This window comes from Bradyrhizobium rifense, assembly GCF_008123425.1.
Classification (GTDB): Bacteria; Pseudomonadota; Alphaproteobacteria; order Rhizobiales; family Xanthobacteraceae; genus Bradyrhizobium; species Bradyrhizobium rifense.
Genome location: NZ_VSSS01000033.1, coordinates 1 through 56,655, shown reverse-complemented (window position 1 = coordinate 56,655; position 56,655 = coordinate 1). Strand labels below are relative to the sequence as shown.

54 protein-coding genes (1 of these 54 only partly in view) are annotated in these 56,655 nt (G+C 64.0%); 20 read left to right on the top strand and 34 right to left on the bottom strand.

The window, feature by feature from the left end; all coding sequences use genetic code 11:
• Positions 1-1,384, bottom strand: partial view of a MocR-like pyridoxine biosynthesis transcription factor PdxR gene (pdxR, locus tag FXB40_RS22560; RefSeq protein WP_187437079.1) — the 5' portion only. 47 nt of this gene lie to the left of the window's left edge; the window shows 1,384 of its 1,431 coding nt (coding positions 1-1,384); the start codon lies at positions 1,382-1,384; its stop codon lies beyond the left edge, outside the window.
• 100 nt (positions 1,385-1,484) lie between these two features.
• On the opposite strand from pdxR, the gene FXB40_RS22555 reads away from it, so the two are divergent.
• Entirely contained in the window at positions 1,485-2,402 is a 918-nt protein-coding gene (locus FXB40_RS22555; protein ID WP_148774402.1) for a DMT family transporter, read from the top strand.
• Here FXB40_RS22555 and FXB40_RS22550 read toward each other — a convergent pair.
• The 16 genes from FXB40_RS22550 to FXB40_RS22475 all read right to left on the bottom strand — a co-directional run bounded on the left by FXB40_RS22550 (position 2,381) and on the right by FXB40_RS22475 (position 16,310).
• Positions 2,381-3,427: a YeeE/YedE family protein gene (locus FXB40_RS22550; protein WP_148774401.1), complete on the bottom strand. Its 1,047-nt coding sequence runs from the start codon at positions 3,425-3,427 to the stop codon at positions 2,381-2,383. The genes FXB40_RS22555 and FXB40_RS22550 overlap by 22 nt on opposite strands.
• 2 nt (positions 3,428-3,429) lie before the next feature.
• A complete protein-coding gene (locus FXB40_RS22545; protein WP_148774400.1) occupies positions 3,430-4,434 on the bottom strand; it encodes a quinone oxidoreductase family protein in 1,005 nt (334 codons plus the stop codon).
• Positions 4,435-4,486: 52 nt separating this feature from the next.
• Positions 4,487-5,818 carry a phenylacetate--CoA ligase PaaK gene (gene paaK, locus FXB40_RS22540; protein WP_148774399.1) on the bottom strand — a complete coding sequence of 444 codons (1,332 nt, stop codon included), beginning with the start codon at positions 5,816-5,818 and terminating at the stop codon, positions 4,487-4,489.
• Between the two features lie 43 nt (positions 5,819-5,861).
• Positions 5,862-6,311 (bottom strand): hydroxyphenylacetyl-CoA thioesterase PaaI, encoded by a 450-nt coding sequence (paaI, locus tag FXB40_RS22535; RefSeq protein WP_148774398.1) that lies wholly within the window; start codon positions 6,309-6,311, stop codon positions 5,862-5,864.
• Between the two features lie 55 nt (positions 6,312-6,366).
• Positions 6,367-7,449 (bottom strand): 1,2-phenylacetyl-CoA epoxidase subunit PaaE, encoded by a 1,083-nt coding sequence (paaE, locus tag FXB40_RS22530; protein ID WP_148774397.1) that lies wholly within the window; start codon positions 7,447-7,449, stop codon positions 6,367-6,369.
• Between the two features lie 2 nt (positions 7,450-7,451).
• Complete coding sequence (paaD, locus tag FXB40_RS22525) at positions 7,452-7,955, bottom strand: 1,2-phenylacetyl-CoA epoxidase subunit PaaD (protein ID WP_148774396.1); 504 nt, start codon at positions 7,953-7,955, stop codon at positions 7,452-7,454.
• A complete protein-coding gene (paaC, locus tag FXB40_RS22520; RefSeq protein ID WP_187437073.1) occupies positions 7,949-8,725 on the bottom strand; it encodes a 1,2-phenylacetyl-CoA epoxidase subunit PaaC in 777 nt (258 codons plus the stop codon). Before paaC ends, paaD begins: the two co-directional genes overlap by 7 nt.
• Entirely contained in the window at positions 8,725-9,012 is a 288-nt protein-coding gene (gene paaB, locus FXB40_RS22515; protein WP_148774394.1) for a 1,2-phenylacetyl-CoA epoxidase subunit PaaB, read from the bottom strand. Before paaB ends, paaC begins: the two co-directional genes overlap by 1 nt.
• A gap of 9 nt (positions 9,013-9,021) precedes the next feature.
• The gene (paaA, locus tag FXB40_RS22510; RefSeq protein WP_187437072.1) at positions 9,022-10,014 is read right to left on the bottom strand and encodes a 1,2-phenylacetyl-CoA epoxidase subunit PaaA; all 993 of its coding nucleotides are present in this window, start codon (positions 10,012-10,014) and stop codon (positions 9,022-9,024) included.
• A gap of 76 nt (positions 10,015-10,090) precedes the next feature.
• The gene (gene paaX / locus FXB40_RS22505; RefSeq protein WP_148774392.1) at positions 10,091-10,957 is read right to left on the bottom strand and encodes a phenylacetic acid degradation operon negative regulatory protein PaaX; all 867 of its coding nucleotides are present in this window, start codon (positions 10,955-10,957) and stop codon (positions 10,091-10,093) included.
• Between the two features lie 231 nt (positions 10,958-11,188).
• Positions 11,189-11,959 (bottom strand): alpha/beta fold hydrolase, encoded by a 771-nt coding sequence (locus tag FXB40_RS22500; RefSeq protein ID WP_148774391.1) that lies wholly within the window; start codon positions 11,957-11,959, stop codon positions 11,189-11,191.
• A gap of 202 nt (positions 11,960-12,161) precedes the next feature.
• Positions 12,162-13,448 carry a DUF445 domain-containing protein gene (locus FXB40_RS22495; RefSeq protein WP_148774390.1) on the bottom strand — a complete coding sequence of 429 codons (1,287 nt, stop codon included), beginning with the start codon at positions 13,446-13,448 and terminating at the stop codon, positions 12,162-12,164.
• Positions 13,449-13,561: 113 nt separating this feature from the next.
• Positions 13,562-14,017: a phasin gene (locus FXB40_RS22490; protein ID WP_148774389.1), complete on the bottom strand. Its 456-nt coding sequence runs from the start codon at positions 14,015-14,017 to the stop codon at positions 13,562-13,564.
• A gap of 243 nt (positions 14,018-14,260) precedes the next feature.
• The gene (locus FXB40_RS22485; protein WP_187437071.1) at positions 14,261-14,854 is read right to left on the bottom strand and encodes a GNAT family N-acetyltransferase; all 594 of its coding nucleotides are present in this window, start codon (positions 14,852-14,854) and stop codon (positions 14,261-14,263) included.
• Positions 14,851-15,933, bottom strand: a complete 1,083-nt coding sequence (locus tag FXB40_RS22480; RefSeq protein ID WP_148774387.1) for an alpha/beta fold hydrolase — start codon at positions 15,931-15,933, stop codon at positions 14,851-14,853. Before FXB40_RS22480 ends, FXB40_RS22485 begins: the two co-directional genes overlap by 4 nt.
• The gene (locus FXB40_RS22475; RefSeq protein ID WP_148774386.1) at positions 15,930-16,310 is read right to left on the bottom strand and encodes a hypothetical protein; all 381 of its coding nucleotides are present in this window, start codon (positions 16,308-16,310) and stop codon (positions 15,930-15,932) included. Before FXB40_RS22475 ends, FXB40_RS22480 begins: the two co-directional genes overlap by 4 nt.
• 178 nt (positions 16,311-16,488) lie before the next feature.
• Between FXB40_RS22475 and FXB40_RS22470 the strand changes: the two genes are divergently transcribed.
• Complete coding sequence (locus FXB40_RS22470) at positions 16,489-17,403, top strand: alpha/beta fold hydrolase (RefSeq protein ID WP_148774385.1); 915 nt, start codon at positions 16,489-16,491, stop codon at positions 17,401-17,403.
• A 128-nt stretch (positions 17,404-17,531) separates the two neighbouring features.
• Entirely contained in the window at positions 17,532-17,996 is a 465-nt protein-coding gene (locus FXB40_RS22465; protein WP_148774384.1) for a nuclear transport factor 2 family protein, read from the top strand.
• Here the strand turns inward: FXB40_RS22465 and FXB40_RS22460 are convergent.
• The 6 genes from FXB40_RS22460 to FXB40_RS22435 are packed head-to-tail and all read right to left on the bottom strand — an operon-like array spanning position 17,993 to position 25,658.
• The gene (locus tag FXB40_RS22460; RefSeq protein ID WP_148774383.1) at positions 17,993-18,667 is read right to left on the bottom strand and encodes a spermidine synthase; all 675 of its coding nucleotides are present in this window, start codon (positions 18,665-18,667) and stop codon (positions 17,993-17,995) included. The two genes, FXB40_RS22465 and FXB40_RS22460, sit on opposite strands and share 4 nt — an antisense overlap.
• Positions 18,668-18,697: 30 nt before the next feature.
• On the bottom strand, positions 18,698-21,934 hold the full coding sequence (locus tag FXB40_RS22455) for a bifunctional cytochrome P450/NADPH--P450 reductase (protein ID WP_148774382.1): 3,237 nt from the start codon (positions 21,932-21,934) through the stop codon (positions 18,698-18,700).
• A gap of 50 nt (positions 21,935-21,984) precedes the next feature.
• Complete coding sequence (locus FXB40_RS22450; protein WP_187437070.1) at positions 21,985-22,980, bottom strand: alpha/beta fold hydrolase; 996 nt, start codon at positions 22,978-22,980, stop codon at positions 21,985-21,987.
• 22 nt (positions 22,981-23,002) lie between these two features.
• A complete protein-coding gene (locus tag FXB40_RS22445) occupies positions 23,003-24,553 on the bottom strand; it encodes a WS/DGAT/MGAT family O-acyltransferase (protein ID WP_148774381.1) in 1,551 nt (516 codons plus the stop codon).
• 47 nt (positions 24,554-24,600) lie between these two features.
• Entirely contained in the window at positions 24,601-25,401 is an 801-nt protein-coding gene (locus FXB40_RS22440) for an esterase/lipase family protein (protein ID WP_148774380.1), read from the bottom strand.
• Positions 25,401-25,658, bottom strand: a complete 258-nt coding sequence (locus FXB40_RS22435) for a DUF6489 family protein (protein WP_148774379.1) — start codon at positions 25,656-25,658, stop codon at positions 25,401-25,403. The genes FXB40_RS22440 and FXB40_RS22435 overlap by 1 nt, the downstream gene beginning before the upstream one ends.
• Before the next feature lie 376 nt (positions 25,659-26,034).
• Here FXB40_RS22435 and FXB40_RS22430 point away from each other — a divergent pair, with 376 nt between their 5' ends.
• The 12 genes from FXB40_RS22430 (at position 26,035) to FXB40_RS22375 (ending at position 39,747) form a co-directional block, all read left to right on the top strand.
• Entirely contained in the window at positions 26,035-27,633 is a 1,599-nt protein-coding gene (locus tag FXB40_RS22430; protein WP_148774378.1) for an ABC transporter substrate-binding protein, read from the top strand.
• Between the two features lie 101 nt (positions 27,634-27,734).
• Entirely contained in the window at positions 27,735-28,715 is a 981-nt protein-coding gene (locus tag FXB40_RS22425; protein ID WP_148774377.1) for an ABC transporter permease, read from the top strand.
• A gap of 1 nt (position 28,716) precedes the next feature.
• Complete coding sequence (locus FXB40_RS22420; protein ID WP_148774376.1) at positions 28,717-29,676, top strand: ABC transporter permease; 960 nt, start codon at positions 28,717-28,719, stop codon at positions 29,674-29,676.
• A 13-nt stretch (positions 29,677-29,689) separates the two neighbouring features.
• A complete protein-coding gene (locus FXB40_RS22415; RefSeq protein WP_148774375.1) occupies positions 29,690-30,676 on the top strand; it encodes an ABC transporter ATP-binding protein in 987 nt (328 codons plus the stop codon).
• Positions 30,673-31,662, top strand: coding sequence for an ABC transporter ATP-binding protein (locus FXB40_RS22410; RefSeq protein WP_148774374.1), 990 nt, complete (start codon positions 30,673-30,675; stop codon positions 31,660-31,662). The genes FXB40_RS22415 and FXB40_RS22410 overlap by 4 nt, the downstream gene beginning before the upstream one ends.
• A gap of 81 nt (positions 31,663-31,743) precedes the next feature.
• On the top strand, positions 31,744-33,549 hold the full coding sequence (locus FXB40_RS22405) for a gamma-glutamyltransferase family protein (RefSeq protein ID WP_148774373.1): 1,806 nt from the start codon (positions 31,744-31,746) through the stop codon (positions 33,547-33,549).
• Positions 33,550-33,558: 9 nt separating this feature from the next.
• Positions 33,559-34,269 (top strand): DUF1028 domain-containing protein, encoded by a 711-nt coding sequence (locus tag FXB40_RS22400; RefSeq protein WP_148774372.1) that lies wholly within the window; start codon positions 33,559-33,561, stop codon positions 34,267-34,269.
• Complete coding sequence (locus FXB40_RS22395) at positions 34,266-35,255, top strand: ABC transporter ATP-binding protein (protein WP_148774371.1); 990 nt, start codon at positions 34,266-34,268, stop codon at positions 35,253-35,255. The genes FXB40_RS22400 and FXB40_RS22395 overlap by 4 nt, the downstream gene beginning before the upstream one ends.
• Positions 35,255-36,361 carry an ABC transporter ATP-binding protein gene (locus FXB40_RS22390; RefSeq protein WP_187437069.1) on the top strand — a complete coding sequence of 369 codons (1,107 nt, stop codon included), beginning with the start codon at positions 35,255-35,257 and terminating at the stop codon, positions 36,359-36,361. The genes FXB40_RS22395 and FXB40_RS22390 overlap by 1 nt, the downstream gene beginning before the upstream one ends.
• Positions 36,362-36,383: 22 nt before the next feature.
• Positions 36,384-37,892 carry an ABC transporter substrate-binding protein gene (locus tag FXB40_RS22385; RefSeq protein WP_148774369.1) on the top strand — a complete coding sequence of 503 codons (1,509 nt, stop codon included), beginning with the start codon at positions 36,384-36,386 and terminating at the stop codon, positions 37,890-37,892.
• A 25-nt stretch (positions 37,893-37,917) separates the two neighbouring features.
• On the top strand, positions 37,918-38,859 hold the full coding sequence (locus FXB40_RS22380; protein ID WP_148774368.1) for an ABC transporter permease: 942 nt from the start codon (positions 37,918-37,920) through the stop codon (positions 38,857-38,859).
• A gap of 3 nt (positions 38,860-38,862) precedes the next feature.
• A complete protein-coding gene (locus FXB40_RS22375) occupies positions 38,863-39,747 on the top strand; it encodes an ABC transporter permease (protein WP_148774367.1) in 885 nt (294 codons plus the stop codon).
• On the opposite strand, the gene cnbZ is transcribed toward FXB40_RS22375, so the two are convergent.
• From cnbZ to FXB40_RS22325, 10 genes are all read right to left on the bottom strand, one after another.
• Positions 39,744-40,490 carry a 2-amino-5-chloromuconate deaminase CnbZ gene (gene cnbZ, locus FXB40_RS22370; RefSeq protein ID WP_148774366.1) on the bottom strand — a complete coding sequence of 249 codons (747 nt, stop codon included), beginning with the start codon at positions 40,488-40,490 and terminating at the stop codon, positions 39,744-39,746. The two genes, FXB40_RS22375 and cnbZ, sit on opposite strands and share 4 nt — an antisense overlap.
• A gap of 9 nt (positions 40,491-40,499) precedes the next feature.
• Positions 40,500-41,750: an adenylate/guanylate cyclase domain-containing protein gene (locus FXB40_RS22365; protein ID WP_148774365.1), complete on the bottom strand. Its 1,251-nt coding sequence runs from the start codon at positions 41,748-41,750 to the stop codon at positions 40,500-40,502.
• Entirely contained in the window at positions 41,747-42,136 is a 390-nt protein-coding gene (locus tag FXB40_RS22360; protein WP_148774364.1) for a response regulator, read from the bottom strand. Before FXB40_RS22360 ends, FXB40_RS22365 begins: the two co-directional genes overlap by 4 nt.
• Positions 42,133-44,727, bottom strand: a complete 2,595-nt coding sequence (locus tag FXB40_RS22355; protein ID WP_148774363.1) for a sensor histidine kinase — start codon at positions 44,725-44,727, stop codon at positions 42,133-42,135. Before FXB40_RS22355 ends, FXB40_RS22360 begins: the two co-directional genes overlap by 4 nt.
• Positions 44,728-44,781: 54 nt before the next feature.
• Positions 44,782-45,765, bottom strand: coding sequence for an ABC transporter substrate-binding protein (locus FXB40_RS22350; protein ID WP_148774362.1), 984 nt, complete (start codon positions 45,763-45,765; stop codon positions 44,782-44,784).
• A 123-nt stretch (positions 45,766-45,888) separates the two neighbouring features.
• Positions 45,889-48,984 carry a MexW/MexI family multidrug efflux RND transporter permease subunit gene (locus FXB40_RS22345; protein WP_148774361.1) on the bottom strand — a complete coding sequence of 1,032 codons (3,096 nt, stop codon included), beginning with the start codon at positions 48,982-48,984 and terminating at the stop codon, positions 45,889-45,891.
• Between the two features lie 68 nt (positions 48,985-49,052).
• Positions 49,053-50,246, bottom strand: coding sequence for an efflux RND transporter periplasmic adaptor subunit (locus FXB40_RS22340; RefSeq protein WP_187437068.1), 1,194 nt, complete (start codon positions 50,244-50,246; stop codon positions 49,053-49,055).
• Position 50,247: 1 nt separating this feature from the next.
• Positions 50,248-50,949: a TetR/AcrR family transcriptional regulator gene (locus FXB40_RS22335; RefSeq protein ID WP_148774512.1), complete on the bottom strand. Its 702-nt coding sequence runs from the start codon at positions 50,947-50,949 to the stop codon at positions 50,248-50,250.
• Positions 50,950-51,093: 144 nt separating this feature from the next.
• A complete protein-coding gene (locus FXB40_RS22330; RefSeq protein ID WP_148774359.1) occupies positions 51,094-51,684 on the bottom strand; it encodes a thiamine pyrophosphate-dependent enzyme in 591 nt (196 codons plus the stop codon).
• Positions 51,681-52,223, bottom strand: a complete 543-nt coding sequence (locus FXB40_RS22325) for a phosphonopyruvate decarboxylase (RefSeq protein WP_148774358.1) — start codon at positions 52,221-52,223, stop codon at positions 51,681-51,683. Before FXB40_RS22325 ends, FXB40_RS22330 begins: the two co-directional genes overlap by 4 nt.
• 106 nt (positions 52,224-52,329) lie before the next feature.
• Between FXB40_RS22325 and FXB40_RS22320 the strand changes: the two genes are divergently transcribed.
• From FXB40_RS22320 to FXB40_RS22305, 5 genes are all read left to right on the top strand, one after another.
• On the top strand, positions 52,330-53,550 hold the full coding sequence (locus tag FXB40_RS22320; RefSeq protein ID WP_148774357.1) for a cytochrome P450: 1,221 nt from the start codon (positions 52,330-52,332) through the stop codon (positions 53,548-53,550).
• Positions 53,551-53,556: 6 nt separating this feature from the next.
• Positions 53,557-53,727, top strand: coding sequence for a hypothetical protein (locus FXB40_RS49240; protein ID WP_246207838.1), 171 nt, complete (start codon positions 53,557-53,559; stop codon positions 53,725-53,727).
• Positions 53,679-54,233 (top strand): potassium channel family protein, encoded by a 555-nt coding sequence (locus FXB40_RS22315; RefSeq protein ID WP_246207836.1) that lies wholly within the window; start codon positions 53,679-53,681, stop codon positions 54,231-54,233. Before FXB40_RS49240 ends, FXB40_RS22315 begins: the two co-directional genes overlap by 49 nt.
• 158 nt (positions 54,234-54,391) lie before the next feature.
• A complete protein-coding gene (rocD, locus tag FXB40_RS22310; RefSeq protein ID WP_148774356.1) occupies positions 54,392-55,606 on the top strand; it encodes an ornithine--oxo-acid transaminase in 1,215 nt (404 codons plus the stop codon).
• A 326-nt stretch (positions 55,607-55,932) separates the two neighbouring features.
• The gene (locus tag FXB40_RS22305; RefSeq protein WP_148774355.1) at positions 55,933-56,250 is read left to right on the top strand and encodes an SdpI family protein; all 318 of its coding nucleotides are present in this window, start codon (positions 55,933-55,935) and stop codon (positions 56,248-56,250) included.
• Between the two features lie 83 nt (positions 56,251-56,333).
• On the opposite strand, the gene FXB40_RS22300 is transcribed toward FXB40_RS22305, so the two are convergent.
• Positions 56,334-56,655, bottom strand: a 322-nt coding sequence (locus FXB40_RS22300) for a transposase (protein ID WP_148774354.1), incomplete at its 5' end; no start/stop codon positions are given.

The window sequence follows — 56,655 nt, the reverse complement described above, 5'->3', positions numbered from 1 at the left end:
CGCGCCAGGCCGCAAAGCCGAGCAACAGGCCATGATCGCACGGCTTGCCCAGCGCCAGGCTGGATAGAGCGCGGGTTTCAACGCCTGCGTCGACCAATCGCTTCACCGCCGCCTGATCGGCGCGCCCGCGCTTGAGGCGGGCGACGAGCTGGATGCCGCCCGAGGGCACCTCGACTGAGAGCACTTCGCCGAGATGACGCTCCAGTCCCTCGACGAGGTGATCGCGCCGTGCGTGATAGAGACGGCGCACCCGGCGCAGATGCGCCAGAAAATGCCCATCGGCGATAAATTCGGCGAGCGCTTCCTGGATGTGACTGGAAGCGATCAAGCCGATATGCCGCTGCGCGATCTCGAATGTGCTAACCAGCGCCGGCGGCACGACGAGATAGCCGAGCCGGATATCCGACGTCATCGCCTTCGAGAACGTGCCGACATAAAACACGCGGCCATGGGCATCGAGCCCCTGCAAGGCTGGCACCGGCCGGCTGTCATAGTGGAATTCACCGTCGTAATCGTCCTCGACGATCCAGGTCTTGCCGGGCCTGCTCGACCTGAGAAACGCGGTGCGCCGGGCCAGCGACATCAGCCGTCCGGTCGGATGCTGGTGCGATGGCGTCATGAAGACGAGCTTGGGCACGGCCATTCCCGGCATCGGCTGCATGCCCTGCTCATCCAGCTTGATGCCAGTCACGCGCGCGCCTGACGCACGGAAGGCGGCCGCGGCGCCGGGATAGCCGGGATCCTCGACCCAGACGTCGTCGCCCGGCCTAACGAGTGCAGCCGCTATCAAGGTCAGCGCAGCCTGTGCGCTTGGCAGGATCAGGATCTGGTCCACCGTGGCGCGAACGCCTCTGCTAGTCGCGAGATAATGCGCCAGCGCCTCGCGCAGGCGTGTGCGGTTGACCGGACCAAGCTCGCGCCTGGCCGCGCGCACGGCGCTGTGGCGCAGGCAGCGCGCCCACACCTCGTTCGGAAACTCCCTGAAATCGCCGTGCCCCGGCCGCAACGGTTTTTGAGGCGCCTGATAGGACATCGGCCAGTCCGTCTGCCTGAGCTGCGAAGCCCAAGGCGAGAGCTGCGGCCTGGCGGAGCGAACGCGCGAAGCGACGGCGCCCGCTGCTTCGATGCGCTCAGCACCATCGATCGTCACCACGGGACGACGTCCGTGCGACGCCTCCAGATATCCTTCAGCGGCGAGTTGCTCGAACGCATAGGTGACGGTGTTGCGGGAGACGCCGAGATCGCTCGCAAGCCGGCGGCTCGACGGCAGCGCGCGGCCTCTGGCGAGGCGGCCGGCCGCGATCAGGCTTCGAAGCTGGCTCGTCAGTTGCGCCACCAACCCTTCATCGTCGGCCCGGTTCAGGCCGATCAAGCCGGAGATCATGCTTTCTGAAACTGGCACCTTATTCCTCTCCGATCTGGCACTTATTCAGGTGCCAGTCGGGATGCTATCTCGCAGACCAAATTGCTTCAAGGATTCTGCGATGAACTCTTCCCTCTCTCCCCGCACAGCCATCGGGCTGTTCCTCATCGTCGTGCTGGCCTGGGGCGTGAACTGGTCGATCACGAAGCAGCTCGTGCAATTCCTTCCACCATTGTGGACTTCGGCTATCCGGAGCTGGATCGCGCTGGCTGGCCTGTTCGTGATCCTGGGACTGAGCAACAATCTGGTGATTCCGAAGCGGCGCGACATTCCTGTGGTCCTGAGCGTCGCGCTGCTGCACATGACGATATTTTCGGTCCTGGTTGCGGCCGGTGTGCGGTTCCTGCCCGCGAGCAAGGCCATCGTGCTCGGCTACACGACGCCGCTCTGGGTCGCGATCGCTGCCCCCCTGCTCGGGAAGGACACCCTGACGGCGCCGAAGCTCGCCGGCGCCCTGCTCGGACTGGTTGGGCTTGCCGTGATCCTGAACCCGACGTCGATCGACTGGACCAACGCAAACGTCGTGCTCGGCGCCGGCATGGTGATCCTGGCCGCGATCTCCTGGGCCGCGAACATCATCTATATCCGCGCGCATCGCTGGATCGCGTCCCCGCTCCAGCTTTTGATCTGGCAGGTGCTCGTGGCAACCATCGTGCTCACAGGGTCGGCGCTGATCACGGATGGCCTGCCGCATGCGGAATGGTCGTGGAGGCTCGTGCTGCTGTTCCTGTACTCCGGCCTGATCGGGACCGCGCTGGCCTATTGGGCGATGTCGATGGTCAACAAGAGCATCTCGGCTCTGACGACGGCGCTCGGCACCACCGGGACGCCGCTCGTCGGCATCGCCAGTGCGGCCATCCTGCTGGGTGAGCCCATCGACATCAGTCTGGCCGTTGCAGCCGGACTGATCGTGGCCGGCATTGGCCTTGCGACGCTGGGCGACCGGCTGCTGCGCCGTCAGGCCACCGCCAGCGGCTGAACGCGCAAGCCTGCCGTCGTGCCGAGCAGGATGCCGGCGACCGCAATGAACGAGCCCAGCGCGAGCGTCGATATGCCGGTAAGCCCCTGCCCGATCGAGCAGCCGAACGCCATCACCCCGCCGATCCCCATCAGGGCGGCGCCACCAGCCGATCGCAGCATGTGGCGTGGCGATGAATAGCCTTCGAGATGGAAGCGGCCCGTGGCGAGCGCGGTCACCAGACTGCCGGCAAAGACGCCGACAACGGTCGCGATGCCGAAGTTGAGCATCAGGCCCGTCGAGAGCATCGCGTATTGCAGGCTATCGGCGATCGGCGCGATGAAGGTGAGCGAGGTCACCGGGACGGGATTGAAGTCGTCTGCACCGAGATAGCCAGTGACGTACCAGCCACCGGCAACGAGCAGACCGACAATGACGCCCGCCGCGATCTGGCCCGGCGAGCGGCGAAACACTGGATGCGCGAAAGCAAAAAGGATCAGCGCGGCGACGATCGCAGCTGCGGCCAGCGCGCGCGAACCGGCTTCACCGAGGCCAAGCGTCGTCAATAGTGTCGGCAGCGAATTAACGCTGACGGTCGTTTGAGAAGCCTGAACCAGCGCAATGCGTGCCGGCGCGATCAGGCCTTTGAGCGTCATCTGCGCGGCAATGGCGAGCACGATCACGACGACGAAGGAGCGGAGATTGCCGCGGCCGAGCAGCACCAGCGCGCGCGAGCCGCAGCCGTTCGACAGCACCATGCCGTAGCCGAACAGCAGGCCGCCCAGGAAAAGCACCGGCACCGAAAAGGTTGCTTGCAGGTAGATCGACTTGCCGAGGTCGACCATGCCCTTGCCAGCGAGGAACTGGCTCGCGGCAATCGCGACCGCGATCGCCAACGCGTAGCTGCGCACCAGCCGCCCGTCCCCATCCGTCAGAAAGCCGCGCATGCTGCTCATCAGGCAGAAGCCACTGAGCAGGCCGACGGCGCCATAGACCAGGCCAATGATGAGGCCGGCGAGGATGACGAGCTGGGCGGGCGACTCCATGATTACGGCTTCAGGATCACGCGATCCCGCGAGGAGCCGGCGACCGCAACGTAGGCTTCCTTCGCGCGCTCGAGCGGATAGATCGCATTCGCGTTGATCGGGAACGGCTTCAGCTGCCCGCTCGCAAAGCCGGGACCGAGATCGCGCAGCACGGCAGCGGTCGCGACCGACGACAGGCCGAGTGTGTCGATACCGACATAGGTGTGTTGTCCCCGGTAGAATTCGAGGATGTTGAACTGCACGATGCGGTCGATGGCGGCAATGAGGATCTGGCGGCCGCGCAGCGCAAGCGACTTGTGCGCCGCCTGGAAATAGGGATCGCCGACCGTGTTGAAGACGATGTCGGCACCCTTGCCGCCGGTCAATTCGCGCACGCGTGTGGCGACGTCCGTTGTTGAAGCGTCGATGACCTCGATCGGCGCATTGCTGTGGCCTTCATAGGCTTCCGCCTTGCGCACCACGCCGATGACACGAGCACCCTGCCATGTCGCGATCTGCACCGCGGCCTGACCGACCTTGCCGTTGACGCCGAACACGAGAACCGTCTCGCCGCTCTTCGGCACGCCCGCGCGGCGAAAGCCTTCCATCGCGGTGACGAAGGGCACACCGATGCCGGCGGCCTCCTCCCAGGATGCGCTCGCCGGCTTCTCCACGACCGCGTCAGCTTCGACCACGAGATGGCTCGCATGAGTGCCGTCGCGGCGGATGCCGAGATCACCAGAGGAGCCGAACACCTCGCGGCCGATCGTGCCGGCCGGCCCGTCGATCACCACGCCGGCATAGTCTCGGCCGGGCGTACGCGGGAACACGGCATAGGGCATCAGCCCCGTGGCAGCCTTGACGTCGGACGGGTTGACGGCGGCAGCCTTCACCTCGATCAGGAGATCGTTCGGGCCGCGCGTCAGCGTATGGCGCTCGACGCTGGGTGCAACCGCAGCGGCGTTTTCGGCCTTGGCATTGAGGCGGACGCAACGCGCCTCGACGGCTTTGGTATCTGCTGGTGACATAAGAAAGACCCGCGATGTCTCGCGGGCCTTGTCGCCTCTGGGGGCGGTCAAGTCAATCCTTCGGCCGCTTGTCGTAGAGGCGCTTGGCCTTGCCGAGCGAGCGCTCCAGCGTGGCGGGCGCGACGACCTGCACCCTTGAGGTGATGCCGATCGTGTTCTTGATATGGGTCGAGATCCGATCGGCGTGGTCGACCAACCCGCGGCCATCCCAGCTCTCTGGCCGCGCCTCGGCGATGATGGTCAGCTCGTCCATGCGGCCTTCGCGGGTCAATTCGAGGATAAAGTGACCGCCGCACCAGTCGGTGGCGAGCAGCACTTCCTCGATCTGGGTCGGGAACAGGTTGACGCCGCGCAGGATGATCATGTCGTCCGAGCGGCCCGTCACCTTCTCCATGCGCCGCATGCCCGGCCGTGCTGTGCCAGGCAACAGCCGCGTCAGGTCGCGGGTGCGATAGCGGATCACCGGGAAGGCTTCCTTGGTGAGCGAGGTGAACACCAGTTCGCCCTTCTCGCCGTCCGGCAGCACCGCGCCGGTTACGGGATCGATCACCTCGGGATAGAAATGATCTTCCCAGATGTGCAGGCCGTCCTTGGTCTCGATGCATTCCTGCGCGACGCCGGGGCCGATCACCTCGGAGAGGCCGTAGATGTCGGTCGCGTCCATGTCGAAGGCGTCCTCGATTTCGCCGCGCATCGCATTGGTCCAGGGCTCGGCACCAAAGATGCCGACCTTGAGCGAGCACTGGCGCGGATCGAGCTTCTGGCGCTTGAACTCGTCGAGGATCGCCAGCATGTAGCTCGGCGTCACCGTGATGATATCAGGCCGGAAGTCGTTGATGAGCTGCACCTGCCGCTCGGTCATGCCTCCCGAGATCGGCACCACCGTGCAACCGAGCCTTTCGGCGCCGTAATGCACACCCAACCCGCCCGTGAACAGGCCATAGCCATAGGCATTGTGGATGATCATGCCGGTGCGGCCGCCGGCTGCGCGGATCGAGCGCGCCATCACCTCCGACCAGGTCTCGATATCGCGCTGGGTGTAGCCGACGACGATCGGCTTGCCCGTCGTGCCTGAGGACGCATGCACACGTACCAGTTTTTCACGGGGCACTGCGAACATGTTGAAGGGGTAGTTGTCGCGGAGATCCGTCTTCACCGTAAACGGAAACCTTGCGAGATCGGAGAGGTCGCGAAAGTCGGACGGATGCACGCCGGCCTTGTCGAAGGCTTTGCGATAATGCGCGACGTTGTCATAGGCGTGCTTCAGCGACCACGCGAGGCGCTGGGTCTGGAGCGTCATGATCTCATCGCGTGACGCGCGCTCATGCGCATCCAGCTCGGCCTTATAGGTGTGGCCGCCTTCCTTGAGCCTGGTCAAAGCCATCCTCGTTTCCCCACATTGATTTGTTCTTTTCTCTATTGATCTCTTACTGTTCTTGCGCCGGCAGCCACGTGCCGGGAATGACACGCGAATGCCCGCGGAATTCAGCGAGGACAGTGTCACCCGCGGTGACGCGCACGTCGTAGATACCGGAGCGGCCGCCACGGGTGACCTCCCGCGCTTTCGCGACGAGGCGATCGCCGAGCTTGCCGGGCTTGATGAAGGTGATCTGGCCCTGTGCAGCCACGACACGGTCATTGTGCGAGTTGCAGGCAAAGGCAAAGGCGGAATCGGCGAGCGTGAAGATGAAACCGCCATGGGCGATGCGCTGGCCGTTGACCATGTCCGGCCGCACCGTCATGGCGAGCGTCGCGAAACCCGGACCGACCTCGACAATCTCCATGCCGAGGCCTTTGGAGGCATCGTCCTCCGACCACATCGCATCCGCGCAGGCGCGGGCAACATCCTCAGGCGACAGGGCGGCTTTGACGTTCACGCGCTTCTCCCGACCAAATGCTTGCTCATGATGTTCTGCTGGTTGGCCAACACTGTCAAACGTGGTCGTAGTCGACAACGACCCGCTCCGACGATGGCTTCGCCTGACAGGTCAGGACGAAGCCGGCCTTCAGCTCCCACGGCTCCAGCGAATAATTGAGGTCCATCGGCGCCTCGCCCTCGACCAGTTTTGCGCGGCAGGTCGAGCACATGCCGCCCTTGCAGGCGAAGGGAAGATCGACGCCGGCGCGCAGCGCAGCATCGAGGATCGCCTCGTCCTCGGCGACCGGCACGTCGCGGCGCTTACCGTCGATGATCAGGGAGGCAATCGCCTTCGGTGGCGCGTCGGCGGCAACGGCCTTTTTCGGCCGCGGCTTGCCGCCGAACTCGGAGACGAAACGCTCGACATGAATGCGATCGTCGGCAATGCCGATATCGCGACAAGTTGCCTCGATCTCCTCGCTCATGCCAAGCGGCCCGCAGACAAAGACGTGATCGACGCTTTCGGCTGGCACCAGCGAGCGCAGCAGCACCCTCGCCTTGTCGCCATCGAGCCGGCCGTGCAGGATCGGGATGTCCTGCTCCTCGCCGGAGATGACGTGGAAGATCGAGAGGCGGTCGATGAAGCGGTCTTTGAGCTCCTCGAGCGCCTCGAGGAACATGATGTTGTCGGTCGCGCGATTGCCGTAGAACAGGAAGAAGCGGCTGTCGGGCTCGCGCGACAGCACGCCCTTGACGATCGACAGGATCGGCGTGATGCCGGAGCCGGCCGCAAAGCCAACATGGATACATCCGGCTTCAGCCGGCGGGACCACGCCAAAACGCCCGGTCGGCGTCATCACATCGAGCTCATCGCCGCGCTTCAGCTCGTCGGCCGCCCAGCTCGAGAACGCACCGCCGTCGACCTTCTTCACGGCGATGCGGATCTCGCCGTCGTCGGGGCCTGAGCAGATCGAATAGGAGCGGCGCACCTCCTCACCGTCGAGCGTGGCGCGGAGCGTGAGATACTGGCCGGGACTGAAAGCATAGTCATCGGCGAGCTCGCGCGGGATGGCGAAGGTCATCGAAACGGCGTCCGAGGCCTCGCGGCGGAGATCGTTGACGGCCAGGCGATGGAAGCGCGGTGCGGCTGCTGACATGGTCAATGACACTTGAAATAATCAAAGGGTTCGCGGCAGGACTTGCAGCGCCAAAGCGCTTTGCAGGAGGTCGAGCCGAATTCGGACAAGACCTCCGTATTCCCTGAGCCGCATTGCGGACACGTCACGGCCTGTTCGCCGAACAGCGCGCGACGTGAGTGTGAGGATTGCGGTGGCGCGATGCCGTAGGCGTGCAGCTTCCGGCGCCCCTCTTCGCTCATCCAATCCGTGGTCCAAGCGGGCGACAGCACGGTGCGCACTTTTGGCTCGCGGAAGCCTGCGCGCTCCAGCGCGACCTCGATTTCGAGCGCGATCATGTTCATGGCCGGGCAGCCCGAATAAGTGGGCGTGATCGCAACCTCGACATGGTCGCCGTCGAGAACGACGTCGCGGAGCACACCGAGATCGGCGATGGTCAGCACCGGGATTTCCGGGTCGACAACGCTTGCCGCGGCATCCCAGGCGCGCTGGCGCAGCTCGCTATCGTGCTCCAGCACCGTCACCATGTCTGCCCCGGAAAAGTGCGCTGCATCGATTGCAGTTCGGACAGGAGATGGCCGAGATGCTCGCTGTGGCGGCCCGAACGGCCGCCCTGCTGCATCCAGTCATTCTGCGGCAGCCGGAGCGTCGCTTCACCAACGACATCAGACAGTGTCGTCAGCCAGCGGCTGCGCAAGGTGCCGGGATCAACGGCGATACCGGCATGGATCAGAGCGCGTTCGCCTTCGTCCACGGCAAACATCTCTCCCGTGAAGGCCCAGAGGTGATCGATCGCGGCCTGCGCCCGTTGATGGCTCTCGTCCGTGCCGTCGCCGAGGCGGATGATCCATTCCGAGGCATGGCGCAGATGATAGGCGCTCTCCTTCTCCGACTTCGCGGCGATCGCCGCGAGCGTCGCGTCGCGCGAGGTCATCATCGCGCGCCAATAGAGATCGGCGAAGGCGGAATAGAAGAACTGCCGCACCAGGGTCTGGGCAAAGTCACCATTGGGCTGCTCGACCAGCAGCAGATTGCGGTACTGCCTGACGTCGCGCAGATAAGCGAGCTTGTCCTCGTCGTTGTCCTTGTCTTCGGTCTTGGCGGCGTAGGTATAGAGCTCGCGCGCCTGGCCAATGAGGTCGAGTGCGATGTTGGAGAGTGCCATATCCTCTTCCATCATCGGCGCGTGCCCACACCATTCCGACAGCCTATGGCCGAGGATCAGCGCATCGTCGGCACGACGCAGCGCGTAGAGCACCAGCGGCGTTTCGGAGACCTGGATGTTGGCGGCGGGCATCACATGTGCCCCACTTCTTCCGGCACCTCATAAAACGTCGGGTGCCGGTAGATCTTCGATTCCGCCGGTTCGAACATCATGCCCTTCTCGGCGGGATCGCTTGCGGTGATCGCGGTCGACGGCACAACCCAGATCGACAGGCCCTCGCCGCGGCGGGTGTAGATATCGCGCGCGGCATGCAGTGCCATGGTGGCATCGCTCGCATGCAGCGAGCCGACATGCTTGTGCGCGAGCCCGTTTCGGCTGCGAATGAAGACTTCCCACAGCGGCGTGTTCGGCGTGGCCATAATAATCTCCTACTCGGCGGCTTGTGCGGTCTGGCGATGTGCGCGCTTCGCCGCGTAGGCGGCTGCCGCCTCACGCACCCAGGCGCCATCGTCATGCGCTTTGCGGCGCGCAGCGACGCGATCGCGGTTGCAGGGACCGTTGCCGGCGAGCACCTGCTTGAATTCGGTCCAGTCGATCTCGCTGTAGCGCCAGTGCCCCTCTGCGTCCTGAGTCATGCCGGGATCGGGGATAGTGAGGCCGAGATATTGGGCCTGCGGCACGGTGGCATCGACGAACTTCTGGCGCAGTTCGTCATTGGAGAAGCGCTTGATCTTCCACTTGGTCGAGACGTCGCTGTGCTGGCTGGTGGCATCGGGTGGGCCAAACATCATCAGCACCGGCCACCACCACCTGTCCAGCGCGTCCTGCGCCATCGCCTTCTGCTCATCAGACCCGCCGCACAGCGTCAGCATGATCTCGTAGCCCTGGCGCTGATGGAACGACTCCTCCTTGCAGACGCGGATCATCGCGCGCGCATAGGGACCGTAGGAGCAGCGGCACAGCGGAATCTGGTTCATGATCGCGGCACCATCGACCAGCCAGCCGATGGTGCCAATGTCGGCCCAGGTCAGCGTCGGATAGTTGAAGATCGAGGAATATTTGGCCTTGCCTGCGAGCATCGCGTCGACCAGCTCTTCGCGCGAGGTGCCGAGCGTCTCGGCCGCGGCATAGAGGTAGAGCCCGTGACCGCACTCGTCCTGCACCTTGGCGAGCAGCGCGGCCTTGCGGCGCAAGGTCGGCGCACGCGTGATCCAGTTACCTTCGGGCAGCATGCCGACGATTTCAGAATGAGCGTGCTGGGAGATCTGGCGGGTGAGCGTCTTGCGATAGGCCGCCGGCATCCAGTCGTTCGGCTCGATGCGCTCTTCGGCATCGATGCGGGCCTGGAAATGCGCGGCCTGCGCCGCATCCTCGAGGTGGCGGTCATCCGCCTCGGCCGTGTTCAGCGCTTGGGTGTACATGCGCATCCTCCCGATTGATTGGGAGACAATATATATCAGAAATTAGTTCATACAAGATATTTCTGTAACATAAAAATCAGGCGCTGAACCTGCGCTCCAGCTGCTTCCGCGCCGGCGGCAGCAGCCCCTTCTCATTGGTTCCATGGCTATCAAGCCATTGTTCGGACGGGGCCAGCAGTGCGCGATAGATTTCGGCGCAGAGTTCGCGGGCAGCCCTGCCCGGCCAGTCCGCCGGCAGCAGGCTCTCGGGCAGCCGCGGATCGCGCAGCACAACGCGGCGGTAGTAGTGGATCAGGAGGATGCGCGCGGTGAAGGCGTCGGCCTCGGACAAGTCCGTGCCGCGCACAAGCGCGGTACGTAGTGGCTCGAACGTCTTCATGAACTTCAGATAAGCGTCGGCGGTGCGCTCCAGCGGCCAGCTCGCGCTGAGCAGACGACGCCCGCTGTCATCCTCCGCCGACACTTCAAGGCGGATGGCGCCCGCGGCTTCCTCCGGCACCGGAACACCTGACGGAGCGACCCAGACGCCCGGCAGCGGGCTGCCGAAGCCGGCATTGCGTAAGGCTTCGCGCGAGGCGTCGCGGTCCTCGCCGTTGCCGATCAGCAGCAGCTCGAAGCGGCCGGTCCAGTCCGACGGTGGCGGATCGTAGATGTGGCGCGTCGCCGCCTCGAACGTTTCGCGGCCCTTCTCGGCAAGACGATAAAAGCTGTTGCGGCCGACCTTTTCGCGCGTCAGCCAGCCATCGGCGGCGAGACGCGACATCGCCGTCCGCACCACGCCGGCATCGATGTCCAGGCTCTCGAAGAACGCCAGCAGCGTGCCGAGCCACACCGAACCGCCGCGCGGCACGATGGCATCGCCGAACATGGTGATGACGATGGAGCCCGTGCGTGACGGCTCACGCTTGAGCTGGTCGATGATGCGGGAGAGCGGATGCGCCATGCGCGAGGCATAGCGCGTTTGGTGCAGGCGCGACAATGGACGGAAACGACAGCTGTCGCGAGGCCGTCTCTTCTCCCTCGCCCCGTTCTTACGGGGAGAGGGGCTGCTTCAGCAATGACGGTACCAGACGGACTCGCGGAGAGCGCCCCTCACCCGCCACGCTCAGGCGCGCAATTGCGCTGCCGAGCGTGTCGGCCTCTCCCCGCAACCGGGGAGAGGCGAAGAAAGAGTTCACCGATGCGGGTCGGGATAGACCAGGCTGCGCCAACCGCCGCGATCGAACGGCTGCCACGCGCCTTCCTTCTGCGCGAGGCGGTCGGCCACCGCATAGACCGCCGCGGGATGATGACCCATGCCGCAATGGCTGCTGTCGATCTCGATGCTTTCGGTCTGCGCACCCGTCTTTTCCATGCAGCCCTGCCAGGCGCAGACGCCGTCGGTGCGGCTGAAAATGGCAGTGGTCGGCACCGGCGGCGGCACGGCGAGCTCGCCGCCGAAGCGCGGATCGACCTCGTCGGACTTCCGCCCACTCGCCCATTCATAGACGCGCCAGGCATTGGTCGACCGGGGATCGCCGGCAAAGGGGCTGCCGAGCGTGATCACCTGGCGCACGCGCTCGGGCATCATCTTGGCGAGCTGGCGCGCATAGAGACCGCCCAGGCTCCAGCCGACCAGGCTGATCTTGCGACCATGCTTGTCGCTGAGCTCCTCGACCAGATCGACCATCGCGTGCTGCACGCCCTCGCGCAGGCCGTAATTGCGGCCCTGGCGCCAACCGCTCACCGCATAGCCCTTGCTGGTCAGAAAGGTGCGCAGCGCGCGCGTGGACTCATCGGAAGCCACCAGGCCCGGCAGCACCAGCACCGGATGCCCGTCGCCGCGCGGCGCGAGGCTCAGCAGCGGCAGCGCGCCGAGGAATGCGCCGAATTCGTGGATCGCGCGTCCTTCCAAAAACATCAGAGTACGGGACGGCGGACGCAGCGTCTGGGCAGTAGCGGTCATCAATGAGTCCCCTTGGCAAGAATTCCTGGAAAGCCCGCCGGCCGCGATGCCGGCAATGGGCATGAATTCCAATACGCCGGCTTCTTGAACGTTCCGCAGCGCAACATGAATCAGCTAGGCGGCCGGTTCCCGACATTCAACCCGGTGCAGCACTGCGCCACAATAGGCCCGCGCGTTAATGCTAACGGGCGTGACGCAAAAGTCACAACAATCGGAGCAGGAATTCTACGGAGTAGAGCGCGAGGCCGGCGAGGCCACCGATCAGCGAGCCGTTGAAGCGGATGTATTGCAGGTCGCGCCCGATGTTGATTTCGATCAGCGAAATCAGCTGCGCCATGTCCCACGCCTTGACCTGGTCGGAGATGAATGTCGAGACGCCGCTCTTCTGGTCGGCAACGAAGCTGCGCAGCACCGTCACCAGGCCCTTGTTGATCTCGCCACGCAGCTCCGCATCGCCGGCGAGCGCATCGCCTGCCGACACGAACATGCCGGCGAGATGATGCTGGAGCACCTGGGTCTCGCCGGACGCGCTGCGCTCAATGAAGGAGCGCGTGTTGGCCCAGACGGTGCGGGCGAGATCGGCAAGCTCGGGACGCGCCAACAGATCGCGCTTCAATCCGTCGATACGGTCGATATAGGCCTGATCGGTGCCGAGCCGGTCGACGAAGCTCAGCACCATGCGGTCGAACTCGCCGCGGAACGGATGCTTGGGATCGCTGCGCACTTCATTGAAGAAGGCGGTTGCCGACGACACGATCTTGTTCACCAGAAACTTGTCGGCGCGGTAGAGCTTGAGCAGGGTCGGCAACTCCGCGCGCACCTTCTCGCGGATCATCGCCATCGTCTCTTTCTGGTTCAGCGTCTCGTGCATTACGCGCAGGAGATCGTCGAACAGGATCTGGTGCCGCCCTTCCGCAACAAAGCCGCGCAGCGTGCCGGCGGCGAGCGGCGCAAGATCGATCGCCTGGAGCTGCGAGGACATGCGGCGGATGATGAAGGTCATCAGGCCGGAGCTTTCCGTCGCCGAGAACGCCTCCGGTAGCAGGCGCAGCGCAAAGCGCGCCAGATCATCGCTGCGCTTGCGGTCGCGCAGCCAGTCGGCAACGAAGGAGCCAAAATCGATTTCGTTCAGCTTGGCCTCGACCGGACCGGCCTCGAGGAAATGGACCTGGATGAACTCGCCGAGCTTGTCGGCGATGCGGGCCTGGTTGCTCTGGATGATCGCAGTGTGCGGGATCGGCAGGCCCAGCGGTCGCTTGAACAGCGCGACCACGGCATACCAGTCGGCGAGCCCGCCGATGGTTGCGGCCTCTGCGAAGGCGGCGATGAAGCCGAACACGGGATGCACGGGCAACAGCCACTTCGCGACGATGAACAGCAGAAGCGTCGAAGCCAGCACCAGCGTCGCCAGCGCTTTCACGCGGCGCAGCTCGGCCGCGCGTTCGGCATCGCCGGGAGTGTCGAAGGAAAAGGTGGCGGGTGGAGTCATCACTGTATCACCCTACTCGTCATTGCTAACGAAGCGAAGCAACGACGGCGGCGCAAAAACAAAAGGCCCGCCGAAGCGGGCCTCAAATTTCAGTTTGGACTCAGGGCGCCAAATCAGGCGGTCTTGGTGTAGACCTTGGCAAAGTTGTCCTGAGCGGACTTCGCACCGTTCGCGGCGAGCTTGCCGAGATAGTCGGTGGTCGCCTTGGCACGCGAGACGAAGGTTTCGCCGCGGGCGCGGAGCAGGCCCGACTGGATCTCGACGGCTTCGCTGAACGACTTGGCGGACGCGAGCTTGTCGATGCCCGAGAAGAACGCCTCGGCGTCCTCATAGATCGCCTGCTGGATGTTGCGGCTGATCTTGCCGGCCTCAGCGACGGATTCGGTCACCGCGTTCTCGACGGCGGCGGTCACGCGCTCGGAGCCAGCGAAGGCCTCGGCAGCACGGTCCTTGGCGGTGTTGGCGGACTTCTTGACGAACTCGCGGGCCGCCTCGGGAACTTCCAGGTTCTGGATGTTCTTGAACGCGTCCTTGAAGCCTTCGAAAGCGGTGTTGGTTTCGGTGGTCATTGGGGTCTCTCCATCCTCATTGGTTGAGCTATGGGCTCACCCCGTCCGTTTGGCCCGGGGCACGGCTTATATCGCATAGTTAATGGTGCGATGCAACATTCGTATTGCACTGCGATATCACGAAACCGTGAACAGCCGAAAGAGCAGGCAATCTGCTGCCTTTCCTGGCCCGCCGCCTACTGTGCATGGGGTTGATTTCCAGTTTTTGGTTGCCGAATGGCGTCTCAGTGCTGGACGGCGCTCCTAGTGCTCGACGGCGCCTGGCAGCCCGTAGGCCTCCATCTGGGCCTGGACCTGCGCGATGTTGTGGCCGAGCACGACGATGTCGTGGGTCTTGCCGCCGACATCCCGGACGTGGTCGCGCAGCAGCGCCTCGGCCTTGAAGCCGAGGCTCTCGAACAGCGCGATCGCGGCCTGCTGGTCGACTGTCATCTGGACGGAGAGCTTTTCCAGCCCCGCTCCGAGCGCGAGCGCAAAGGTCTCCTGCGACAGCGCCTTCCCCACCCCCTTCCCGCGCACGTCGTGCGACACCACCATGCGGATCTCGCCGACATGGGGCGACCAGGAGTGAGGGTCGCGCACCAGCGTGCCGCAGCCGACGACCTTGCCGTCCTTCACCGCGAGCAGGCTCTGAATGGCACCGCGCTCGATCTCCTTGACCCAGGCGGACAGCACCTTCGGCTCGCTGATGTTACGCGGCAGGAACAGCAAGTCATGGGTCGGCAAGCCCTTGCCGAAGGCCAGCACTGCGGCTTCGTCTGCAGGCGACATCAGGCGGATTTCGATATCGCCGGCCTCGGTCTTGACGTGACGCGGATAGGAACGCTGCTCACTCATGTCGATCTTGTCCCCAGCCAGGAATCCAGTTTCGGCCACAACCGCTTCACCGCGTTGGCGCCGGCGACGAGGGAGACGTGACCGCCTTTCAGCATCACCTCTTCCTTGTCGTCAGATCCGATCTTCGCGATCAGATGCTTTGCGGCCTCATACGGCACGATGTGATCGTGCTCGGCGACCGCGTGCAGCATCGGCACCTTGATGTTCTCGAGCTTCGCTGGCCGCCCGCCGACCGACATGGTGTCGTTGTAGAGCTTGTTGTCCCACATCAAGTCCTTGGTGATGGTGCGGAAATACTCGCCCGCCAGCGGCAGCGTGTCGGTCGCCCAGCGGTCGAACATCCGGTACGACTTGACGAACTCGTCGTTCCAGATGTTCTCCCAGAGCTGGATCTGGCTCACCGTGCGCGAGGCCGGGCGCAGCATCTCGAACGACGACAGGATCATCTCGGGCGGCACATTGCCGACGCTGTCGACGAGACGGTCGACATCGAAATAGCGACGATCGGAGAAATTCGAGAACAGCTTCATCTCGCGGAAGTCGATCGGCGTGGTGAAGCAGATCAGATTCTTCATCGGTCCGTCCGGGAAGATCGAGCCGTAGAGCAGCGACAACACGCCGCCGAAGCAATAGCCGATGACGGAGACGTCCTGCTCGCCGGAATCGGCCTGCACGCGGCGGACGCAATCCGGGATGAAGTCGAGGACATAGTCCTCCATCCGCAGGCTCTTCTCCTCCGGCCGCGGCGCGCTCCAGTCGAGCATGTAGACGTCGTAGCCGCGCTTGAGCAGGAACTCGATAAAGCTCTGACCGGGCACGAGATCGAGGATGTAGCCGCGGTTGGTGGTTGCCATCACGACCAGCACCGGCACGCGGTAGATCTCGTCCGACATAGGCCGATAGTGGTAGAGGCTCATCGTGCCGCGTGAGTGCAGCACATCCTTCGGCGTCGACCCGAGTGTGGGACCGGAGCTCGAGAAATATTCGACGCCCTTGATGCTGCGCTGAATGGCGCGCTGCACCTCGGACTGGATGCGGTCCGGGATCGCCGCGAAATCAAGTCCAGTCGGCCCGTTCATTTTTGCTCTCCGCCTTCGGAGGGCGGGCGTTTTGTGCGCGGCGGCCGCGGCGCGACGCCGATCTGCGCATCGCCCGAATTGGCCGACATCTGGCTCAGCATCGACTTGATCTCGCCAATCTGGCCTTCGATGGCTTGCAGCCGTTCGGCGATGCCGGTCATCTGCTCGCGGCTCGGCAGGTTCATGGAGAGCAGGTACTTCTCCATGAGATCGCCGAACTGCTTCTGAGCACCCGCAGCAGCGCCGCCGGCGCGATTCATGGCTTGCGAGAATTCAGGCGTCTCCATCGCCTTGGTGGCGAAGGAGTTGAACCCCTTCTCCATGTCGCCGACCATCTTCTGCCACAAGGCGACTGGATCGGTGATCTTGTCGGTCATCAGCGTCCTCCCAATGTGGAGGGCTTGTGCCCTTCTTTTCCCGCCATACCACACCGTTGCGGGGTGCCGGTCAACCGGCAAGCGGCGGGTGCCGCGCACACGGCTTCTTTGCCGCGGGAAACCGTGCGATACAGCATTGATCAAAAGCCAAATTGGTCAAAGTTAAGGGAATACGCCTGTGAACGCCCATCAGCCGCCCCAGACCCTCCGCGCCAACGGCATCGACATCTGCTACGAGATTTTCGGCAATGACAATGCCGAGCCGCTGCTGCTGATCATGGGGCTCGGGGCGCAGATGATCCATTGGGACGATGGGTTCTGCGAGCAGCTCGCTGCGCGAGGCTTTCGCGTGATCCGTTTCGACAATCGCGACATCGGCAAGTCGAGCCATCTCGCCGGCGGCAAGCGGCTGACGCCGCTCGAGCTGCTCAAGCTTCGCTTCCTCAGGATTCCCGTGGCCGCAACCTACAAGCTGATCGACATGGCGAAAGATACGGTTGGCCTGATGGATGCGCTCGGCATCAAGTCGGCGCATCTGGTCGGCGCCTCCATGGGCGGCATGATCGCGCAGGAGGTGACGCTGTCGTTTCCGCAGCGCGTGCGCTCGCTGACCTCGATCATGTCGACCACCGGCAATCCACGCGTGCCGCCGCCCACACGTGAGGCCTCCGCGATGCTGATGGCGCCGCCCCCACGCAGCAAGGAGGAATACATCGCGCGTTTCGGCGAGACCTGGAAGGTCTTGCGCGCCGGTTCCTTTCCGGAGGAAGAAGCACTCGATCCCGGCCGGGCCGAACGCACGTTTGCGCGCGGGCTCAATCCGGCGGGCGTCGGCCGGCAGCTCCGCGCCGTGCTCGCCTCCGGCAGCCGCAAGGAGCGATTGCATGGCGTCAAGACGCCGACGCTCGTGATTCACGGCACGGTCGATCCGCTGGTCCGTCCCGAGGGCGGCAAGGACACAGCGGCCTCGGTCCCCGGTGCAAAGCTGCTGATGATCGAAGGCATGGGCCACGCGCTGCCGGCACGGTTCTGGCCGCAGATCATCGACGCCATCGACAAGCACGCGCACGGCGCGGCGGCGAAAGCGGCGTAGACCGACGCCCTCGGTCTCCTTGCGGTGACCATGTGAGGTGCCGGTTACTCTCTTAACGAGTGCCGGCGCGACGGCTATACAGGCCTCCCTCAATCGCAAGACAGGGGCTGCGGCCTCTCGGAGCTCACATGCATCTCATCGTCCGGTCGGCCGCAATGGTCGCCGCTTCAATTCTCATGCTGTCCTTCGCCGGCGGCGCCGCGATGGCCGGCAGCACGCAAGAGGAAGCCAATCGCAAAGCGGTGCTGGCGTTCTACGAGAAAGGTCTCAATCAGAAGGACGTCGACGCGGCCCTCGCCTATGTCGGCGACCGCTACACCCAACACAATCCGAACGCTGCCGATGGTCCGGAAGGCTTCCGAAAGTTCATCGGCTTCCTGCGTGAAAAGTTCCCGAACTCGCACAGCGAGATCAAGAGTTCTTTCGTGGATGGCGACTACGTCATTCTCCACGTTCACGCGGTCCGCGAACCCGGCACCAAAGGCAACGCAATTGTCGACATCTTCAAGCTCGAGAACGGCAAGATCGTCGAGCACTGGGACGTGGTGCAGTCGATCCCGGAGAATCCGGCGAACAACAACACGATGTTCTAGCTCTTCTTCGCGATCCAGATCACGTGGCGCGCGCCGCCGCCCCTGCCGGTGGCGCGCACGTTGACCTCGTTGACGTCGAAACCGGCGCAGCCGAGACGCTTGGTGAAGGCGGGGTTGGGTCCCGACGACCAGACGGCGAGCACCCCACCCGGCCGCAGCGCCGTCTTCGCCGCTCTCAGCCCGCTCGCGCTGTAGAGCGCGTCGTTGCCCTTTCTTGTCAGCCCTTCCGGCCCGTTGTCGACGTCGAGGAGAATGGCGTCGAAGGCCGAGCTCTTCGCCCGGATGATTTCGCCGACGTCGGTCTGCCGGATGCTCACCCTCGCATCATCGAGACTGTCACCGAAGACCTCCGCCATCGGACCTCGCGCCCAGGCAACGACCGCCGGCACGAGCTCGGAGACCACGATCCTCGCCTTAGCTCCGAGCACGGTGAGCGCCGCACGCAAGGTAAATCCCATGCCGAGGCCGCCGATGAGGACGACGGGCTTTGCTACCGTCTCGATTCTCTTCGCCGCAAGCGTCGCAAGCGCGGCTTCGGAGCCCGACAGGCGGTTGTTCATTAGCTCGTTGGTGCCGAGCTTGATCGAAAACTCCTTGCCCCGCCGCATCAGGCGGAGCTCCTCGTCGGAGCCGGGGATTTTGGCGGTGTCGATCTTTTCCCAAGGAATCATGCCTGACGTTTAACACGATTGGGCTGGCGGTCACCCTCCGGCCCAAACGTCCAGCACATAGCGGTTCTTCGCGCCCATCTCCTCGATCCAGCGCGCACTGGCAGCCGCGTCGCCGCCGCTCTTCTCGCGATGGATCGCAACCAGCGCCGCCTTCACGTCCGGCTCCATCTTGCTGCCGTCGCCGCAGACATAGATGATCGCGCCCTGCTCGATTTGCGGCCAGACCTTGTCCTTCTGCGCGGCAAGCACGTGCTGCACATAGGTCTTCGGTCCGTCCGCGCGCGAGAACGCGGTGAAGAGCTCGGTGATGCCGCTCGCTGCCAGCCCCTTCAGCTCATCCGCGTAGAGAAAATCCTGGTCGGGATGTCGGCAGCCGAAGAACAGCATCGCCGGCCCAAGGGCAGCACCCTTGGCCTTGCGCGCGGCGCGTTCCTGAAGGAAGCCGCGGAACGGCGCCAGTCCCGTGCCCGGGCCGATCATGATGATCGGCACGGATGGATCATCCGGCAGCCGGAAGCCGGCTTTGGTCTCGCGCACCGTCGCGTAAACCGTGTCACCTGTGCGGCGGTTGGCGAGATAGTTCGAGCAGATGCCTTTGTAAGTGCCGCGCCCAGAAGCGGCCGGCCCTTCGACCACGCCGACCGTGACACCGCAACGCGCCGGATCGACCGACGGCGAGGACGAGATCGAGTAATAGCGCGGTGCCAGCAGCGAGAGCATTTCCAGATAGACGTGGAATGGCAATTCGCAGGCCGGATACTCCAGCAGCAGGTCGAACACGGATTTACGCCTGGCCAAAATCTCGCTGCGATAACGCTCGAGCGGCTCAGGCTCCTCGCCAACATAAGCCAGCAGCTTCGGCTTGGTGACGGGGCAGCGGGTGTGCTCAGCCATGATCTGGATCTGCTTCCGCGTCGCCACCTGCTGCAGTTCGACGAACTCGCTGAGCAGCCGGCCGACCGACACGGCATCGCCGACCGGCAATTGCGCGCGACGGCCCTCTGTGACCTTAAGCCTGATCTGGTCGGCCGGCAGGAAACCGAACCGGCGGGCAACCGAATCCACCAACGTCGGATCGTTTCGCGGAACGACGCTCAAATGGTCGCCGACCCGATAAGAGACATTGGACGGAAGCTGCACCTCGATATGACGCGTCGAGCGCTCCGACGGATTGGCGCCAGACTTGTTCTGGAGCTCGTCATTGACCAGCATCTTCATCGCCACAGCGCCACCCTGGGCAACGATGGTGTTGACCGCGGTCACCGCGACCGGCTCGATCGCGTAGAGCGGATCGTCCTCCGCGGTGCGCGTAAAATTCCAGTCGATGCCGAATTCCTTGGTCGCGACCTGGGCGGCGGCCGGGAACCACTTCTGGAATTGGCCATCTAGATCGCTGCGCGCATCGCCCTCGCCGCGCGGATAGACCGCACGTGCGCCATGCGTCGACAATTGCTCGTCGATGAAGCGCGGCACCGATTGATAGGTCGCCGCCCAGTCGCTGTTGCCACAGCCGAACACGGCGTAGCGGACATTGGCGAAGGCGTCTTTCGGCAAGTCGTCGCCGAGCCATTTGACAAACTGCGTCGCATTGTCAGGCGGCGCCCCATTGTAGGAGGCGCAGATGATCAGCACGCCGCCCTCTTGCGGCAGCTTGCCGACGTAGTCGTCGAGCGGCCCGAGATGCACGGCAAAGCCGTTGATCTCCGCAAGATCGGCCATGCGCGTCGCAAGCTCCTCGGCCGTGCCGAGATTGGAGCCGTAGAGCACCAGCATCGGCGTGTTGTGGCCGAGCCGCGCCGTCGGCTGACGCGGTGCCATCGGTGCCGAAGCCGCCGCCGCGATCGGACCGCCATAAGCACCGCGCTCGCGATCCGCACGTGGCCGCACTTTGATCTTGAAGCCTTCCGGCTTCATCGTCAGCGTTTCCTTCAAGTGCATCTGATAACGCTGATGGTCGATCAGCCGGAAGCGCTGGAGGATCATGCCGAGCGCGAGTGCAGCCTCGTGCATGGCGAAGCCGCGGCCGATACACGCGCGCTGGCCGTTACCGAACGGCTTCCACGCATTGACCGGACGTTTGGCTTCGGCTTCCTTGCTGAAATTCTCTGGATCGAACGCATCGGGATTGGGGCCCCAGACGCTGGGGTCGCGATGCAGCGCGGTCACCAGGATCGTGGTGAAGGTGCCCTTCCTGAGCTTGTACTTGCCGCCGCCGATGGTCTCGTCCTTGAGCGGCGAGATGCCATAGGCCGGCGCCGGCGGCCACAGCCGCAGCGCCTCCTTCAGGATCTGCGTGATGTAGGTGAGCTGCGTCACCTGCTGATAGGTTGGCTTCGCATTGACGTCAGGACCGAAGACGCGATCGACCTCGTCATACGTCTTCTTGAGAAGGTCCGGGTGCTTCAGGAGCGCATAAAGCGTGTAGGAGAGCAGGCCGCTGGTGGTCTCGTGCCCCGCGATCAGGAATGTGTTGATCTGGTAGCGGATGTTGACGTCATCGAGCTGCTCACCGGTCGATCGATCGACGCCGGTCATCATCGCGGCCAGCATGTCCTTCTTGTCGTCGATGCCTTCCGCGCCCTTGCGCCGCTCGGCAATGATCTCGTCGACCATCTTGTTCATGAAATCGACGTCTTCACCCATCGTCTTCCGCCGCTTCTGCATCCAGAGCTGCTCGAACGGCAGGCCGCGGGTCATCATGATGGTTTCGAGCGAGCGCACCAGCGACTCGACGAAGGGATGGTAATCGCGCCGGTAGAACGAGTTGAAGCGGTAGTCGAAGCCGCAGAGGCCGATCGTGTCGAGCGTCAGCGCCGTCATGTCGTGAACGACGTCGATCTCCTCGTCGGCATTGAGCCGCTCCCATTTGTGAACGAGCTGCTCGGCGATATCGACCATGCTCGGGTGGTAGGACTGCATGGCGCGGTTGCCGAACGGCTGCAGCAGGATGTTGTGCGCCTTGCTCCAGTTCGGCTCCTTGGTATCCGCCGTGAACAGACCGTCGCCGCCGACCGCGCGCACACGCCGCAACGCGCCGCGCACGGCCTTGTCGAAGCGTTTCTCGTCGGAAAGCTCGTCAACGAGATCGTGGCCGGAGACGACGACGATCGGCGAGCCCATCATGTCGAGCCAGAAGATCGGCCCGAGCTCCTTGGCAAGCCGCGTCAGGTTCTGCACCGGTGCTGCCGAATCCAGCGACAGCATGTTGCCGACCACCGGCTTGGTCGGCGGCTGCGGAATCGGGTCCAGACGGTTCTTGGATGACATTGACGTGCGTATCCCCCTGATAGTCGCCATTCACACGGACGACTGCGTGGTCAGCCAAACCGCCTTCTACGCCATTCGATCAGCTTGGCGCTGACCTCTTCCGGCTTCTCCTGCTGCGTCCAATGGCCGCTGTCTTTCACGAGATACTTCTCGATATCCGCCACCAGCTTCTCCATGCCGTCGGCCGCCGACGGCGGCAGCACCGCGTCGTTCTCGGCCATGATCATCAGCGACGGCACGCTGATGTGGTGATCGAGCCCCTGCGACCGCTCCCAATTGCGGGTGAAGTTGCGATACCAGTTGATGCCACCGGTGAAGCCGGTCTTCGTGAATGTGTCGACGAACACCTTCTTCTCGTCAGCCGACAGGATCGGCGTGCGCGGATCGTGCCTGGCGTCGTAATTCGCGATCATCTGCGGGAACGCGAGGTTGATGCGGGGTGATGCGCCGACGCCGGCGATCGGCTCCTCCTGAGGCGTACCGGCAGGCCGGGCGACCGGCTTGCGCATGAAGGCGTCAAAGGCCTGCTCGACGCGGCTGCCGAAAATCCGGTCCGGCTCGCGCGCGGGATCCTGAAACTGGACGATGTACATCTGGTCGCCGAAGCGCTGGCGGAACAGTGCGATCGGATCCATCGGCGCGCGGTCCCAATGCGGTGTGTTGACACCGACAACGCCGGCAACACGCGCGGGATGGCGCAACGGCATTTGCCAGACGACGAAGCCGCCCCAGTCGTGACCGACGAAGATCGCCTTGTCGATGTTCAGATGATCCAGCAGCCCGACGAGATCGCCAGTCAAATGCTCCATGTCATAGGCCTCGACCGGCTCGGGCCGATCGGTCGCGCCATAGCCGCGCTGGTCCGGGGCGATCACGCGGATGCCGGCCTCGCTCAGCGCCTTGATCTGGTGGCGCCAGGAGAAGGCGAGTTCGGGCCAGCCATGGCACAGCACCACCGGCGGCTTGTCGGTGACTGGGCCCGCCTCGTAATAGCCCATCCGGATTCCGTTCGTCTGCACGAACTTGAGCGGCGGCATTTCGATCATTGCAAAAATCCTGACAAACTTCCTATTCCGCCGCGCCCTTGATGTCGGCCGCGGGTGGCGTATAGGCCGCTTCGAGCGCGGCAAACTCCTCCGGCAGCATGTCGCACATCACCTGCACATGCGGAATGATGTTGGCGCCGACGATGAAGCCGAAATCGAGTTGGTCGCGGTAGCTCTGCACGGTGATGTTCAGCGCCTGCCCATGTGTCGAGATCGATACCGGGAAGATGTGCAGCAGTTCGGCACCGGCGGCGTAGAGCGTCTGCCGCGGGCCCGGCACGTTGGACACCGTGATGTTGGCCGCCGGCGGCAGCACGTCCGAGAGGTCGGAGCGGCTGTACAGCAGCGCCATGATCTGCACGATGATCGGCGCGCCCAGCATCGAGATGTTGGAGACCTGCGGCATCAAGGCCCGCAACGGATGCGACATCTCCTTGGACTTGGCCGACTGCGCGATGATGGCCTCTAACCGCGCCTTGGGATCCTCGATATTGGTCGCGATCGAGCAGATCATGCCGAACACCTGGTTGTTGGCCTCGGTGTTGCCCTCCTCACGCAGCGAGATCGGCACGGCGGCGGTCAGCGATTTCGCCGGCAATGTGCCGTATTGCTGGAGATAGCGGCGGACCACGCCGGAGGCGAGCGCCAGCACCACGTCGTTGAGCTTGCCACCGGCCTGCTTGGCCAGCGCCTTGGAGCGCGACAACGAGATCGACACGCCGGCAAAGCTGCGCTCCGACGAAATCGACTTGTTGAGCATGGTCGGAGGCGACACCATGCTGGCGAGGCTTTCGCGCGACTTCGGATCGGAAATTTTGCCGAGCACCTCGGAGACGCTCTTGACCATGGTCGGGATATTGCCGGCGAAGCGCACAGCGCTCTCGATCTGGTACATCGCATTGTCGAACAGGATCGAGCCGATGTCGCTCTTGCCGGTGCGCGGCAGTTGCAGGTTCTTCGCGGCCGCCGAGGCATCGAGCGGCTGGGTGAAGAGCTGCTGATAGGAATCGAGCAGGTTCGCCGCGATATCGCGCGGCTCCTGTCCCGGCCTTGATCCGCCCGTCGGCGGCTCGACCTTTCGCGGGATCGGCGAGATGTCGTAGATCATGTTGGTCAGGGCGGCACCGGCACCGCCGTCGATGGCGGCATGGTGCATCTTGGAATAGAGCCCGACCTCGTTGTCCTTCATGCCCTCGAACACGTAGAACTCCCAGAGCGGGCGAGCGCGGTTCAGGAGCTTTGCATGCATCCAGCCGACGATGCGCTCGAGCGTGGCGCGGTCGCGTGGCGCCGGCAGGCTGGCGCGGAAGATGTGGCGGTCGATGTCGAACTGGTCGTCCTCGACCCAGGTCGGATGATCGATGTCGAGCGGCGCCTTCTCCAGGCGCGCCTTGAGGATCGGCGCGATGTGCAACCGCGAGACGATCATCGCCTTGAAGTCTTCGAAGAAGTCGCCCTTGTAATCCTCAGGCAGGCGAAAGATCGCCATGCTGCCGACATGCATCGGCATTTCCGGCGTTTCCAGATAAAGAAATGACGCATCTAGCGACGACAGCTTCTTACCGTCAGCCATAGTTCCCTCCCGTAGAATTTGACGGGCGCCTTAGGTAGCGCTTCTCGTCAGGCCGATACTGCCCGCTCCGGCGGGGCATATGCAATGGCAAACGGACCGGACCGGTCAAATGGCCAGAACTCCCCCTCCGGTTGCGCCAGGCGATCCGCCACCGCCCACAAGGCAGCCGGGTTCACCCCGAGCCCGATATGGCTTGCGAAATGCACCTCGATATTCTCGGCCCGGTCGGAGGGGTGAAGCAGGCAAGTCCGCCAATTCACGACGCCGTCTGTGCGCGAATAGATCGACGTCGCCGGCACCGGAAGATCGCCGGCGATCGCTGCGCGCGCTTCCGCGAAATCCTCGACCCGCTCGCCGGACAACGCCTCATAGAGCGCTGTCGCGTTGGTGGCCCGCACATCATTGGCAAACGGGCTGCCGAGCGTGATGACGGAGCGGACCATGTCGGGCGCCTGGAGCGCGAGATCCCTGGCATAGACACCACCGAGGCTCCATCCGACCAGGCTGACCTTGCGTCCGCTTGCAGCGTGGATTTCGCTGAGGCGGGTGTGCATGGCTTCCCGCATCCGCGCCAGTCCGCCGAGATTGCGGCCCATCCGCCAAGCATGCGCCTCATAGCCGAGTGCGCCGAGATAGCGCCGCATCGGTGCCATCGAGAGATCACTGGCGAGAAAGCCCGGAAGCGCCAGCACCGGATGGCCGTCTCCCCTGGGCGCGCGCATCAGCAGCGGCGACAGCAGGACGCTGGCGTTGAATTCGAACAGGCTGCGCGCCTCCGCGAGCAGCAGGCCAAGGGCCGGCGGACGAAGCCGGCCCGAGCCTGGCGCCCCGTCGCGCGCGGTCGGCATTATTTCTTCTTGTCGCCGCTGCGCGGGCTGCCGAGACCGGCCATGGTCACGAACATGTCCTGAAACCGTTCGGCGATCTTGGGATCGAAGGTGAACCAGCTCTGGATCAGCGATTCCGGCGAGACCTTGTCGATGTTGCTCAGGACCTGCTGCTGCAGCTTGTCCATCACCGCGGTCTGCATCGGCGACACGTCGGGCAACCCGATGAACTGGCGGGCCTCGAGGGGGGTGCAGTCGATTTCGATATTAACTTTCATGTCCCCTCCGGATGAGATTCGAGCGGCGTCACACAGTATCGCCGCGACATGGTGTGCGACGCAAGCGACCTGAGACGTGAGGCCGGGCACGGGCCTCCCCAATCGGCGGGTATGGTCAATCAAATTGTCGGCGCGAATGGACGCCGGCGGGGCCGTTTCCGCCCTCATTCTCGGGACCGGGCTGGCCGAAAGTCCAATGTCGCCCATATGCCTCTCACCCCTAAATTGTTGGTCAGCATTGCTGCACAGCGGTGCAACTTGGCGCGTTCCTTGCTGGAATGGCGCTTGCACGGGTCGAGAACTCTGGGCAACATGGATCGATCAGCCCCGCCGAACAATCAAAAATCACGGTGCGGGCGAGTGGAGAGGGTCAAGAATGTCAGTCGGACGAAGTCTGTTTGCGGCGACGCTCGCCGGTGCGCTTGCGTTGGCGGTCTCGCCGGCGCTGAGCCAGACGCTGCGCTACGCCAACCAGGGTGAGCTGAAGTCGCTCGACCCCTACACGCTGAACGAGTCGACCACCAGTGCGCATCTCGGTCATGTCTATGAGGGCTTGGTCGCGCGCGGCAAGGACCTGAAGATCATCCCGGCGCTCGCCGAAAGCTGGGAGACGCCGGAACCGACACGCTGGCGCTTTCACCTGCGCAAGGGCGTGAAATTCCACAACGGCGACCCCTTCACCGCGGATGACGTCGTGTTCTCGGCCGAGCGCGTACGGGCGAAAGGCTCGAATTTCCAGAGCCGCGTTCCCGCCGACGCCAAGGCCGTCAAGATCGACGATTACACCGTCGATTTCATCCTGACCTCGCCCAATCCCATCCTGACGGCGCTGTGGGCGACCTGGTACATCATGGACAAGAAATGGGCAGAGGCGAACGATGCGGTGGCACCGACGCCGGCAGCCGCAACGACCCCGAGCTATGCCTCGCTCCATGAAAACGGCACCGGCCCCTTCACGATCGAGAGCCATCAACCGGGCGTGAAGACCGTCTTCAAGGCCAATCCGAACTGGTGGCGCAAGCCGGAACATAATCTCAAGGAGATCATCTTCACGCCGATAGCAAACCCGGCCACGCGTGTCGCGGCGCTGTTATCAGGCGAGGTCGACGTGATCGAGCCGGTTCCTGTCCAGGACATCGAGCGCGTCAAGGCAAGCCCCAACGCCACGGTGCTGACGGGACCCGAGCTCCGCACCATCTTCGTTGGCATGGATCAGGCACGCGACGAGCTGCTGTATTCCAACATCAAGGGCAAGAACCCGTTCAAGGACGTTCGCGTCCGCGAAGCCGTCTACCGGGCGATCGACGTCGACCTGATCAAGAATCGCGTCATGCGCGGACTGTCCACGCCGTCCGCATTGATGGTCGCACCAGAGATCTTTGCCTCGAAGGACTTCACCCGGCCGAAGTTCGATCCCGACGCCGCCAAGAAGCTTCTGGCAGACGCCGGCTATGCTGATGGTTTCGAGGTGACGATGGACTGCCCGAACGATCGCTACGTCAATGACGCCGCGATCTGTCAGGCCGTCGTCGGCATGCTCGCCCGGATCGGCATCAAGGTGGAGCTGCTGGCGCAACCCAAGGCCCAGTATTTCGCCAAGGTGCTGAAGCCCGGTGGCTACAAGACCTCGCTGTTCATGCTGGGCTGGACCCCGGATACGCTCGACTCCCAGAACGTGCTGCACGACATCATGGGCTGCCGGGACGACCCCAAGGACCCCAACCGCGGTGAAGCCAATCTCGCCGGCTATTGCAACAAGCAGTTCGACGAGCTCGCCGACAAGGTTCTGGTGGAATCCGATACGGCCAAGCGCGATCAGCTGATCAAGCAGGCTTTCGAGGTCTCGATGAAGGACTGGGCCTATGTCCCGCTGCACCAGCAGGCGCTCGCCTGGGGCGTGTCGAAGAAGGTGAAGCTGACCCAACGTGCGGACAACATGGTCATGCTCTACTGGGCGACCAAGCAGGACGAGTAGGTGTCGACAAGTTGTGAAGTCCCGGAAGCCAAGGCTTCCGGGACTTGCTTTTTCGGGCTAACGCGATGATGCGTGCTGCTGAAGAGATGTGAAAGGAACAGATGCTCGCTTTCACACTGCGCCGAGCCATCCAGGCCATCGGTGTCATGATCGCCGTCGGAATCATCTCGTTCTCGATGTTCCGCTTCGCCGGCGATCCGGTAAACCAGATGGTCGGGATGGATACGTCGGGCGCCGAACGCGCCGCGATCCGCAAATCGCTCGGCCTCGACGATCCCGTGATCGTGCAGTTCGGCCGCTATGTCGGCAACGCCGCGCAGTTCAAGTTCGGGGTGTCGTACCAGTTCCGCCTGCCGGTCTCCAACCTGCTGATGGAGCGGATGCCCGCGACACTGGAGCTCGCGATCTGCGCCACCATCTTCGCAATGGTCAGTGGCATCCTGATGGGGGTCTATTCGGCACTTCGCCGTGACAGCTTGCTCGCGCATGTATTCCAGGCCGTCTCGCTGATCGGCATCTCGCTGCCGACCTTCCTGATCGGCATCCTCATGATCTACCTGTTCTCGGTGACGCTCGGCTGGCTGCCCTCGTTCGGGCGGGGCGATGTCGTGCATATCGGCTGGTGGACGACCGGGCTCCTGACTTGGTCAGGGTTGAAAGCGTTGATCATGCCCTCGATCACCCTCGGCCTGTTCCAGATGACGCTGATCATGCGGCTCGTCCGCGCCGAGATGCTCGAGGTCATGCGGACCGACTACATCCGCTTCGCCCGCGCCCGTGGGCTCACTACGCGGGCGATCCATTTCGGCCACGCGCTGCGCAACACGCTGGTTCCCGTCATCACCGTCGCCGGCCTGCAATTTGGCTCGGTCATTGCATTCGCAATTATCACCGAGACCGTGTTCCAATGGCCGGGCATGGGGCTCCTGTTCGTGCAGGCCGTTCAGAACGTCGATATCCCGATCATGGCGGCCTATCTGATGATGGTGTCCCTAATCTTCGTCACCATCAATCTCGTGGTTGATATCCTCTACACCATCGTCGATCCGCGGCTGCGCTCGACGGTCAGCCGGGCGCACTGACATGAGCGAGGCCGTCGTTCCACACAGCACCGAGAAGCGCGCTGCCCCACCTGGCTGGTTCAGGCGTTCGCTCGACAGCGACCTGTTCTATTCGTTCCGCCGCTCCAGGATCACCATGATCGCAGCCGGTGTAACGCTGCTGTTCTTTCTGATCGCGATCTTCGCTTCGGTGTTGTCGGTGCAAAATCCGTTCGACCCGGCGCAGCTCCAGCTGATGAATTCGCGCATCTCGCCGCTCTGGACCGCCGACGGCCAGAGCCCGTTCCTGCTCGGCACCGACGAGCAGGGCCGCGACGTGCTGTCAGCGATCCTTTACGGCCTGCGCATCTCGCTGCTCGTCGGCGTGCTCGGCGTCGTCTTGTCCGGCGCGCTCGGCATCATGCTCGGGCTGACAGCCGGCTATTTCGGCGGCGCCGTCGACGGACTGATCATGCGCATCGCCGACGTGCAGCTTTCCTTTCCGGCCATCCTGATCGCGCTCTTGATCAACGGCATCGCCAAATCGGTCTTTGGCAACAAGCTCGACGAGATGAGCATGCTGGCGGTCCTGGTCTTCGCGATCGGCCTGAGTTTTTGGGTGCAATACGCGCGCACGGTGCGCGGCTCGGTGCTGGTCGAGAAGAACAAGGATTATGTCGCAGCCGCGCAATTGATCGGCCTGCCCGCCCCCGTGATCATGCTGCGCCACGTGCTGCCGAACACAATGGGGCCGATCCTCGTGATCGCCACCATCAACCTCGCGCTCGCCATTATCACCGAGGCGACGCTGTCGTTCCTCGGCTCGGGGATGCCCGAGACCATGCCGTCGCTCGGCACGCTGATCCGCATCGGCAACGGCTATCTGTTCGCCGGCGAATGGTGGATCGTCGCATTCCCCGGAATCGCGCTCGCGGCCCTGATCCTGTCGATCAACCTGCTCGGCGACTGGCTGCGCGACGCACTCAACCCGAAACTCCGATGAGTATGCAGCGTTCATGACCGAACCCGTTCTCTCCGTCCGTAATCTTCAGGTCGAGTTCGCCTCCCGCCGCGGCACGCTGCGCGCGATCGACGGCGTCTCCTTCGACATCGCCAAGGGCGAAGTGCTCGGCGTGGTCGGCGAATCCGGCGCGGGCAAATCCGTCACCGGGCTCTCGGTGATCGGCCTGATCGATCCGCCCGGCCGCATCTCCGGCGGAGAGATACTGCTCTCCGGCCTACGCATCGACAATCTGCCGCCGGAGGAGATGCGCCGCGTCCGCGGTAAACGCATCGGCATGATCTTCCAGGATCCCCTCACCTCGCTCAATCCGCTGTACAAGATCGGCGACCAGATCGTGGAGACGATCCGGACGCATCTGAATCTCTCCGAGACTGCTGCCCGCCGCCGCGCCATCGACTTGCTTGCCGAGGTCGGCATTCCCGCGCCCGAAAAACGTATCGACGGCTACCCTCATGAATTCTCCGGCGGCATGCGGCAGCGCGTGGTGATTGCGCTGGCGATCTGCGCCGAGCCGGAGCTGATCATCGCGGACGAGCCGACCACCGCGCTCGATGTCTCCGTGCAGGCGCAGATCATTTCGCTGATCAAGCGTCTCGGCCGCGACCACGGCACCGCCGTGATGCTGGTGACGCACGACATGGGCGTGATCGCCGAGACCTCGGACCGCGTCGCGGTGATGTATGCCGGCCGCGTCGCGGAGATCGGCCCGGTGCAGGACGTCGTGAGGAACCCGTTGCATCCCTACGCCAAGGGCCTGATGGGCGCGATCCCGACGCTTGCCGGCGACGACAAGCGCCTGGTGCAGATTCCAGGCTCCATGCCGCGCCTCTCGGCGATCCCGCGCGGCTGCTCGTTCAACCCGCGCTGCGCTTCCGCGTTCGATCGCTGCCGCGTCGACCGGCCCGAGCCGCTGTCGCGTGGCACGCAGTCGGTTGCCTGCCATCTCTATGACAGCGTGCCCACGGAGACCGCGGCATGAGCGCCCCGTTCGTCCAGGCGACAAATCTCCGCCGCGTCTTCGACGTCTCAAAGCCCTGGCTCAACCGCTTGCTGGAAGGCGGGCATCTCGAATATCTCAAGGCCGTCGATCACGTCACCTTCGACATCAGGAAGGGCGAGACCTTTGCGCTGGTCGGTGAGTCCGGCTCGGGCAAGACCACGGTGGCGCGGATGGTGGTCGGCCTGTTGCCGCCAAGTGCTGGCAACGTCCTGATCGACGGCGTCTCGATGACCGATCCGCGGCAAGGGCAGGCACGCCGAAAGCTGCGCCGCCGCATCCAGATGATTTTTCAGGATCCCTATGCGAGCCTGAACCCGCATTTCCGCGTCGACGCCATCATCTCCGAGCCGATCCGCGCCTTCGACCTGATCCAGGGCGAACGCGATATCCAGGCGCGCGTCGGCGAGCTGCTCAACCTCGTTGGCCTGCATCCCGACGATCGCCTGAAATTCCCGCACGAATTCTCCGGCGGCCAACGCCAGCGTATCGCAATCGCGCGGGCGCTCGCCTCCGACGCCGAATTCATCGTCTGCGACGAGCCGACCTCGGCGCTCGACGTCTCAGTGCAGGCGCAAATCCTGAACCTGATGCGCGACCTCCAGGACAAGTTCGGCCTGACCTATTTGTTCATCAGCCATAACCTCGCCGTGGTCCGCCACATGGCGAGCCGCGTCGGCGTGATGTATCTCGGCCGCATCGTCGAGATCGCGGAAGGCAAGGAGTTGTTCGCCAGTCCGCGCATGCCCTACACCAAGATGCTGCTGGGCGCCGTGCCTGATCTTGCGATGTCCGGTCGCCAGCGCATTCCGGTGAAGGGCGAGATCCCGAACCCGATCAATCCGCCTCCCGGCTGTGCCTTCAATCCGCGCTGCCCGCTGGCGTTCGACCTCTGCCGCAAGGAGGCACCGAGCCTGATCGACGGCGTCGCCTGCCATGCGGTTAACACCGCGCCGGTCCCGGCATGACGCGCGCGTGCCATGCGGCCTGCGCATTGGCCGCCAGGCATCGCCTGTGATCAATTGCGCGCGCCGTAAATGAGGTAGCCCATGGCCAGCATCGTCAATCCCGATCCCTTCACGACGCGCCCCGAGATCGAGGGCACGTTCGGTGTCGTCGCCACCACGCACTGGATCGCGACCGCCGTCGGCATGGCTGTTCTGGAAAAGGGCGGCAATGCCTTCGACGCTGGTGTCGCCACCGCCTTCACGCTTCAGGTCGTCGAGCCGCATCTGAACGGCCCCGGCGGCGACGTACCTGTCATCGTCCATGACGTGAAGCGCGGCCGCACCGAGGTGATCTGCGGCCAGGGCCCGGCACCGGCGCGCGCCACGATCGCACATTACAAGAGCGAGGGCCTCGACATGGTGCCCGGCACCGGCCTGCTTGCGGCCTGCGTCCCAGGCACCTTCGAATCCTGGATGATGTTGCTCCGCGACTACGGCACGATGCGCGTCCGCGACGTGCTGGAGCCCGCGATCTCCTATGCCCGCGACGGTTATCCCCTGGTCGAGCGCGCCTGCGCCACGATCCAGACCGTCGAGCAATTGTTCCGCAAGCACTGGCCGACCTCGGCCGCTGTCTACCTGCCGAATGGCGAGGTGCCGAAGCCCGGCACGCTCTTCACCAACAAGACGCTTGCGGCGACCTATACCCGCATGCTCAACGAGGCCGAAAGCGGCGGCGGTGGCCGCGACGCCGAGATCGAGCGTGCGCGAAAAGCCTGGTCGCACGGCTTCGTCGCCGAAGCCATCGACAAGTTCTGCCGGACGCAGGAGGTGATGGACGTTAGCGGTTCGCCGCATCGCGGCGTGCTCTCCGCCGACGACATGGCACGCTGGCAGCCCACGATCGAGGCGCCCCTCACCTACGATTATGGCCGCTACACCGTCTGCAAGGCCGGCGTCTGGAGCCAGGGTCCGGTGACGCTGCAGCAGCTCGCGCTGTTGAAAGGCTTTGCGCTCGACGGACTCGATCCGACCGGGCCGGAGTTCATCCATCTCCAGATCGAATGCGCAAAACTCGCCTTCGCGGACCGCGAGAAGTTCTATGGCGATCCCAAGTTCAGCGAAATCCCGATCGCGACGCTGCTGTCGGACGCCTACAACAACGAGCGCCGCAAGCTCGTCACCGACAAGGCCTCGCTCGATTTCGTACCCGGCACCGTCGAAGGCTTCGGCGGCGTGGTCAAGCTGCGCCGTGCCGAAGGACAGCGCGAAGCGGTCGGCGCACTCGGCGCCGGCGAGCCGACGGTCGGACGGTTCGGCGAGGTGCGGGGCGACACCGTGCATTTCGACATCATCGACAAGGCCGGCAACATGGTGTCCTCGACGCCGTCTGGCGGCTGGCTGCAATCCTCGCCGATCATTCCGGAACTCGGCTTCTGCCTCGGCAGCCGCGCCCAGATGTTCTGGCTGGAGGAAAACCATCCCGGCTCGCTCGCACCGGGCAAGCGGCCGCGCACCACGCTGTCGCCGACCATGGCGCTGCGCGACGGCGAGCCGTACCTCGCCTGGGGCTCGCCGGGCGGCGACCAGCAGGATCAGTGGATTACGCAATTCTTCCTGCGCCACGTCCATTGCAACCTCAATCTCCAGGAGGCGATCGACGCGCCGGCCTGGCACTCCGAGCATTTCCCGATCTCGTTCTGGCCGCGCACCTCGCGCCCCGGCGTGCTCGTGGTCGAGAACCGGGTGCCGAAGGCAACGATCGAGAACCTGCGCGAGCGCGGGCATATCGTCGAGGTCGGTCCCGACTGGTCCGAAGGCCGCCTCACCGCAGCCTCGCGCGTCGGTGTGCGCCGGCGCGCCGCCGCCAATCCGCGCGGCATGCAGGGCTACGCCGCGGGACGCTGAAGGCAGCACATGACCTGGTCGATCATCGCGCGCGATCCTGCCACCGGCCAGTTCGGCATTGCGGTAGCGACTCGCTTCTTCGCCGTCGGCGCACGCGTGCCCTACATCGCGGCGGGCGTCGGGGCCATTGCAACGCAAGCTTTCGTCAATCCCTATTACGGCATCGACGGCGTCAAGCTGTTGCGCGAAGGCCTGAACGCGCACGACGTGCTCGCCGCCCTGCTCGCGACCGACGACGGGCGCGAGAGCCGTCAGATCCACATCATGGATGCGAGTGGTGCGATCGCTGCGCATACCGGGCGCGATTGCGTCGACTGGTGCGGGCACATCGCAGGCAGCGGCTTTTCGATCGCGGGCAACATGCTCGCCGGCGCCGACGTTCTCGCCGAGACGGCTAAGACTTACATTGCCAATGACAGCCTGCCCTTCCCGCGCCGGCTGCTTGCGGCCATGCGCGCAGGCGAAGCCGCCGGCGGCGACAAGCGCGGCAAGCAGTCCGCGGCCCTGCTGATCCACGGCGAGGAGGAATGGCCGGCGCTGGATATTCGCGCCGACGACCATCCCGACCCGCTCGGCGAACTCGAGCGGCTCGAACGGGTCAGCCACGAACTCTGGGTTCACTTCCGCTCTTCCATGCCGACCCGGCAGAACCCGTCCGGCAACACCGATCGCAGCGTCATCGACGCCAGCATCGCCGCGGCTCGGGCGAGACAAGCATGAGCGCAAGCCCTCTCATCGAGATCAGCGACCTGCGCATCCGCTTTCACGGCGACGACGGCCGCGTCACCCACGCCGTCGACAGCGTCGATCTCAGCGTCGCCAATGGCGCGACGCTCGGCCTCGTCGGCGAATCCGGCTGCGGCAAGAGCGTGACCTCGCTGGCGATCATGGGCCTGCTGCCGAAGCAAACGACGGAGATATCGGGCGCGATCCGCTTCGACGGCTTCGACCTGCTGAAGACCCCCGACCAGACGCTACGCGACCTGCGCGGCAACCGGCTCGCGATGATTTTCCAGGAGCCGATGACCTCGCTCAACCCGAGCTTCACCATCGGCGACCAGATCATCGAGACCATTTTGCGCCATCGCGGCGGTTCGCGCCGCAGCGCACGGGACCGCGCGATCGAGCTTCTGCGTCGCGTCCACATCCCCTCGCCCGAGCGTCGGATCGACGAATACCCGCACAAGCTCTCTGGCGGCATGCGCCAGCGCGTCATGATCGCGATGGCGCTCGCCTGCGATCCACAGCTCTTGATCGCCGACGAGCCGACCACCGCACTCGACGTCACCCTGCAGGCCCAGATCCTGGAGCTGATGCGCGAATTGAAGGCCGCGAGCGGCGCCGCGATCATTTTGATCACCCACGATCTCGGTGTCGTCGCCGAAGTCTGCGACGAAGTCGCGGTGATGTATGCCGGCGAGATCGTCGAGCGCGCGCCGGTCGACGAATTGTTCTCCGCGCCGCAGCACCCCTACACGGTCGGACTGCTCGGCTCAATCCCGCGTCTGGACCATCGCGCCGAACAGCTTGCAACGATCGAGGGCATGGTGCCCAACATGGCACAGCCACCCGCCGGCTGCCGTTTCGCAGCGCGCTGCCCGTTCGTGCTGAACGACTGCACCAGGGCGCCGCCGCCACTGGTGGAAGTCAGTCCCGGCCACCTCTCGCGCTGCATCCGCGCGCCGCTCGAACGTCTGGTGTCGTGATGGCGCTGCTCGAGGTCAACGGCCTGGTCAAGCATTTCGTCGCCCAGCGCTCGCTGTTCGGCCGGGCGCTGGCGCATGTCAAAGCCGTCGATGGCGTGTCGTTTTCGCTCGAGGCCGGCAAGACGCTGGCTTTGGTCGGCGAGTCCGGTTGCGGCAAATCCACCGTCAGCCGTCTGGTGCTGCGGCTGATCGAACCCGATGCAGGCACGGTACGCTTCGACAGCCGCGATCTGCTCGCCCTCGACGCCGATGCGCTCCGCAAATTCCGCCGCGAGGCGCAGATCATCTTTCAGGACCCCTACGCCTCGCTCAATCCGCGCATGACGGTCGGCCAGATCCTGACCGAGCCGCTGGCGCTGCACGATCTCGTGCCATCGGCGCAGCGGCGCGAGCGCGTCGCGGAAATCTTGCGGCTGGTGGGGCTCGAGCCGCGGCTGGCGCGGCGCTATCCGCACGAGTTCTCCGGCGGCCAACGCCAGCGCATCGCCATCGCACGCGCGCTTGCGGTCGAGCCGAAGCTGATCATCTGCGACGAACCGGTCTCGGCGCTCGACGTCTCGATCCGCTCCCAGATATTGAACCTGCTGCGCGAGCTGCAGGACCGGCTTGGTCTGGCCTATATCTTCGTTTCGCATGATCTCGCGGTGGTCAAGCACATCGCCGACCGCGTCGCAGTGATGAATCTCGGCCAGATCGTCGAGGAAGCCGATGTAGACGAGTTGTTCGCCGAGCCACGCCATCCGTACAGCCGCGCCCTGTTGTCCGCGATCCCTCTACCGCAGCCTCACGCCAGGCGGGCGAAGATCGTGCTGCAGGGCGAGATCCCGAGCGCGCTCAATCCGCCGGCCGGCTGTCGTTTCCACACCCGCTGCCCCTTCGTGATCGATCGCTGCCGCACCGAAGCGCCGGCGCTAGTGGCTGACGGCGCTGGCCACGCCACCGCCTGCCATCGCGTCAGCGAGTTGCCCCCGGCCGACACCATCCTGCCCGTAGCGGCCGGGTTTACGCCGGAACTGGCAAAATTAGTCGCAGCCTTCAGCCGAAAGACGGAAGGCGCGGCCCCGGCCGGGGTTGGTATACAAAGTGCAAGGCCTACACCGACGTAGCCGGAGCAATGGGGACTATCCAATGAAGATGTTTCGCTGGGCCGCAACCGCCGCCGCTGTCCTGCTATCGCTTGGGGCCGCCCAGGCCCAGACCACCCTTCGCATCGGCATCGCCGAAGACCCCGACATCCTCGATCCCAGCATCGGCCGCACCTATGTCGGCCGCATCGTCTTCTCGGCTTTCTGCGACAAGCTGTTCGACATCGACGAGAAGCTCAACATCGTGCCGCAGCTTGCGCTGTCTTACGAAAATTCGGCCGACGGCAAGGAGATGACGATCAAGCTGCGGCCCAACGTCAAATTCCATGATGGCGAGCCGCTCGACGCCGAGGCCGCAAAATTCTCGATCGAGCGTCACATGACGCTGCCGACCTCGTTCCGGAAATCGGAGCTTGCCAGCGTCGACCACGTCGAGGTCGTGGATCCCCTCACGATCAAGCTGGTCCTGAAGACGCCCTACTCGCCGCTGATCGCCCAGCTCACCGACCGCTCGGGCATGATGGTGTCGCCGAAGGCGGCCAAGGAGGCCGGCGACAAGTTCGGCCTGCATCCAGTCTGTGCGGGGCCCTACAAGTTCGTCGAGCGTGTCCAGCAGGACCGCATGGTCTTCGAGAAATTCGCCGATTACTGGAACAAGGACAACATCCATATCGACCGCGTCGTGTTCCTGCCGATCGTCGACTCGACAGTGCGGCTGGCGAACCTCAAGTCCGGCGGACTCGACCTGATCGAGCGTGTGCTCGCCACCGACATCAAGGACGTCCGCGCCGATCCCAAGCTGGTGCTGTCGACGGCGCCCGAGCTTGGCTATCAGGGCCTGACCATCAACATCGGTAACGACAAGACCAAGGGGCCGCTGAGCCAGTCGGCGAAAGTGCGCAAAGCGCTCGATCTGTCCATCGATCGCGAGGCGATCAATCAGGTTGTCTTCAACGGCGAGTTCACTGCCGGCAATCAGTGGGTCAGCCCCACGCATCCCTACTACCAGAAATCATTCCCCGTTCAGGGCCGCGACATCGCCAAGGCCAAGGCATTGTTGAAGGAGGCGGGCGTCAGCCTCCCCGTAACTGTCGACTACATGGTCCCGAAGGGAACGGAGTATGAGGCCGTCGCCCAGGTCGTGCAGTCGATGGCCGCGGAAGCGGGCTTCGACATCAAGATCCGCGCCGTCGAATTCGCGACCACCTTCAAGCAGGCCCAGGCCGGCGAGTTCCAGGTGTTCCAGATCAACTGGAGCGGCCGCATCGATCCTGACGGCAATTCCTACATCTTCATGCGCAGCAAGGCACCGCAGAACGATGGCGTTTATTCGAACCCGGACGCTGACAAGCTGTTGGAAGAAGCCCGGACGGTCGCGGGCTTTGATGAGCGCAAGGCGATCTACGAAAAGCTGACCAAGATCCTGCTCGACGATCTGCCGATCATCTACATCTACCACCGCACGCTCCTGATCGCGCACACGACCAAGCTTCAGGGTTACCGGCAGATGCCGGATGGCCTCGTGCGCGTGGTCGGATTGAAGTTCAAGTGATCGCGGCAACTCCCGGGACGCGAACATGTTGAACTTCCTCGCCCGCCGGATCGCGCAGATCGTACCGACACTGTTCTTCGTGTCGGTGCTGATCTTCTCGCTCCAGCAATTGCTGCCGGGCGATCCCGCTCTGGTGATGGCAGGTGAGGAGCGCGATCCCGCCGTGATCGAGCAGATCCGCCAGCAGTACAAGCTCGATCAGCCGATCCCCGTGCAATATGTCTATTGGCTCAAGGGCGTTCTCTCGGGCAATTTCGGTGAGTCCCTGCGCAACAAGATGCCGGTCCGCGAGCTGATCGCGCAGAAGCTGCCGGTGACTCTCCAGCTCGGCTCGATGGCGATGCTGATCGCCTTCCTGATCGGCATTCCCGCCGGCATCGTCTCCGCCGTGAAGAGAGGCACGATGTGGGATTATGGAGCCAACCTGTTTGCGCTCTGGGGCATCTCGACGCCGAATTTCTGGCTCGGGATCCTGCTGATCTTCCTGTTCTCGATCGAACTCGGCTGGCTCCCGGCCTCGGGCTATGTGCCGCTTAGCGAGAACTGGCGGGCGAGCCTTGCCGCCACCATCATGCCCGCCTTCGTGCTCGGCAACGCGATTTCCGCGGTGCTGATGCGGCATACCCGCAGCGCGATGCTCCAGGTGCTGGAGAGCGACTATGTCCGGACCGCGCGCGCGAAGGGTCTCTCTGAGCGCTCCGTGATCCTGAAACATGCCATGCGCAATGCGCTGACGCCGATCATCACGCTCGGCGCGCTCGAGCTCGGCACGCTGCTGTCCGGCGCCGTGCTGACCGAGCAGATCTTCTCCATTCCCGGGTTCGGCAAGCTGATCGTGGACGCTGTGTTCAACCGCGACTATGCCGTCGTGCAGGGCGTGGTGCTGGTGACCGCCACGGTCTACATCACGCTCAATCTGGTTGCCGACGTCGCCTATATCCTCGTCAATCCGCGGCTGAGGGGCTAGGCCATGACCGATGCCGCCCTGTCCGGCCCCCTTGTGCGAGCCGACGAGCTGGACAGCCCGGCGCGCCGCGCCCGGCGCCGCCTGTTCAAGCGCAAGGCAGCAGTCGCTGGCCTTGTGATTCTCACCATCTTCATCCTGCTTGCATTGCTGGCGCCTCTGATCGTGCCCTACGATCCCATCGCGACGAGCTGGAGCCTGGTGCGTAAGCCGCCCACAATGGGGCACTGGTTCGGCACTGACGAGCTTGGCCGCGATATCCTGAGCCGCGTCGTCTACGGCGCGCGGGCCTCGCTGCTGGCAGGTCTGATCTCGGTCGCGATCGCGCTCGGCATCGGTGTGCCGCTTGGCCTCGTCGCCGGCTACCGCGGCGGGTTCGTCGATGCGCTGATCAGCCGGATCACCGACGCGATGCTGGCCTGCCCGTTCCTGATCCTGGCGATTGCGCTGGCGGCGTTCCTCGGTCCGAGCCTTGGCAACGCCATGATCGCGATCGGCATCTCGGCAACGCCCATCTTCATCCGCCTGACCCGCGGCCAGGTGCTGAGCGTCAAGGCCGAGGACTATGTCGAAGCGGCACGCGCACTCGGCAATCCGCCCTGGCGCATCGCAGTCTCGCACATCCTGCCGAACATCTTGCCCGCACTGCTGGTTCAGGCCACGCTCTCGATCGCGGCGGCGATCATCGCCGAGGCGGCACTATCGTTCCTCGGCCTCGGCCAGCAACCACCGGCGCCATCTTGGGGCAGCATGCTGAACGCAGCGCAACGCTTCCTGACCCAGGCGCCCTGGATGGCCATCTGGCCGGGGCTGGCGATCTTCCTCGTGGTGCTGTCATTGAACCTGCTCGGCGACGGCCTGCGCGATGCCCTCGACCCGCGTCAGCGCTAGATTACAGTCTCCCGCATCACGCGCCGGCAATCCATCTCGTATTCGAGGTCGACCACCGGCGGCCGCGCAAAGTGCCAGGTGAGACCCGAGCGCAATGCGCCGTGCCGAACAAGTTCATCGACCAGCGCGTGATGGAAGTCGTGCACGGAATAGGCCTGCACGCCGGTGGTGTCCTTCCAGCCGAATCCGAACGCCGTCATCCGGTTCTCCATCTGCGACGTCGTGGTGAATCGCACCTTCTCGCGCAATCCCTCCGGGCTGAGGTCGCGATAGCGTACTGTGCGCTCGACATAGGTGCCGCTGCCCTCGCGCGCCTCGGCGCCGCCAGCAATGACGAAGGACGGCGCTTTGGAGTTCGTCGGGCGCGTGAAGGAGAACGCGTAGAACGACGGCTCGGACGGCGGATCGAGTTCAGGACAGACATTGCTGCGCGCCACCGGATTGGTGGTGCCGTCGAAGATGCGCCATTCCGACAGCGTCTTGACGTAATGCAGGTTGAACGCGCGGAATCCTTCCTCGCTGAAGGCGGCCGGCGAGCGCAGCTCGCAGGCACAGAAGGCCGTCAACGGACGACCTGCCTCCTGAATGAACTTTGCCGCAAGGGCAAACCCCTCGGCCAGAGGCACGAGGCGATCGAACCGGACGCGTTCAATCTCATAGCCATCATCGGCTGCAGCACCAGCAGAATACTGGAACACGGAGGGAATGAACCGATAGTTGCCGGCGGAGAATTCACGAATCATGACGAACTCCTAATCCAGTTGAATGCGGATACCCTTGCCGCCGTTGAGCAGGCGCCTCAGGTGAAATCCGGCGAGAGGATCATCCGCGTGCGCGCCGACCAGCGCGGCAAAGGCCGGCATGGCCGCGGTGTCGCCGGCTTCCATCTTGGCAAAGGCTTCGGAATATTGCGCCGCCTCGGGCGCCTCGAACCTTTCACGCGGCAATGGCTCGAACGCACGCAGCGGCTCGCTGCGCCCGCGGAGCATCAGATCGCCGACGGGACGCCCCTGAAAATTCTCGGCTGCCTCGGCGACACTGGAGCTGACACAGATGCGGGTGCCCAGCTGTTTGTTCGCAGCTTCCAGCCGCGCGGCGATGTTGATCGTGTCCCCATACGCGGTGTAGTCGAAGAAGCGGTTGCCGCCGAAATTGCCGACCAGCGCGGAGCCTGCGTGAATGCCGATGCGGGTGGTGCCGAACCTCACACCCTTTGCGCTCTGTCGCGCGCAAAAATCCTGCGCCCAGGCATCGAGATCGTGGGCGCAGGCAACCGCACGCGTCGCGTAGTCAGGCTGATCGCCGGGCGCATTGAACAGCACCTGGATCGCGTCGCCGATGATTTTTGCGACCGTCCCGTCATGCGCAAAGACGACCTCCGTCATCCCGCCGACATATTCGTTGAGGAGCGCGCCCAGCGTCTCGGGCGGCGCGGTCTCGACCAGCGAGGTGAAGCCGGTGATATCGGTGAAAATGGTCGCGACATCACGCCACTGCACTTCGATCCCCTGACCCTCAGCGCCCGCCGCCAGACGCTTGGCGAGCTCCGGCGAGAAGTGACGCGACAGGGCCGCATGAGCCCGCTCGGCCTCCGCCTGACGGCGCCTCACCTCGCGCAACATCTCGATGTGGCGAAGGGTCTTCTCGATCGTGGTCTCCAGGTCGGCGAAGTCGATCGGCTTGGTCAGGAAGTCGAACGCGCCGCGGTTCATGGCGGTGCGGATGTTGCTCATGTCGCCATAGGCCGAGACGATGATGGTCGACTTCTTCTCCTCGGCTTCCTGCAGCTTCTGCAATAGCGACAACCCGTCCATCCTGGGCATGTTGATGTCGGAGACCACCATGTCGACTTGCGGGTTCTGCTCGAGCGATTCCAGCGCCTCCAGGCCGTCGCGCGCGAATATGATGGCGACAAGCCCGTCGCGAATCTTCCTGCGGAATTTTTGCAGGATCAGCGCCTCGAGGTCGGGCTCGTCGTCGACGAAGAGGATGGTCGGAGTCATGCCGCCTGCTCGAGCCTCGTGTCGATCTGCTGGCGCAGCAGCGCAAAATCGATCGGCTTGGTGAGAAGCCCGGTGGCGCCCCGCTCGATCGCCTTGCGACGCGTCTCGGCATCGCCGTACGCCGTGATCATGATGACTGGAACGTTCGGATACTCGGCGCGCACCTTGGGCAGCATGTCGAGCCCGCTCATGCCGGGCATGTTGATGTCGGACAGGATCAGGATCAACGATGGGTCGCGAACCTCGGCCGCGAGCTTCAGCGCATCGGGCGCCGAGGGTGCGAACTCCATCTGGAAACGGCCGGCGCGCAGGTCGCGCCGAAACTGCTGCCGGAACAGCGCCTCGACATCGGGCTCGTCATCGACGACCAGGATGTAAACGTTCACGTCTTGCCTCCGGAAGTGCCGCCTGCTGGCATGACGCGCGGCAGGGTGATGATGAATTCGGTGAATACACCGGGCTCGGTGGTCACGTCGATCGTGCCGCCATGCTGTTTCACGACGATGTCATGGCTCATGGACAGACCAAGCCCGGTGCCCTCGCCGGCAGGCTTGGTGGTGAAGAAGGGATTGAACATCTTCTCCTTCACGTCCTGCGGAATGCCTGTACCATTGTCGCGGATCCGGATCTCGACCTTGTCGCCGAGATTCTTCGTCGCGGCGCTCAGGGTCGGCTCGAATCCATCCGCGGCGCTCTCCTTGCGCTTGGTCGCAGCATAGAAGCCGTTCGAGATCAGATTGAGAAAGACGCGGGTGATCTCCTGCGGATAGACGTCGGCTACCCCCGCGTTCGGATCGAGGTCGCGCCGGAGTGTCACGTTGAACGACGGCCGTTCGGCGCGCGCGCCGTGATAGGCCAGATTGAGGCTCTCCTCCACGATCGCATTGATGTCGGCGGGGCGATGCTCGCCTGAGCCTTCGCGCGAATGCAGCAGCATGTTCCTGACGATGGAATCGGCGCGCTTGCCGTGCTGCACGACCTTCTCGAGATTGCTCTTGAGCATCCCGGTCAGCTCGTCCACCTCGTCCTTGGTCTTGCCGTCAAGCGATGCCGTTTGCAGGACCTCGTTGAGCTCGTCGATCAGCTCGGTCGAGATCGACGAGAAATTATTGACGAAATTGAGCGGGTTCTTGATCTCATGGGCGATGCCAGCCGTCAGCTGGCCGAGCGAAGCCAGCTTCTCGGTCTGGATCAGGCGGCCCTGAGCCGCGCGCAACTCATCAAGGGACTGCGAGAGCTCCATCGTGCGTTTGCGCAACTCATTCAGCAGCCGCGCATTCTCGATGGCGATGACGGCTTGCTTCGTGAAATTCTCGACGACAGAGATCTGCTTGTCGGTGAACGGACGGACTTCCTTGCGATAGACTGCGATCGTGCCGATCAGCTCGCTCTCCCTCAGCATCGGCACGACGACGATCGTGCGAGCGCCGGCCACATCGGAGATTCCGCGAATGCTTGCTCCTCCAGCAATATAGGCAGGCGTGTTTTGCACATCGTGAACGTGAACGACCTGACGTGTCTCGACCACGGCGGCGAGCGCACTCTCCGGATGAGGACGGATCGCAACATCCCGTCGCGAAGCTGCGAACGCAGGCGGCACGTTGTAGTCAGCCGCGATGGTGAAGCCTTCGCCGTCCCACAGGTTCATGATCCCGAAACTCGCGCCGCAGACGCGCGTGGCATTCTCGAGCAATTTGTGGAACACCGGCGTGAGTTCGCCGGGGGACGAACTGATCACCTGGAGCACCTCCGAAGTCGCTGTCTGCTGCTCCAGCGACTCCCTCAATTCAGCCGTACGTACCTCGACCTTCTTTTCCAAATCGGCATAGGATTCCTGCAAGCGCGCGCCCATGTCGTTGAACTGGTCGGCAAGGCCTTCGAGCTCGTCCCCGGTCTTAATCGAGATGCGCTGAGAGAAGTCGCCGGCGCCGATCCGCTCGGCGCCGATGCGCAATGCCTGGATCGGGCCGACCATGCGGCGCGCAAGGAAGATCCCGGCGAGCACCGCGAAGATCGACGCCGCGAGCAGCACAATCGCAAGCCTCTGCAACGAGGCATAGAGCGCCGCATAGGCCTCCTCGACCGGCAGCTCGACGAACATGGTCCAGCCGAGGGGGGCGATCGGCGCGGACGCCGTCAAAACCTTCTGCCCCTGAATGTTGGTCGCCTCCTGCAAGGCGTCCGGCATGACACCGCTGCCGGCGAGCGCAGCGCGCACCTGCGCCAGTCCCGACAGGTCGGTGTTGCGCAAAACCAGGCTGATATCAGGATGCGCGATCAGGCGCCCCTCCGGGCCCACCACATAGGCGTGTCCGTGCTCGCCGACCTTGATCTGGGACACGACATCCCAGATCAGCTTGAGATTGACCTCTGCAATGCTGACGCCCGCATCCTTGCGCGCGCCAGCCTGCGCGAGCGTCATGTAGGGCTCCGACTCCCGGCGGAAATAGACCGGCCCGTAATAGACCTTGTGCGCGACGGCTTCGGTGAACTTCGGATCGCTCGACAGGTCAATGCCGCTGTCGATCGCGTCCATCGCGAGCCGCGAAACGCGAAGACGCTCTCTGCCGGTCGCGTCGACCTGGGCGAGCTCGGTGATCGCCGGCACTTGACGCAGCAACCGCAGCGCGTCGAACCGACGCGGCTCAATCGAGCCCGCCGACCACGGAAGTTGCGTAGTCCAGCCGAGCTGGCTCTCGATCTCCTTGACGAACTGGCTGATCTTGGCGGCTGCCGCCTCGGCCTGCTCGTGCTGGACACGGATCAGCGAGGCTTTGTGCTCCCGATAGTAGAACAAGACCTCGAACAGGCCGTTGGCGAGCAGGGCGACGGCGACCACGGCCACGAACAGCGCGACATATTTGGTGAACAGCCGCGTCCTGATCCCCCGTCCCGCCTCAGCGGACGCGGCGCCGCCCGTGGCCGCGCGCGGCAGCGGTCTGGTTTGCGGGGTATCGGGATGGACGGAAATGCTCATTCCCCCAAGCCTAGCAAGAAGGCCGGACCTTGTCTCTCGCCGCAGCGCACAAGGCTACTCGATGACCTCGTCGGCAAGTGCCAGCAGCGTCGGAGGAATTTCAAGTCCGGTCGTCTTGGCCGTCTTGAGATTGATCACCAGGGGATAGCGGGTCGGCAGCTCGAACGGCAGATCGCCGGGATTTGCCCCGTTGAAAATGCGGGCGACCAGGGCGGCGGCCCGCTCGAAGGATTCCGAGGAATCCGCGCCATAGGACATCAGACCGCCGTCGCGAGCGAACTCGTCGAATTCGTAGATCGCCGGCAGCTTTCTGGCGGCCGCGAACTCAAAGACGCGCTCGCGATTGAGAATGGTCAGCGCGTCCGCCACCATCAGGATGCCGTCGGGCAGATCGTCATTCATTGCCGAAAAGGCTTCGTTGAAATCGTCGGGTTCGCGCACGCCGAGCGCCTGCACGGTCAGTCCAAGCGCCTGGGCCGCCTTCGCGGACGCCTGATAGCGCATGGTCATGCCGAGATCGTCCTTGTTCCAGAGCATCGCGACCTTGGTCAGTTTCGGCGACACCTCCTTGAGCAGCGACAGCCGCTTGGCGCTGAGTGTCGCTGCGACGTCCGAAATGCCCGTGATCTTGCCGCCTGGATGCGCCAGGCTCTCGATCAGCTTGGTCTCGACGGGATCACCGACGCCACTGGCCGCAACTGTGGTAATGCCGGCCGCCTTGGCGGCCATGGCCGTCGGGTAGCCGATGATCACGATGGCATCAACGTTCTTGGCCTTCAGCTCAGCAATCAGCGCGGGTAGCATCGCGACATCGCCCAACGCGCCCCGCGCTTCAAAGGTCAGGTTGCGGCCGAGCTTGAAACCGCGCTCTTCAAGCACCTTGATCAGAATCTGGCCGCCCCGGCTCTCAGCCGTAACCGGTGCGATCGGCGTCACCGTACCCAGGCGATAGACGCGGCCTGGCGTATCGGCCGACGCCATGTCCGGGCGCGCCAATGCCGCGCCGCCAAGCACTGCCAAAAATGCGCGCCTCTTCATCCGACAACCCGCCTCAAGCGCGCAATCACGGCGCTGCAGCGATCATACTACGAGATATCGCGCGACAAAAAAAAGCGGCAACAGCGATGGCTGTTGCCGCTTCGCACGCAAATTGAGCCTTGGTCAGGTCGTCCGCAGCGCCTTGGCGTCGAGGTCGAGCTCGTTCATCTGCTTGTTCCGATCGGAATCTGCGGCTGCGCGATGGTCGGTCGCCAGCACGACGTAAACCGCTGGCAGCACGAACAGGGTGAACAGCGTGCCGATCGACATGCCGGCGACAACCACGAGACCGATCGAGAAGCGGCTGGCCGCACCGGCGCCGGTTGCGGTCAGCAGCGGGATCAGCCCGGTGACCATCGCAGCCGTCGTCATCAGGATCGGACGGAGACGGATGCGGGCCGACATCTCGATGGCCGAGCGGCGGTCGAGTCGCTCCTTGACCTGGAGCTCGTTGGCGAACTCCACCATCAGGATGCCGTGCTTGGTGATCAGGCCCACCAGGGTGAGCAGGCCGACCTGGGTGTAGATGTTCATGGTGGCCGCGCCGAAGAACAGCGGGATCAGCGCGCCCACGATCGCCATCGGCACCGAGATCATGATCACGAACGGATCACGCAGGCTCTCGAACTGCGCCGCCAGCACCAGGAAGATGATGATCAGTGCGAAACCGAAGGTGATCGCGAGCTGATTGCCTTCCTGCACGTACTGCCTGGAGTCCGCGAGATAGTCGTGGCTGAAGCCGGCCGGCATCTTCTTGGCCTCGCCCTCAAGGAAGTCCACCGCCGCGCCGACGGTCACGCCGGGCATCGGCACGGCCGAGAACGTCGCCGAGTTGAGCTGATTGTAGTGCGTCAGCGAATTCGGGTCGGTCCTGGTCTTGATCGAGACCACGGTCGACAGCGGCAGTTGCTGGCCGGTGCTGGTCGTCACATAGTAACCGCCGAGCGACTCCGGTGACAGTCTGTCGGCGCGCGGCACCTGCGGGATCACCTGGTAGGATCGGCCTTCGAGATTGAAGCGGTTGATATAGTTGCCGCCGAGCAGAACCGCGAGCGTAGAGCCGAGGTTCTGCATGTTGACGCCCAGATCCTGCGCCTTGCTACGGTCGATCGTGATCTGAACGCTCGGCTGGTTAAAGGCGAGGTCGCTGTCGGAGACGATGAACATGCCGCTCTTGCGGGCAGCGTCCTTCAGCTTCTCCATCTGCTCAAAGACGGTCTGGTAGCCCGCGGTGGAGTTGATGACCATCTGCACCGGCAGACCGCCCGGACCACCCGGCAGCGGCGGCAGGTTGAACGCGAAGGCCTGCACGCCCTCGATCTTGGAGAGCTCGGCCTGGACCAGCGGCTTCAGCGAGATCGACGACCGCTTGCGCTCATCCCACGACTTCAGCAGCATGCCGGCAATACCGCCTTGCGGACCGTTGATGCCGTTCAGCACGAAGCGCAGGTCGGTCTCGGGGAATTTCTGGAACTCCTTGTCGAGCTTCTCGCCGTAGAAATCGACATAGTCGATGTTGGCGTATTTCGGCGCCTTGGTCACCGCGAACACGATGCCCTGGTCTTCCTCAGGCGCCAGCTCCTTCGAGGTGTGCATATAGAGGAAGCCGACGAGCCCGAGGATCGTGATCGCGAACAGGCCGGTGATGGCCTTGTAGTCGAGCGAGCGGTCAAGCCTGCGGCCGTACCAGCGCGTCAGCGCGCCGAACACCTTGTTGACGAGCTTGGCGAAGCGGCCCTCTTCGGTGTTCTTGAGGAGCACCGAGCACATCATCGGCGACAGTGTCAGCGCGATCACGCCGGACACGATCACCGACCCCGCCAGCGTGAAGGCGAATTCGCGGAACAGCGAACCGGTCAGACCGCCGAGGAAACCGATCGGGGCGTACACCGCCGCGAGCGTGATGGTCATCGAGACGACGGGGCCGACGATCTCGCGCGCGCCTTCGAGCGCCGCCTGTACCGGTGTCTTCCCTTCCTCCAGATGGCGGTGGATGTTCTCCACCACCACGATGGCGTCATCGACCACGAGGCCGATCGCCAGCACCATCGCGAGCAAGGTCAGCAGGTTGAAGCTGAAGCCCAGCGCCAGCATCAGGGTACAGACGCCGATCATCGACAACGGGATGGTGACGACCGGAATGATGACCGAACGGAGCGAGGCGAGGAACAGGAAGATCACCACGATCACGATGATCACGGCTTCGCCCAGCGTCTTCTCCACCTCGTCGATCGAGGATTGGATGAACTTGGTCGAGTCGTAGGCGACCTTCATCTTCATCGACGGCGGCAGATTGCGCTCGAGCTCCGGGAACAGCGCCCGCACGCCCCTGACCAGCGTCAGCGGATTGCCTTGCGGCGTCGCGTTCACACCGATGAAGATCGCATGCTCGCCGTTGAAGGCGACGCTCGCGTCGGTACTCTGCGCGGCAAGTTCGACCGTGGCGATATCCTCCATCCGGACGAAGCCACCGTCCTTGGCCTTGACGATCATCTTCCGGAACTGGTTGACGTCGGTCAGGCTGGTGTTCGTCGAGACGTTGGAAACGATGAGATAGCCTTTGGTCTGTCCCGCCGCGGACTGGAAATTGTTGGCGGCGATCGCGGCCGAGACGTCGGCCGGCGACACGTTGCGGCCGGCCATCTTCACCGGGTCGAGCCACAGCCGCATCGCAAAGGTCTGACCGCCGAGAATGTCAGCCGAGGCCACGCCGTCGACGGTCGACAGCACCGGCTGCACCACGCGCGTCAGATAATCGGAGATCGCCGAGCCCGACAGCTCCTCGGAGGAGAAGCCGAGATACATCACGGCCGTTGTCTGGCCTGTGGTCTTGGTGACGATCGGGTCGTTCGATTCCTTCGGAATCAGATATTTGACCGAATTCGTCTTGGCCAGCACCTCGGTGAGCGCCTGGTTCGGATCGAAATTCAGCTTGATGTAGACCTGAATCGTCGAGGTGCCGAGCACCGACGACGAGGTCATGTAGTCCACGCCTTCGGCCGAGGCGACCGCTTGTTCGATCGGCGTCGTGATGAAGCCCTGGATCAGGTCCGCAGAGGCGCCGGGATAGACGGTCGTAATGTTGATGACCGTGTTCGACAGCTTCGGGTACTGCCGGATCGGCAGCACCATCGCCGCGCGCAGTCCGATCAACAGGATCAGCAGGCTGACGACGACCGACAGAACCGGGCGCTTGATGAAAATATCAGTAAAGGCCATCGCGGCGATCTCGATTTCTATGTCTCAAGAAACGTGATCCGGCCAAGCCGGATCACGTGCGTGTATTGTCAGTAGCGCGGCGGTTGCGCCGGGATCTGCGGGGCCGGGTCGCTCGAAATCGCAACGGCGGCACCCGACTGCAGCTTGAGCTGGCCGACGGCGACGACCTTGTCGCCCGGCTTCACCCCCTTGAGGATTTCGACGCGACCGCCGACCCGGCTGCCGGTCTGCACGAAGGTGCGCACCGCGCTCAGGCTGGTCTTGCCGTCCTCGCCCGTCTTCTCGGTAATCACGAACACCGAGTCGCCGTACAGCGTGTAGTCGACTGCAGTCTCCGGCACGGTGGTGACGGCCGCCTTGTCCGGCAGCACCACCGTGGTGGTGACGAACATGCCGGGCTTCAGGATCTTCTCCGGATTGGAGACGGTCGCCTGCACCCGGATGTTGCGGGTGTCGGCCGCGACCTGCGGTTCGATCGTGGTGACCTTGGCGTCGAAGATGCGACCCGGATAGGCGTCGACCTTCAACCGGACCGACTGCCCGACCTTGAGATTGGCCGAATCCTTTTCCGTCACGGTGAAGTTGGCCCACAGCTCCGACAGATCGGTCAGCGAAACGATCGCCGTGCCGGCGGTGAGATACTGGCCGACCTCGACCTTGCGCACGCCGAGATCGCCGGAGAACGGGGCGCGGACCAGCTTCTGCGAGATCAGCGCTTCGGTCTTGGCGATGCCGGCCAGCGCCTGGTCGTAGGCGGCCTGCGCGGAATCGACGGTCGCCTGCGGACCGAACTGGCGCGACGCCAGTTGCTTGGCGCGGTCGAGCGACAGCTGCGCGACCGTTGCCTGCGCCTTGTAGTTGGCAAGGTCACCCTGGTCCGGCGCGTCGAACAGCTGCACCAGCGGCATGCCGGCTTCGACATGGGCGCCCGGCTCGAACTTGATCTCGGTGACGCGGCCATTGACGTCGGCGCTGACATCGACCTGGTGCACGGCGGCGAGGCCGCCGACTGCGGTGAGCAGGTTCGGCACCACCTCGGACTTCGCTTCCGCCGCGCTGACTGCGGTCGGCGGCGGCTTGTTGTTGGCGAAGAACTGCTTGATCATCTGGCCACGGAAATAATTGAACCAGACGAGGCCACCGACCAGCGCGCCCAGGAGCGTGCCGACGATGATGAACCAGAGCACCGGCCGAACCGGACGCTTGGGAGCCTTGCTGTCGATCGGTTCGCCCGAAATCTTGTGTTCGGCTACGATGTTCATGTCATGCGCTTTCTGCAATCGCCGTCTTGCCCGCATCCGCGGCCTGATCGCGGCCCAAATGCGAAGCAATTGCGGCGTCGTTAAGTCCGATGCCTCTCAAAAGAAACTCACAGAGCTGCCGCTCCAATTCGTTCGCCCTGCCGTAAGCGAGACAGGGTACGGACGGCAGCCTGGTCAGCGCAGCGGTCATCACCGTATGATGCGCGAACCAGAACAGGTTGAGCGGTTCGCTGCCACTCGCCCGCGCATCGCCGGCGCCGACCGCGCGTTCGAGCGAGGCGACGAAGACCGCTCCGATCAGCGTCTCGATCTTGGCATATAGCAAACGAGCGAATTCGCCGTCATCCAGATGACTGGTGGCCATCAGTCGCAGGCGCTGCGCCTCCTCCTGGTCGGGGCCATCGACGATCAGCAGGAAATGCTGGACCATGCCGCGGATCAGTTCGACCAGGGTGGCTGTCGACGGCTCCCGCTCGAGCAACTCCATGAGCGCCGGGTCCGCCTCGCACTCGTCAGCAAGGATTTCGGCATAGAGCGCCGCCTTGGACGGGAAATGCTTGAACAGCAGCGCCTCGGAAATGGCAGCAGCGGCCGCCACGCTCTTGGTCGTGGTGCCGGTATAGCCGTGCCGGGCAAAGCAGCGTTTTGCGGCTCCGAGGATCAATTGACGCCTCAGGTCGCTCGTCATACGCAATGAGCTCATGCTGGTGAGTAAGCACTCACCCACGCAAAAGTCAAGCCAAATGGTGCGACGCAACCTAGATGGGTGGGGATCTGTTGGAAATCGGTCACAGCTTACCGCCGCGCGAGTGAACGCTGCCCGCGGGAACCAGATCAAGGACCGGCGTCAGATCGGCTGGAAGCCGAGGTCGCCGCGGATCCGGTTGACGATGTAGGTCCCGTCCCGGCTCGGCAAGATCCGCTCAACGCTGGCGCCGTCGATCTTCACATTGGCAAAGCGCGGGCCCGCCGAGAGGTCGTGGACGGCTTTGGCGAAGGCTTCCACCTCAGCCATGGTCGAGATCGCCCGGCTGTCGGCGATGCCGCAGGCCCTGGCGACGCCGACGAGGTCGGCAGCAGCCGAGGTGTGGCTGGTCTGGCCGCCGGTCTCGCCATAGGCCTCGTTGTCGAGCACGACGATCGAGAGGTTGGACGGCTTCTGCAGGCCGATGGTGGCAAGGCTGCCCATCCCCATCAGCATCTCGCCGTCGCCGGTGATAACCAGCACCGGCAATTTTGGCTGCGCCAGCGCGAGGCCCAATCCGATCATCGCAGCACCGCCCATGCCACCCCAGAGATAGAAGTTGCGGGCATGATCGCCCGCGGCGGTGATGTCGTTGGTGGAGGCACCGAGGCCGCCGATCGCAACCACGTCGTTGCGGTTCGCAAGCAGCGCGGACACCACGTTGCGGCGGTCGAGGAGATTGGCCTTGCTCATTTGGTGAAAACCTTGGCGCCGATCAGACGCTGCGACAGCAGGACGGCGGTGGGCGTCAGCGCGTTGTAGGCTTGCGCCGCGGCCGCCTCCAACACCGCCGGCACCTCGGCTGCGTTCGAGGAGCGCAACACCTTGACGCCGGACAGTTCGAACACGCCCTGCGTGGTCGAGCCCATCGGCACCTGCCACGGATTGAACTCGCCCCACTCGCCGCGCATGGTCACGAGGGTGAGAAACGGAAAGCGCAGGATCGGGATCAGTGACAACATGTTGATGCAATTGCCGACGCCGCTCGACTGCATCAGCAGCACGCCGCGCTGGCCGCCGGTCCAGGCGCCGGCGAGCAGCGCCACGCCCTCCTCCTCCGTCGTCAGCGGAATGCCGCGCATCGTGGAAGAGCCGAGCACGCGCTGGATCAGCTTCGAATGGCCGGCATCGGGCACGTAAGGCACCTGCCGGACGTCGAAGCGCTGCAAGGTCACGAAAATATCGTCCGGCCAGTTCGGGGCCGTGTCGGAAGCATCAGCGCGGGCGTGCATTTTTCTGTCCGGTCGGCTAGCAAATCACAGCGAGACTGTAGACGGTGATCAGCACGGCTCGAAAGAGCGAAAACGGCATATCGGTCTCAACCGGTGAGTATGGCGCATGAACGCAGCTGCGAAAGAATTGGCGGCCAATTTCGATCTGGCGAAGCTGACGAGCGAATTCTACGACGATCCCTACCCGACTTATCGTGCACTGCGGGAGAACGAGCCGGTCAAGCGCCTGCCGAACGGCACCGTGTTCCTGACCCGCTACGACGACCTCGTCACCACCTACAAGAACACGAAGTCGTTCAGCTCGGACAAGAAGCGCGAGTTCGCGCCGAAATATGGCGACACCCCGCTCTACGAGCACCACACCACGAGCCTCGTGTTCAACGATCCACCGGCGCACACCCGCGTGCGGCGCTTGATCATGGGCGCGCTGTCGCCGCGCGCGATCGCCGGCATGGAAGGCGACCTCATCAAGCTGATCGACAGCCTGCTCGACGCCATCGCCGCCAAGGGCGATTGCGAGCTGATCGAGGATTTCGCCGCCTCCATCCCGATTGAGGTGATCGGCAATCTCCTCGACGTCCCCCATGACGAACGTGGGCCGCTGCGCGACTGGTCGTTGGCCATTCTGGGTGCGCTCGAGCCCGTCGTATCGCCCGACGTCGCCGCGCGCGGCAACAAGGCGGTGACGGATTTCCTTGCCTATCTCGAGACGCTGGTCGCGCGCCGGCGTCAAAAGCCGGGCAATCCCGAGCGCGACGTGCTGACGCGCCTGATCCAGGGTGAAGACAACGGTGAGCGGCTGACCGAGAAGGAGCTGCTGCACAATTGTATCTTCCTGCTCAATGCCGGCCACGAGACGACCACCAATCTGATCGGCAACGGCCTCGTCGCGCTGCATCGAAATCCGGACCAGAAGCGGCGGCTGATCGACAATCCAGATCTCATCAAGACCGGCGTCGAGGAGATCCTGCGCTACGAAAGCTCGAACCAGCTCGGCAATCGCATGACGACCGAGCGGGTCGAGCTCGGCGGCGTGCTGCTCGATACCGGCACGTCGGTGACGCTGTGCATCGGTGCGGCCAACCGCGACCCCGCGCAGTTTCCCGACCCCGAACGCTTGGACGTCGCGCGCACCCCGAACCGGCATCTGGCGTTTGCCACGGGCGCGCATCAATGCGCCGGCATGGCGCTGGCCCGGCTCGAAGGCGCAATTGCGATCTCGCGTTTCCTGGCGCGCTTCCCGGACTATGCGGTGAGCGGCCAGCCCGTGCGCGGCGGCCGCGTCCGGTTCCGCGGCTTCCTGAGCGTCCCCTGCTCGATCGGCTGAGGCGTCATGAACATCGATCAATTGCGCGAACGCTGGGCCGATCCGGCCCTGACGGTGCTGACAGTGCTGCTGGTGATCATGATGTTCGTGATCTCGCCGTTGCAGGCGCTGGGCTTTTTGCATTCCAGGTGTCCGAGCTGGTGCTCGCGCTGCTGCTGGTCTGCGGCATCTTCGTGATTTCCGGCAGCCCGGTCGCGGTCATCGGTATGCTGATCGCGCTCGGCATGATCGTGACCGGCGCGATCCTGCGGATCAAATCGCCGTCCATTCTCGACCTCAATCTGTTCGCAGGTTCGTGGTTCATCGTGGGAGCGACGATGGCCTGGGCGGTCGCGCGCCAGACTTTTGCGCCGGGGCGCGTGACCTATCATCGCGTGATCGGCGCGATCCTGCTTTATCTGACGGTCGCGATCATCTTCGCGGCCCTCTACACCTTCATCGGTTCGCTCGATGCGGACGCCTTCGTCAGCATGAAGGTGGAAGACAGTCCGAGGCTCGCAAGCGAGGTCATCTATTTCAGCTTCGCGACGATGACCACGACCGGATACGGCGACGTCGCCCCGCTGCATCCGGTTGCGCGCAGCCTGTGCAACATGGAAGCCATCTTCGGCCAGCTCTATCCGGCGACGTTGCTCGCGCGCCTCGTCACGCTCGAGATCGAGCATCGCAGGCAGGACTCCTGACTAGGCCCCGCCAACCCAAAAAGTCGAAAACAACCCCATGCACAGTAGCTGACAGCTCGGCCGAAAATCCCCCGGTGGATACGCAGAACCATTTGACACGCCGGAGCAAATCGGCAGCATCGCGCACATCCCAGGCGGCCCAAGGGGAGTGACGAAAAATGAGCTCGTCGGTCATTGATCTCCTCGCAACGGAAGCACGCTTCGGCGCCCATAATTACCAGCCGATCGGGGTCGTCCTGACGCGCGGCGAAGGTGTCTGGGTCTGGGATACCGAAGGCAACCGCTATCTCGATTGCCTCTCCGCCTATTCGGCGGTCAGCCAGGGCCACTGCCACCCCAAGATCCTGGCGGCGATGGTGGAACAGGCGCACCGGCTGACGCTGACCTCGCGCGCCTTCCACAACGACCAGCTCGCCTTGTTCTACGAAGAGATCGCGGCGCTGACCGGCTCCCACAAGGTGCTGCCGATGAACAGCGGCGCCGAGGCGGTCGAAAGCGCGATCAAGTCGGTGCGCAAATGGGGCTATGAGGTGAAAGGCGTGCCGGACGGCCAGGCCGAGATCATCGTCTGCGCCGACAATTTCCACGGACGCACGCTGGGCGTCGTCGGCTTTTCAACGGACGCCGAGACGCGCGGACACTTTGGGCCGTTCGCGCCGGGCTTCAGGATCATCCCGTTCGGCGACGCAGCGGCGCTGGAAGCGGCGATCACGCCGAACACGGTCGCATTTCTGGTCGAGCCGATCCAGGGCGAGGCCGGTGTCATCATTCCCCCTGCCGGCTATTTCACCAAGGTTCGTGAGCTCTGCACGGCCCACAACGTCATGCTGGTGCTCGATGAGATCCAGACCGGGCTCGGCCGCACCGGCAAGCTGCTCGCCGAGCAGCACGAGGGCATCGAGGCTGATGTGACGCTGCTCGGCAAGGCCTTGTCCGGCGGCTTCTATCCGGTGTCGGCCGTGCTCTCGAACAACGACGTGCTCGGGACATTGCGACCCGGGCAGCATGGCTCGACCTTCGGCGGCAACCCGCTGGCCTGTGCGGTTGCGCGCGCGGCGATGCGCGTGCTGGTCGAGGAAGGCATGATCGAGAACGCGGCCACGCAGGGCGCGCGCTTTCTGCAAGGCTTGAAGGACATCCGCGCCAACACGATCCGCGACGTGCGCGGGCGCGGCCTGATGCTGGCGGTCGAGCTGCATCCCGAGGCCGGCCGCGCGCGCCGCTACTGCGAGGCGCTCCAGGGCAAGGGCATCCTCGCCAAGGATACCCATGAGCACACGATCCGCATCGCCCCGCCGCTGGTGATCACCAGCGACCAGGTCGACTGGGCGCTCGAGCAGTTCGCGACGATCTTGACGCAGGATTTCTCTTGAGAGGGCCGCATTGAGGATCGCCATGCCGGCCGCGGCCGACAACGAACCATTCCGCCACTTGTGCGCTGAAAGTTGTGGCGGATTACGATAGGCGCGGACTCATAAACCGAGCTTGATTGGTGCAGGCCTGCCCAATGTCCGTTATGGCCCGGTAGCGATCACATTCCGCACCGCGTCGAAACGACGCGATGGGCCATAAGCGGCCGTCGCGTAATCGGTCAACCGGACAGCAACCATAAGAAATTGACGCGAGCGGTTCCATTTAGACAAGCATAGATCGCTTCTTCGCCTCGCGATAAGTTTGGCCGGTTTGGAAGGCGCAAAGCATGCTACCCGCAGATTACGTATTTGGCTTCGCTGTTGCGTTGGTGGTCGCATTCAACCTTTATATTGGTCCTCGGATCGAACGCGACCGCGTTGCAATGCAATGGGGACCAAACGGCGAGCCAACATGGTACGCTCCAAAATGGTTAGCCATGTGGGGAATGATTATCTTCATGGCGGCCGTTCGGCTCTTCATTTGGTCGGCTTCGACATATGCGCCGCAGCATGTGCACGGTGCTGATTTAGGGATAGTCATTTTCTCGCTGATCGCCGCCGGTTCTCACCTGTTCGTTTTGATGAAGGCGAGAGCGCCCCTCTGAGCGGTCGCGAAGTCGGCTTGGGGTCTTGGTCGTGTAAAAACGCCTTCCGCGGGAGGGCGGTGAGAAGCCAGGACGGTTCGGTCTCAGGCCGCGATCGCAGCGATCAGCGGCTTGATCCCGACGATGTTCATGACCCTTGTTAGATTGTAGGCCAGAACCGAAAGAGCCATCTCGGCGGCTACTTTTGGAAGGGTTCTGGTCAGGAAGTGTGTCGCGCCCATGCGGGCCTTCATGGTGCCAAACGGATGCTCGACCGTCTCGCGACGCACGCGCATAGCTTGTGCGTTTGCATCAAGGCGCTGCTGCACAGCTTCGAGCAGATGTTCATGCTCCCATCGAGGAATCCGCCGCTCCGGCCCTGTCGTGCATTGCGATTTGAGCGAACATTTTTGACAGGCTGTGGTC

What these genes read in the sequence shown, in the direction of transcription:
- FXB40_RS22555 (WP_148774402.1), top strand. Translation starts at nt 1,485, where the DNA reads ATGAACTCTTCCCTCTCTCCCCGCACAGCCATCGGGCTGTTCCTCATC.
- FXB40_RS22550 (WP_148774401.1), bottom strand. Translation starts at nt 3,427, where the DNA reads ATGGAGTCGCCCGCCCAGCTCGTCATCCTCGCCGGCCTCATCATTGGC.
- FXB40_RS22545 (WP_148774400.1), bottom strand. Translation starts at nt 4,434, where the DNA reads ATGTCACCAGCAGATACCAAAGCCGTCGAGGCGCGTTGCGTCCGCCTC.
- paaK (WP_148774399.1), bottom strand. Translation starts at nt 5,818, where the DNA reads ATGGCTTTGACCAGGCTCAAGGAAGGCGGCCACACCTATAAGGCCGAG.
- paaE (WP_148774397.1), bottom strand. Translation starts at nt 7,449, where the DNA reads ATGTCAGCAGCCGCACCGCGCTTCCATCGCCTGGCCGTCAACGATCTC.
- paaD (WP_148774396.1), bottom strand. Translation starts at nt 7,955, where the DNA reads ATGGTGACGGTGCTGGAGCACGATAGCGAGCTGCGCCAGCGCGCCTGG.
- paaC (WP_187437073.1), bottom strand. Translation starts at nt 8,725, where the DNA reads ATGCCCGCCGCCAACATCCAGGTCTCCGAAACGCCGCTGGTGCTCTAC.
- paaB (WP_148774394.1), bottom strand. Translation starts at nt 9,012, where the DNA reads ATGGCCACGCCGAACACGCCGCTGTGGGAAGTCTTCATTCGCAGCCGA.
- paaA (WP_187437072.1), bottom strand. Translation starts at nt 10,014, where the DNA reads ATGTACACCCAAGCGCTGAACACGGCCGAGGCGGATGACCGCCACCTC.
- paaX (WP_148774392.1), bottom strand. Translation starts at nt 10,957, where the DNA reads ATGGCGCATCCGCTCTCCCGCATCATCGACCAGCTCAAGCGTGAGCCG.
- FXB40_RS22500 (WP_148774391.1), bottom strand. Translation starts at nt 11,959, where the DNA reads ATGACCGCTACTGCCCAGACGCTGCGTCCGCCGTCCCGTACTCTGATG.
- FXB40_RS22495 (WP_148774390.1), bottom strand. Translation starts at nt 13,448, where the DNA reads ATGACTCCACCCGCCACCTTTTCCTTCGACACTCCCGGCGATGCCGAA.
- FXB40_RS22490 (WP_148774389.1), bottom strand. Translation starts at nt 14,017, where the DNA reads ATGACCACCGAAACCAACACCGCTTTCGAAGGCTTCAAGGACGCGTTC.
- FXB40_RS22485 (WP_187437071.1), bottom strand. Translation starts at nt 14,854, where the DNA reads ATGAGTGAGCAGCGTTCCTATCCGCGTCACGTCAAGACCGAGGCCGGC.
- FXB40_RS22480 (WP_148774387.1), bottom strand. Translation starts at nt 15,933, where the DNA reads ATGAACGGGCCGACTGGACTTGATTTCGCGGCGATCCCGGACCGCATC.
- FXB40_RS22475 (WP_148774386.1), bottom strand. Translation starts at nt 16,310, where the DNA reads ATGACCGACAAGATCACCGATCCAGTCGCCTTGTGGCAGAAGATGGTC.
- FXB40_RS22465 (WP_148774384.1), top strand. Translation starts at nt 17,532, where the DNA reads ATGCATCTCATCGTCCGGTCGGCCGCAATGGTCGCCGCTTCAATTCTC.
- FXB40_RS22460 (WP_148774383.1), bottom strand. Translation starts at nt 18,667, where the DNA reads ATGATTCCTTGGGAAAAGATCGACACCGCCAAAATCCCCGGCTCCGAC.
- FXB40_RS22455 (WP_148774382.1), bottom strand. Translation starts at nt 21,934, where the DNA reads ATGTCATCCAAGAACCGTCTGGACCCGATTCCGCAGCCGCCGACCAAG.
- FXB40_RS22450 (WP_187437070.1), bottom strand. Translation starts at nt 22,980, where the DNA reads ATGATCGAAATGCCGCCGCTCAAGTTCGTGCAGACGAACGGAATCCGG.
- FXB40_RS22445 (WP_148774381.1), bottom strand. Translation starts at nt 24,553, where the DNA reads ATGGCTGACGGTAAGAAGCTGTCGTCGCTAGATGCGTCATTTCTTTAT.
- FXB40_RS22440 (WP_148774380.1), bottom strand. Translation starts at nt 25,401, where the DNA reads ATGCCGACCGCGCGCGACGGGGCGCCAGGCTCGGGCCGGCTTCGTCCG.
- FXB40_RS22435 (WP_148774379.1), bottom strand. Translation starts at nt 25,658, where the DNA reads ATGAAAGTTAATATCGAAATCGACTGCACCCCCCTCGAGGCCCGCCAG.
- FXB40_RS22430 (WP_148774378.1), top strand. Translation starts at nt 26,035, where the DNA reads ATGTCAGTCGGACGAAGTCTGTTTGCGGCGACGCTCGCCGGTGCGCTT.
- FXB40_RS22425 (WP_148774377.1), top strand. Translation starts at nt 27,735, where the DNA reads ATGCTCGCTTTCACACTGCGCCGAGCCATCCAGGCCATCGGTGTCATG.
- FXB40_RS22420 (WP_148774376.1), top strand. Translation starts at nt 28,717, where the DNA reads ATGAGCGAGGCCGTCGTTCCACACAGCACCGAGAAGCGCGCTGCCCCA.
- FXB40_RS22415 (WP_148774375.1), top strand. Translation starts at nt 29,690, where the DNA reads ATGACCGAACCCGTTCTCTCCGTCCGTAATCTTCAGGTCGAGTTCGCC.
- FXB40_RS22410 (WP_148774374.1), top strand. Translation starts at nt 30,673, where the DNA reads ATGAGCGCCCCGTTCGTCCAGGCGACAAATCTCCGCCGCGTCTTCGAC.
- FXB40_RS22405 (WP_148774373.1), top strand. Translation starts at nt 31,744, where the DNA reads ATGGCCAGCATCGTCAATCCCGATCCCTTCACGACGCGCCCCGAGATC.
- FXB40_RS22400 (WP_148774372.1), top strand. Translation starts at nt 33,559, where the DNA reads ATGACCTGGTCGATCATCGCGCGCGATCCTGCCACCGGCCAGTTCGGC.
- FXB40_RS22395 (WP_148774371.1), top strand. Translation starts at nt 34,266, where the DNA reads ATGAGCGCAAGCCCTCTCATCGAGATCAGCGACCTGCGCATCCGCTTT.
- FXB40_RS22390 (WP_187437069.1), top strand. Translation starts at nt 35,255, where the DNA reads ATGGCGCTGCTCGAGGTCAACGGCCTGGTCAAGCATTTCGTCGCCCAG.
- FXB40_RS22385 (WP_148774369.1), top strand. Translation starts at nt 36,384, where the DNA reads ATGAAGATGTTTCGCTGGGCCGCAACCGCCGCCGCTGTCCTGCTATCG.
- FXB40_RS22380 (WP_148774368.1), top strand. Translation starts at nt 37,918, where the DNA reads ATGTTGAACTTCCTCGCCCGCCGGATCGCGCAGATCGTACCGACACTG.
- FXB40_RS22375 (WP_148774367.1), top strand. Translation starts at nt 38,863, where the DNA reads ATGACCGATGCCGCCCTGTCCGGCCCCCTTGTGCGAGCCGACGAGCTG.
- cnbZ (WP_148774366.1), bottom strand. Translation starts at nt 40,490, where the DNA reads ATGATTCGTGAATTCTCCGCCGGCAACTATCGGTTCATTCCCTCCGTG.
- FXB40_RS22365 (WP_148774365.1), bottom strand. Translation starts at nt 41,750, where the DNA reads ATGACTCCGACCATCCTCTTCGTCGACGACGAGCCCGACCTCGAGGCG.
- FXB40_RS22355 (WP_148774363.1), bottom strand. Translation starts at nt 44,727, where the DNA reads ATGAGCATTTCCGTCCATCCCGATACCCCGCAAACCAGACCGCTGCCG.
- FXB40_RS22350 (WP_148774362.1), bottom strand. Translation starts at nt 45,765, where the DNA reads ATGAAGAGGCGCGCATTTTTGGCAGTGCTTGGCGGCGCGGCATTGGCG.
- FXB40_RS22345 (WP_148774361.1), bottom strand. Translation starts at nt 48,984, where the DNA reads ATGGCCTTTACTGATATTTTCATCAAGCGCCCGGTTCTGTCGGTCGTC.
- FXB40_RS22340 (WP_187437068.1), bottom strand. Translation starts at nt 50,246, where the DNA reads ATGAACATCGTAGCCGAACACAAGATTTCGGGCGAACCGATCGACAGC.
- FXB40_RS22335 (WP_148774512.1), bottom strand. Translation starts at nt 50,949, where the DNA reads ATGAGCTCATTGCGTATGACGAGCGACCTGAGGCGTCAATTGATCCTC.
- FXB40_RS22330 (WP_148774359.1), bottom strand. Translation starts at nt 51,684, where the DNA reads ATGAGCAAGGCCAATCTCCTCGACCGCCGCAACGTGGTGTCCGCGCTG.
- FXB40_RS22325 (WP_148774358.1), bottom strand. Translation starts at nt 52,223, where the DNA reads ATGCACGCCCGCGCTGATGCTTCCGACACGGCCCCGAACTGGCCGGAC.
- FXB40_RS22320 (WP_148774357.1), top strand. Translation starts at nt 52,330, where the DNA reads ATGAACGCAGCTGCGAAAGAATTGGCGGCCAATTTCGATCTGGCGAAG.
- FXB40_RS49240 (WP_246207838.1), top strand. Translation starts at nt 53,557, where the DNA reads ATGAACATCGATCAATTGCGCGAACGCTGGGCCGATCCGGCCCTGACG.
- rocD (WP_148774356.1), top strand. Translation starts at nt 54,392, where the DNA reads ATGAGCTCGTCGGTCATTGATCTCCTCGCAACGGAAGCACGCTTCGGC.
- FXB40_RS22305 (WP_148774355.1), top strand. Translation starts at nt 55,933, where the DNA reads ATGCTACCCGCAGATTACGTATTTGGCTTCGCTGTTGCGTTGGTGGTC.